The organism is Ruminobacter sp. RM87 (genome assembly GCF_000701925.1).
Taxonomy (GTDB): Bacteria; Pseudomonadota; Gammaproteobacteria; order Enterobacterales; family Succinivibrionaceae; genus Ruminobacter; species Ruminobacter amylophilus.
Genome location: NZ_JNKD01000011.1, coordinates 1 through 57,053 on the forward strand (window position 1 = coordinate 1; position 57,053 = coordinate 57,053).

The window sequence follows — 57,053 nt, forward strand, 5'->3', positions numbered from 1 at the left end:
CAGATATACTTCTCGGTATTTTTAATCAGGTCATCCTTAAACTGCACCTGACCGAATATTTTATCTTCAGACATGCCATAACCTGGTTCAAAAGAGCACAAAGTAAAGTTAGAAGAGTGGACATCCATTCCAATATATATTATCTTATTCATAACGACCTTCATTCAATGTATGTAGTAAATTCATTCAATGTATGCGGTAAATCCGTTTCTGTTTTATTAACGTCTACAGTTTACACGGTAAATCCACGATTTGCATTCATTCGTGGAGGTCGTTTCATATTGTCTTTCTGGTAAACTGTCGGAGTCAGCAGATTAACAGTTTCGTTACAGGCTTTACGCAGGGAGAAAGGTATTTCCTCAAAACTGAGTTTGCCGGCTTCCAGTTTGGAAAAGTCCAGAATATTGTTAACAATTGACAGCAGGTTCTTGGCACTTCTTTCAATGGTCTGCAGGTATTCTGACTGGTTGTTTTTGAGAGGCGTCTTATAAAGCTGCTGCGCGAACCCTATAATACCGTTAAGAGGGGTACGCAACTCATGCGACATGTTGGCAAGGAATTCTGATTTGATTTTGGATGCTTCATTAGCCTGATTAAGAGCTGAGTCAAGTTCCTTGTTCTGTTCATCAAGCAGGTCCAGAGTCTGTCTTAAGTCATTGGTGGCTTCGTCAACACTGTACTGCATCTGGTTATGGTATTCAGACATGCTGTCAGCCATGGAATTGATGTATGTACGGAGTCGTTCGAGTTCGCCGTACATGATTCCGTTAACCTTGGTATTAACATTACCTTCACGTATTTCATAAATGGTCGTAGTCAGTCTGTTAATAGGGTCGACTATGATTCTGTTCAGATTAATTCCGAATAAGAGACTGAAAATTATTCCGAGGCCGAGAACAACAAGAGCTACGGTTACGCTGGAGTACATGTCGATAACAGTCTGCTGGGTGATAAGGTAGATGCATACATAACCTGCAATCGGACGGGGATAGTTAATCTTGCTGTTCGTGAAACTGAGCTGCTCTTCCTCTCCTTCGTAAGGAGACTTGGTTTTGTCAATGAACAGCTTGAGCATATCGGCTTCATTGTAAGTATATATCGGCATACGCATAATGATGCCGCTTTCAGTATATTCAACGCTTGCAGATTCGTAAATGTACTGATTTTTCAGAGGATCAAGGCGGAACTGATTGATTTCCGGAGCGGAACTTGAAGTGACAAGCATGTTGTTGTCATGATCGAAAACGGATATGGCCAGAATATCGCGAGAATTTTGACGATGAAATTCATTAATCAGTCCCTGAGCCAGAATTTCATCGCTCTGAGACATGGCGTAACTTAGACTGGTTGCCAGGGGGCTGAGAATTTCCTGTCCGTGATCAATAAGCTTGTTATTTAGCCTGGTATAGTTACTGAACAGAAAATATGTCATCGTGGCTAAGCCGACAATCAGTAAAGGCAGAATTGAGTATATTAAAATTCTTGTGCGCAGACCATGCCGATTCATTTGAGCCTCTTACTCGTTAATGATAAAAGAATCGAAAAAGTATATAATATTCACCAGTTTCCTATTTTAGCAACTTTAAAGATTCTAAACTATAATATGGGCGATCTTTTAAGCCCAAATATGTCTCAGATTAGAAATTTAACTACTGCTTCTCCATGGGATTAAGCCGGGCAGATATTAATTGCAGAGGAAGTGAAGCCGCTGTGTGCCAGAGATAAAGCTTAAAGATTACAGTACCTCAAGGCATTTTGTGTTACAAAGTGTCTGTTTGAGATTGTGAATATATTTTCAGTTGCCGTTCATTGTTAAACATTATAGATAGAGTTGGGTATGGTTAAGTTTTTTAAACCTCAGAAAAAAGAAGTTTCAGCCAAGCATTTTGCCTTAAATATAATTGATGCGGATATCTCCGGACGTGGGGTGGCAAGAGACGGTAACGGAGTGACATGGTTTGTTCCTGGGGCTCTTCCGGGAGAAGAGGTCGTGGTAAGAGCTGTTTCTGTGAAAAAGAACAACATTGGTGAAGCTGAGCTTATCAGTGTAAAAAAAAGAAGTGAACAGAGAATTTCCCCAAAGTGTCAGTTTTCAGGTTGCGGTGGCTGTTCTCTTCAGCATATATCGGTTGAATTGGAAAAGAAGTTTAAAGCTGATGGTGTACTTCGTCTGATGAAAAAGAATCTCGGAATTGATCCGGGGGTACCATGTGAGGTGGTTTCCGGAGCGGAGTTTTTCTACAGACGTACAGCAAGACTGTCAGTAACAGGGGACAGAAAAGAGATTCATATCGGGTTTAGAGAAGAAAAAGGCAAGAATCTTGTTGAGATAGATTTATGCTGTGTGCTGCATCCTGAATTATCCGAGCTGATTCCTTCGATTCGTAAGATAATCAATCAGATTTCAAATTTCAAGCTTATTGGACATGTTGAACTTGTAAAGGCTGACAATATCGTAGCAGTTCTTTTCAGATGCATTAACAATCTGGAAGCTTCAGATCTTAAAACTCTGTTTAATTTCGGTAATGAACATGGGGTTGCCGTTTATATTCAGACCCGTCATGAAAAGGGAAAGGAAGATCTGGAAGATTGGGAAGAGCTTGATCTGCTTAATGAAGATGTTCTGAATGGTGAAAAAGGCCTGTATTATACCATTGATGGCAAAAAAATCTATTTTGTGCCTGGTGATTTTATTCAGGTGAATGATGAAATAAATAAACTGATGGTTTCCAGAGTAATGGATTATTTAGATTTGAATGATAAGGACAGACTGCTTGACCTTTTCTGCGGACTGGGTAATTTTACTCTGCCTATTGCTTCCAGATGTGAACATGTTTATGGCATTGAAGGTGTGTGGAATATGGTTAAGGAAGCACAGCTTAATGCCGAATATAATGATATTCACAATGCAGAGTTTTTTGTTCATGACCTTACTGATGACTTTGAAAAAACACTGTGGGCAAAGAGTGTATTTAACAAAGTACTTCTTGATCCGGGGCGTTCAGGTGCAGAGAAAGTTGTTGGTTATTTAATGAAAAAGAAGCCTGACACGGTGGTTTATGTTTCCTGTAATCCTCTTACAATGACTCGAGATATTCGTGTGGCTTTGGCAAATGGTTATAAAATCATTAAGTGGAGTGTCTTTGACATGTTCCCAAAAACAGAACACGTCGAGACCGTAGTTTTACTGTCAAGGGAGAAATAGGTAACAGCTGAAAGCCCTTGAAATCAAAGGTTTTGCGAGGTGTGGTGCTTTTTTAGGCATGACTGTAAAACCGGATTTATGCTGTATGTAAGAACATATCAGGGGCGGGAGATACAGCATAGTTGAGAATACTGTTTCACTATTTAGCAGGTAAAAGCAGGGTTGTGGATAGCGTTTTGATGTCATGGAAAATTGAAATTATATGGAATCAGAAAACAAAAGCGGGTTACCGGAACCATTGCCAGATGAGGAAAATTCCGAGGTAAATGGTGGAATATGTGAAATCAAAGAAGGCGACCATGATGGTTATGATGACGATATTCCTCCTGATGAAAAAGCTCAGCTTTTAATGCTTCTTGTCAGAGTACCGTTGCTACTTCTAGCAGTATGGCTGATTTTGCAAATATTTCCTATCCTGTTTATCCCTAATGAATCTGGTATAAGTAATAAGCCTGGTGAATCATGCGGAGCTATTTGCTTTTTTTCTGATACATTCTATGGTTTTGCTGTACCTGTAGTTAAATGTATAGCATTATTGATCTTAGGTGCTGTACTAATTCCTATCTTTTTATGGTGCGTGACGGGAAACAAAGATATTCTTTTAATAGTTTTGTTAGTAGGAATATTGATTCTCCCATTGATAGTTATATTTATGTTGCTAGTTCTACTGTAACATTGAGTGCCTGCTATATTATCTTTTTTAGGTTCTTTTAAGGGGCAGAGTGATGAGAGCATACGAACTTTTAAAAAAGTATAACAGAATGATTGTTTATCAGATTGTCCTTTTGATATTGATGGGATTGGCTATTTTTTCTCCTCCTATGTTGTTGTGCTTATTACCTGTCTTTTTTGTTTTCCTTGTTTTTTTTATTGTTCTCTTAACAAATTCAGTGACTTATTTTGAAAACTGTTCTTACACCCAATTAGCCCTTAAAAGCAGAAATATTAAAGTAATGTGCATTTTAATGCTCATTAATCTGGTATTTATGATATCGATTCCATTTTGGGGTATGGAAATAAGATGGGAGTATATGGTATGTGCTTTGTTATCCTTTGTCACTGAAATTGGGATGGGGGTATATTGTTTTCTTTATTTTTATGCCATCAGGGAGGTTATTAAGCAGATAACTGAAAATGATAAAGAGTCTGACAGTCACATGAAAAATCCGGTAAATGTTGCAGACGATTCCTTAAGAAAGATTCCTGACGAAAATGGAAACAGTTTAGAATATACAGTCGAACTTGGAATATTTGGTAACCTAGTGCTTCAAGTTATACTCGTAATATTGGTACTACTGGTTCTTATGGCACCAGTCGGTTATTTTGCCTATATAATTTATGGAATAACCCATTCGTAAATAAAATTATAGGGGAAACTGTTAGGGACTGAGAGACTTTATCTTGGGGGCTGTACTAATTCCTATCATTTTATGGTGCGTAACAGGGTACAAAATTCTTCTGTGGATAGCTTTGATTTTTGGGATTCCAATACTCCTATTAGTTATAATTATGTTGCCAGTTTTCCTATAGTGTTAAAGAATGTAGATGCGAAATTTGGAATATTATTTTGGTTGGGTGTAGATAGCGTTTGAAAGATTGAATTATATGGAATCAGAAAATAAAAGCCAGTTACCGGAACCATTGCCAGATGAGGAAAATTCCGAGGTAAATGGTGGAATATGTGAAAGCAAAGAAGGTGACCATGATGATTATGATGACGATATTCCTCATGATGAAAAAGCTCAACTTCTCAGAGTTCCTGTACTATTTTTAGTAGGTGGGCTTATTTGGTTTATTTTTCCATATATGTATATTTCGTCTGGTCTAAGTTTCAAACCTGGTGATTTCTGTGGATTCTTTTGCTTTTTTGCAGACATATGTTATTTGGGACTTAGACTAGCCTCGTCGGTAGTAGAATCTGTATTAATTTCTATCTTTCTATGGTGCATGACAGGATCTAAAAAACTTTTTTTTGTGGTTTTGTTTGCGGGAATATTGATACTCCCTTCGATTGTTTTATTTAGGTTTTTTGCACTTTCCCAGCATTAAATCTAATGTCTTAGGGGAAGCAGTGCCGGAGTTATCCCCGACACTGCCTTAAGCTTTATTCCATCAGTCCTCTCTTATCTTTCCCGGTACTTCCTGCCGATGTCCTGAGCCTTCTGCAGATAATAGTAGATCTGCCTGATGCTTAACCCGATCCGGTCTGCTATCTCCTTGACGGTCATCCCAGATCCCTCTTTCAATTCGAACACCTCTGCAATAAGAGGATCTTCCTGAATCATCAGATCCCGAATTTCCTCATACTGCCGCTTTGCCTCAAACAGTTCAGCCAGAACCGGTTCTTCCCGATGCTGCTCATTTTCGATCACCTCATCCCATGAAATGACGTTCGGCTGCCACTGATCACGGTATCCCGGAAACGGGCAGTTCGCGCAGCTGTTGCTGTCAGGACAGCGGATCAGCCGTGTTTTGCCGGGAACCATGCAGCGATTCTGACGATAGGTATTACGGTGACGGGTATGGAGCTCTCCAAGAAGGAAGCGGTACGTGGCTTCATCAGCCGGGGTGAGATGAACCGTGATCCTCTCATTCCCAATATACCAGGTTCGGCACTGGCTCCAGCTGATTCCAAGCGACTCCAGTTGTTCACCGTGCTCAATTTCAATCGGTGCTGCATATACCTCCTTGCCTTGATTCCTGAGTTCGTTAAGGGTTCTAACCTCATCAGAGGTAAGAGTTACATTATCCCATTTAATTTCTTTTGCCATTTTGGCTTCTCCAATTCGGAAAAACCGAAGCGGAGAAACCCTTCATGGCTTGTTGTCACTGTGTGCATTAGGTCACCTCGGGGAATACCCCGTTCGGCAGGTGACCAGTGGTGCATGACACTGGACGGTTAAAATAAAATCGCCTGTTTCGGCCATGCACTCATCAGTTCGCGACCTGATGAGCTTACGCAGGCGAGCGTGTTTATAAATCATGTGTTTTTTGTGCTTATGCAAAATAAGCCATAGAGACACAAAAAAAGCAGGCATCTAAAAGGGTGTCTGCTTGATGATCGTATTCTTGAAAAGCGTGATCTACTTAACAATAAATATGAGCGGCTGATTGTACATGTTTATTGGGAGTTCGTGGGGATATTTAGTGACCTTTCGGTATTAAGTGACGATTATTTGATAACAGCTAGTATATTTATTAAACGTTGTATCTTGAATATGCCAATATTGATGCTAGACCACTAAATGGATGAACAAAGCCTCAATATCATTATTGATAGAGAAAGAATTTGATTACGGTGATAAATATATATATTTTAATATATTTATGGAATAACATCTTCTAATTAGTGCATTTGAGCGTCTTCTTCACTAAAAAACAAATCTAAATGCGTTAGTTGTCTTGTTTTGTGAGATCAAACGAGGAATTAAATGTATTATTTGTGATAGTGTTAAAATGCTTTGTATTGTCTGTTTGGTGGCTAACAGGAAATTGGTTAGAGCAAAAAGATGATGTGGTAAACAACGGAGGATTTTACCAAGTGGAAAAGTTGATAGACATTAGGAGCTATCCGGTTGTAAATGTATTGAGTAAGTTACTTGAAGATAAAGCGACAAAACGGAATATCATTTGGGCCACTGATACATATTCTGAATACGGCGAAGAATTTACGGATAAGATGCAAATGAATACGAATTCGTTACTATGGCGACCAGATATTATTCGTCCTCGTATTCAAAAAACATGTGAGGAACAGGCTCAGAGAACACGAAAAAAAGCCGAAGTATTCACGCCTGTGTGGTTGTGTAATTCGATGAATAATCATTTTGATGAAGAGTGGTTCGGTCGAAGTGGGGTTTTTAATGTCGAAAATGAAGACAAAACATGGACAGTAACGGAAGGAAAAATAGAGTTTCCAAAGGGAAAAAATTGGCAACGTTATGTGGATTCTAGACGCCTTGAAATCACTTGTGGTGAAGCGCCGTACCTTGTTTCTCGCTATGATGCATCTACAGGTGATTTGCTTGTTCCTCCTAAGTGTCGTATTGGCATACTAGATAGAAAGATAAGAATTGTAAATGAAAATACTGCTACGCATGAAGATTGGGTAAAGTGGGTTATCAGAGCATATGAATCTTCATACGGTTATGAGTATCAAGGCGATAATTTACTAATTGCTAGAATAAACTTACTTCTAACATTTACAAATTATTATGAGGAACGATGGAAACAACTCCCGGATAATAAACTTCTAAATCGTATTGCTAATATTATTGCGTGGAATATTTGGCAAATGGATGGGCTTAAGGACGTTGTCCCTCTTGGAAAACCTTTATGTGAGTATAAACAGTTGTCACTTTTCGATGTGTTCGATGAGGAGTCTGAATATGAGTATAAAGCAGCACCATGCAGAATATTCAATTGGCGAAGTAATTCATCGCTTAATTTTATGGATTTAAAGGGGGAAAATATGGAAAAGAGACTCTTTGATTATATTATTGGAAATCCTCCGTATCATGAAGAAGCTCCTGGTGAAAGCACTAGTGAGAAGCCTGTATATCATTTGTTTATGGACGCTTCTTATTCTATAGGAACTTGCGTAGAATTGATTACACCAGCTAGGTTTCTATTTAATGCGGGAGGAACCCCAAAAGATTGGAATCAAAAAATTCTCAATAGTCCTCATTTTCAAGTTCTGGATTATGATGCGAATGCAAAAAATTATTTTCAAAATACTGCCATTACAGGTGGAATAGCTGTAACGATTTATGATGAACGAAAAGAAGTCCCTGCCGTTGGCCAGTTTATCCCCTATAAAGAGTTGACAAGCATTTGCAGGAAAGTTCTTAACAAAAAAGGATTTTCAGCGTTAAGCGATATAGTGTCAGGTAGAACTCCTTATCTATTTACAGATACCCTTCATGAAGAATACCCAAATGCAAAATCGTTGTTAAGTAAGGGGCATATGTACGACATTTCGTCAAATGCTTTTTCTTCGCTCCCTAATATTTTCTTGGAAAAACCTTTAACTGATTCTGAGTACTACTACCGAGTATTGGGCCGGTTAAACAATGAAAGAGCATATTGCTATATTCTAAAAAAATATGCACGGGGACGTATCGATAATTATGTTGGAAAGTGGAAAGTTTTTTTACCTAAAGCTAATGGAGCTTCAGGAATGTTAGGTGATGAACCTGCAAGACTAATTTCTAAACCTGTCATTGGAGAACCAAACGATATTGCTACGGATACTTTTCTTTGTGTAGGATCATTCGAGACTCCAGATGAAGCAAAAGCTTTGCTTAACTATCTATACACTAAATTTGCCCGGGCATTACTTGGATCATTGAAAGTAACACAGATTAATGCAAAAGAAACATGGAGGAATGTTCCTTTACAGGTTTTTACAAGTGCATCAGAAATCGATTGGACAAAGTCTATTCATGAAATAGATTTACAGTTATACGATTACTACTCTCTTAATGAAGAAGAAATTTCTTTTATTGAAATGCACGTAAAGGAGTTAATGTGATGGCGAAGATTACCATAAAGACAACCTCTAAGGTTATGCCTCAGTGCTATGCTTATACCACTCCAGGTGTGCCATCTCATGATGGTTGGACAAAGTTAGGTTTTACCGAACGCGATACTGAAACTAGAATAAAAGAACAAACACATACTGTTAATGTCGAACATAAGACATGGTGGACGATGCGCGCCATGTTTATGACTGAGCCATATGGAACCTTTAAAGATACTGATTACCACACTTATTTGGAAAAGTTAGGATTCAAACGAGAAAATGGTACTGAATGGTTTTATATTGATCCTATTGTGGCACGTGGACATTTCATTGATTTTACGCAAAATCATGGGGTGATATCTGCTGAACATGCTGATATAGTGGCCACATACAAATTACGCGATGAACAAGCTGAGGCTGTTCAGAGAACTGCAAATTATTTTAATGAGAGAAATTCGGCTGAATTTTTATGGAATGCAAAACCACGATTCGGGAAGACGCTTTCCGCATATGATTTATGCATGAAACTTAATGCCAAAAATATTTTGATCGTTACTAATCGTCCAGCTATTGCTAATTCTTGGTATTCTGATTATGAAACTTTTTTCGGCATTCAGTCTGGTTATATTTTCGTAAGTAACGTTGATGGTATAAAGAACAAGAAGTTTGTTTTTAGCCGTGACGATTATATATCCAAACAAAATGAAAAAAATGTTAAAGGTTGTATTGAATTTGTAAGTTTACAGGACTTGAAAGGTTCTATTTATTTTGGCGGACGTTTTGATAAGCTTTCAGAAATAAGTGCTGAAAAAGGGATTACATGGGATATTCTCATCATAGATGAGGCACATGAAGGAGTAGATACATACAAGACGGATACAGCTTTTAACCATATTCGCCGTAGATGTACGTTGCATCTTTCTGGTACACCGTTTAAAGCATTAGCAAATGACAAATTTCCTGAGGGTGCAATCTACAATTGGACGTATGCCGATGAGCAGAAAAAGAAACGTGATTGGGATCCTTCAAATGAAGAAGAAAATCCATACGAGACCTTGCCAAAACTTTCTCTTTTTACATATCAGATGTCTGATATTGTGCGTGATAAAGTAAAGAAAGGGGTTGAGCTTGCTGATAATGATATTGAAGAATTTGCATTTGATTTGAATGAGTTTTTTAAGACAAATGAATCCGGAAAATTTGTTCATGATCCTGATGTCGATATTTTTCTTGATGCTTTGACGAAGAATGAGAAATTTCCGTTTTCAACTCCTGAATTAAGAAATGAATTAAAGCATACTTTTTGGATTCTTAATAGGGTTTCCAGCGCTAAGGCTTTAGCGAGAAAGCTTAAAATTCACCCTATATTTGCGGATTATGAAATAGTTCTTGCGGCGGGTGATGGAAAATTGGATGACGCTGATGAGACTGAAAAATCTTTTGAGAAAGTAAAAAAAGCTATTTCTCTATGTGATAAAACTATCACACTGTCTGTAGGACAGTTAACTACGGGAGTAACAGTCCCTGAGTGGACTGCGGTTTTAATGCTTTCGAACATGTCGAGTCCTGCTTTGTATATGCAGGCAGCATTTCGGGCACAGAATCCATGTCTTTTTACAGATAAGAACGGTAATTCATTCAGAAAGTATAATGCCTATGTGTTCGACTTCGATCCAGCACGGACTCTTACAATTTTCGAACAATTCGCTAATGATCTTATTCCGGAGACTTCTGGTGAAAAAGGAAATGCCGATAGCCGAAAGAAACATGTGAGAGAACTTCTTAATTTTTTCCCTGTTTATGGTGAAGATGAGGAAGGATCCATGATCGAATTGGATGCGGAAAAGGTTCTAACGATTCCTAGACGTATTCATGCAAGAGAGGTTGTTGAACGAGGCTTTATGTCTAATTTCCTTTTTGCTAATTTAAGTGGCATTTTCGGTGCTCCACGGGAAATTATTAGCGTAATTAATAATTTAAAACCAATTGAGGAACCAAGATTACCTTCATTGAATGACAACGTATCTGATGACTTGAATCTGAATGAAAACGGAGAAGTTGAAGTCCCCAAAGAACAAATTATTGGTACAGCAAGCGAGATTTTTGGTAGCAAAATTTACGAGAAGGTGGAGAGTCAGCTTGAGGAGGCAGTTGAAGAGATTCAAAAAAAGGTTGAAATGACCCCAAACCCTAAAAAGGATGAATTAAAGGCTTTGCGGGAGCAGTTTTCAAAACCTATTGCTAATACACTAATAGAAACAGCAAAAACTAGGTATGGGAATGATTTAAGTAAAACAACACAAAATCATTTGGAGAGAAAAATTCAAGAAACTACGGATACGGTTGTTAATAGAGAGTACGGTGACTACACAATTCGGGATAATCAGCTTGAAAAAGAATGTAAAGATAGAATTAAAGAAGCCCAAAAGTCTGGTTTAGCTATGACTGAAATTTCGAAGATTGATGAGGAATACACAAAAAAACGTCTCCAAGGCTACCGCGAGATGGTTGAAAAAATCAACCAAAAACTTCGTAGTGAAGATACCGTCAAAAAAGCAGCAGAAACGATAGTTGAAACTGTAGAAACAGAGAAAATGAAGGCCGAGAAAGATTCTATAGAAGGAAATGTTCGCGACCATCTGCGTGGTTTTTCGCGTACAATTCCAGCTTTTCTTATGGCTTACGGTGACGAAAATACAACTCTTGCAAACTTTGACTCTATTGTCCCTGAAAAAGTTTTTTGGGAGGTTACCGCTAACCCTCAGAATGGGCAAGGTGTGACCCTTGAGCAATTTCGTATGCTTCGTGATGGTGGCGATTATATTACTGACAATGGGGAAAAAAAACATTTTGATGGGCATCTTTTTGACGAAGTAGTATTTAACGATGCGGTTCAAGAGTTTATGAAGAAACGTGTTGAGCTTGCAAATTATTTTGACCCTAACTGTAAATCTGATATTTTCGACTATATTCCACCACAACGTACTAATCAGATTTTTACCCCTAAGAATATTGTTAGAGACATGGTAGACAAACTAGAGCGTGAAAATCCCGGTTGTTTTGATGATCCTAATGCTACTTTCGCTGATCTTTACATGAAATCAGGAATGTATATAGCAGAAATTGTAAAGCGCTTGTATAAAAGTGAGATTCTTAAAGCGCGTTTCCCTGATGACACTGAAAGACTTAATCATATTTTTGCGAAACAAGTGTACGGGTGTGCTCCAACAGAAATTATCTACCGCATTTGTAAAAGATATATTCTTGGATTTAGCGATAAAATAGATATTAGCAAAAATAATATTCGCCTTTGTGATACATTGGAATTAGCTAAGAATGGGCATATGAATGAAAAATTAAAAGAATTGTTTGGTATGCCGATTTAGGGATGATACTCGATGCGTGGAAAATGTATAAGTCTTTATTTGATTGATGGCGATGTTAACGGTCGCGTTAAATGCACCTTAGCAAATTGGACTGGCTTGGTGATAAAGATTCCTCGAACAGCTTTAGACTTGTGTAAGGATCGTGAAGAGCTTAAGCAGACAGGTGTTTATTTATTATTTGGCAAAGATGATTTAAGCGAAAAGAACGTAGTCTACGTGGGTCAGGCCGGAGTTAGGAAAAATGGTGAAGGGATACTTTACCGTTTACTGGAACATAACCGGAACCCCAAAAAGGATTACTGGACTGAGGCTATAGCAATCACCACTTCAAATGATTCATTGGGACCAACGGAGATCAGCTATTTGGAACATCGTTTATGCCAACTTGCTATCGAGGCGAACAGGTATGATGTGAAAAACGGAAATGATCCGACGCCGGGAAATCCGTCAGAAGAAAAGCAGAGTGAACTAGAGGATTTTATCGATTATGCAAAGGTTATTGTCGGTACTTTAGGGCATAAGGTCTTTGAGCCGCTAGTGGCACAGAGTAATACTAATTCAGCAGATTCCGAATCAGAGTTTATGTGCAATAGAAACGGTATCGATGCACGAGCAATTAGAACCTCTGACGGTTTCGTTGTGAAGAAAGGAAGTAAAATAGCAAGTGCATTGACTAAAAGTTGCCCAGAGTATTGTTTGAAAAAACGAGAACAGTACAAGGCTCAGATTGATGAAAATTTTGTTTTATTAGAAGATATTCTGTTCAACACACCATCCGGGGCCGCCAGTTTTGTGTGTGGTTCAAGTGCCAATGGTAATATTGAGTGGAAGAACTCTGATGGAATAACGCTAAAAGATCTTGAATCAAGAACAGAATAGAAGAACAACCTTGTTTAAATTTAAGCTGATCTCAATGAAATGTAGGTTGCACCTCTGTTTTAGCCGTTGACACGCTTGATTTATAAAGGCAATTCATTCATCATGCTGTTAACTGTTAGAGTACAAAGCGAGGTTTAATTGCATGAATAAACAGGAACTTATTGAAATAATCGCTGAAAAGAGTCATACGACCAAGTCAGACAGCAAAAAGATGCTTGATGCCTTTTTAGAAATAGTAACTGAAACATTAGCCCAAGGTGACAGTGTTCAGCTCGTTGGTTTCGGAACTTTTAAGACTTCTGAGAGAAAGGCTCGCAGCGGTCGTAACCCTCGTACCGGTGAGGCCGTTGAAATCCCGGCAAAGAGAGTACCTTCCTTTACTGCCGGTAATACGTTAAAAGAAGCTGTGCAGTCAGACAAGTAAGCACATATGCCTTAATGCGGCACTCGTGCTGAATTCAAAACAACTTGATCGGTGCAGACCGACTAAGTCACCGACCAAGATACCGATCAAGTTAAGTGCTAATCCTTTTTGTAATATGGCGATATGTAACCGCTGGCGGTAAGGATCAATCCTTCAGCCCATGGCGGAGTTCTTCCCATCTGTTCACACAGAGCATCAAGACTTACGCGGGGATCTGCCTCGATGACTACTTCATCATGGATGTGCATAACTATGCTGCAGTGCCGTAAAGTCTTCATGGCGTAACACAGAATGTCCCGGGCGGTTCCCTGCACGATGTTTTCCACAAACTTGGGACCGTAGGATTCAAGCCGTTCCCATTTCTTGGTAGCTCCAATGCCTTCATACGTGATGCTTTCACCGCCGAACTGGTTCATGCCGATACGCGGTTTAACGTAAGCGAGCTTTCTGCCGGAGGGCAGGGTGATAAAAAGCATGCCGCTTTTGAAGGAAAACGTGAGACCGTGTGTTTTGGTGATGGTTCGTTTACTCACTGCTTCCATAACTGCGTTATCCACAGCCCACCAGAATTTCACAATGTTCGGATTGGCATTTCTCCAGGCATTGACGAGGGGTTGAAGTTCTTCCTCCTTGAGTCCCATCTCGAGAGCCCCCATGGCTGTTAATGCGCCAACACCTCCGCCGTAACCAAGGGCGAGCTCCGCTATTTTCCCTTTTTGCCTCAGATGACCATTGATACCATGCTTTTCCACCGGAACCTTAAACATCTGACTGGCACTGGCGCAATAGATATCACCGCCTTTACGGAATACCTCAGATCTCCATTTTTCTCCGGCAAACCATGCAATCACTCTAGCCTCAATGGCAGAAAAGTCCGCTACATAAAAGAGCTTTCCCTTCGGAGGCACAAAGGCTGTTCTTACGAGCTGGGAGAGCGTATCCGGCACATCATCGTAGAGCATAGATACAGCGTCATAGTCTCCGGTTTTGATAAGCGCACGAGCCTGATCTAAATCGCTCATGCTGTTACGGGCAAGATTCTGCAACTGAATGATTTTGCTTGAGAACCGCCCGGTGCGATTGGCACCGTAGAAGCTGAAAAGTCCCCTGGCTCTGCCGTCGGCACATACAGCATTCTGCATAGCCTGGTACTTTCTCACTGATGACTTGGCAAGCTGCTGCCGGAGTGTCAGCACTCTGATGAGTTCCGGCGGGGCATTCTTCATAAGTTCAGCCACGGCTTTCTTATCAAGGCTTTCAGTCATAAGACCGTTATTTGCCAGCCAGTCCTTCATCTGCTGGACTGAGTTGGGATTTTCAAGCTGAGTAAATTCCCTCATGGCACTTATGAGCTCATTTCGCGAGCGTTCATCAATGGCAATCGCCTGACGTACCAGTTCCATGTCGATTTTTACGCCGCGGTCGTTAATCTCCTGGTCGAGGTGGTATTCATCCCAGACGAACTCCGGTACCGGGAATTTGCTCAGTCTCTGCTGTATGCCCATCTCAGCTTCCACGTCCCGGATGTTGTAGCGTTTGAACATTTCCCACTTGTCGGGAGCATGGCAGGGGAGATTTCTGGTTCTGCCACTGTTTGCCTGAGTAGGGGAGCACGGCTTGCAGAAATAGCGGATGAGTTCCTTACCTTCCGTGAGTTTCTGCTTGTCGAGACCCAGTACCGCACCTGCTCCTTCGAGTGAAAAGGTAAGGCCCAGAGTTGCCGCCCACACCATGTCGCATCGCCAGCCTTCGGGATTGAGATAACCGGTTAGTAAGCCTAAGTCGCGCAAGTATCTGGACAGACATACACGCTCAAAGTTTGCATGCCACGCCCATTTGATGACGCTGTCATCGGTCACGGCCTTGATGATTTCCCTGGGAAGTTTTTCTCCGGAGGCGAGATCAGCAAGCTGTACCTCACCACCATCTACACTGTAGGCAAAGAGCAGAATTTCAAAATCGGGAGCCTCGCAGTAACGGTAGACTCCGCTTTTCCTTAAGTCCTCACTGCTGTATGTTTCGAGATCACAAGATAGTGTTTCCATAAAATTCTCCTGTCAAAAAAGGGCAGCAGACAAAACCACTACCCTTGCTAAATCTGTTAAAAGTTACCCGGCATTACTACCAGACACGACGCTTTCTTCGTTTCAGAAACTCGGTAAAAAGGAATCCGAGGAACTCAAACAGGATTGCTGCCACAACGCCGGTAAATACACCGGAGCCAAAGCCCATGAGAAAAATTTCACCTGAATCCATGACGACTCCTTAACCTAAAAAGTCTTCATCTTCTTCGGTGGCAAAATCACTTTCGGCACTTGCTCTTCCGCCTAACGGCTCACCGTCCTTAATCTTCTGCAGATTGTTAAGACCGCAGGCAATACCCTTGTTGCCGTTGGCATTGAAGGCATAGAAGCTGATTGACGCTCTGCCGTAGCAGCCGGAGTAGACTTCAGACTTATCGAGAATTTCGTTCCTGTTGGCATCCACCACCCCCGGTGCAGTGGTAGAGTTCGCATTGACGAAATAAGCGTTGGCGTAGGCTGGATCATCAGGACGATCAATGTCACCGTCACGGAGCGGAGTTCTGAGTGAGCTGAGAGCAGGAACGGACTTGCCGTTTCCCTTGAGCTTGGACTGACCGTCACGATAAGCCTCATCAATGGCAGCCTTGATCTTGCCGACAGTTACGGTGTCTGACTTCGGGATAATGAGAGACACGCTGAACTTAGGCTTGCCGCCTTCCATTGCCTTAGGTTCCCATACATTCGCATAAGACCATCTGGTGTTAGCACCTGTTATTACTTTTGTAGCCATAATTTATTCTTCCTTAAAATCTAAAGTTGCACTTGAAACCGCCGGTCTTTTATCGCTCTCCGGCACGAGCACTGGTTTGCCTTTCGGCTTTTCCACGAACCCCGACAGGAGCTCGTCAAATTGGATCTTCCCGAGGAGTTTCTGCATGGCAGTTATGCCCAGAAGCTTTTTCTCGAACGGATCAAAGCCTGCCTCGCATACAGCCCTGATGACCTGTTCCTCATCGCTGAATTTCCTCACTGCACGTCCTTCAACGAGCTTGAATCCCGGATAATGCACTCCGGCTAAAGCCTGCTCCAGAGCATAGGCTTTGATGTCCTCCGCCCAGGAGATCAGAGCCTCAATCTGTGGGAGGATTATGCCTATCTCCTCTGATGACAGAGAGGGAGCCTCCGCAAACTCGTACTTCGCCAGTTCGAGACTGTATGCCGCACGTTTACGGCAGGTGGCTTTGATTTTGCAGAATCTGCAGTGCTCACCGGCATGAAACTCACCGCCACCTTCATAGGCCAGTCTGGCAGTCGGGGCGAGTACCTCATCAGCCCATTTCAGAAGTTCCTCTGTGGATAACTCGAAGGTGTCCACATGGGCACGTCTCGGCTGGTAGATACTTAGCCGTATGCGTTTGATGTCATACAGATCACCGAAGGTATCCAAGGCTCCGAGGGCATAGCATTTGAGCTGACTGTTGCCGGTGCCGTCTTCCCCGGAGGCGGTTACCAGCACACCTAGACCGTACTTGAAGTCGATGATGTGCAGAGTGTCATCAGCCACAATCACACAGTCCCCGGTGCCGAAACCGTCCTGAACCCATTTTGAGTAATCGAGCTTCTGCTCAATGCAGATCAGCGGATCGGGACAGTGCTCCTTTGCTTTGGCAATCTGCTCCATGACAAAACTGCAGTAGCCCTCGGCGCATTCCTGCATCTCGGCGTCATACCACTCAAGGGCAGATGTCGGGTCAGCCACCTCCCGTCCCAGAGCCTTTTCCACCAGATACTGACAGAGTTCATGAGCATCGGTACCCTGCTGCGCATAGGGACTTTCCTGCTCTTCCACTTCGGCACACAGCTTTGCACTAGGTGGGCATGCGAGCCATCTGTGACTTGCGGATGCTGATAAAAATGCGTGACTAGCCATTACCGAACGCCTCCGCTTCAGCCACAAGAGATGCAAGAACCGCAGGATCTGTAATTTCGGATAACTGCTTTGCTCCGTGTGCATTAAGCATGGCCTTAATCTCCTCCCGGAATCCGGCTCTCGCCCTGTCTGCTAGAATGCCCCGTACCTCTTCAAAGGAGTAAACCTTGGCAGGCACAACTTCTTCAGCCGGTACAGTTTCAGCGGGTTGCTCCAGCTGAGTTTCAGTTTCTGCCTGCGGAACTTCCGCTTCCTGCTCAATTGCATCAGCCGTCTGGTTATTCACAGGTGCTTCCTTTCCTGCAAGGCTGTCGGCGATTTCCGCCGTTAAGGCACTGAGCCTTCTGAGGCCGTCAATTAGAACAGCCACTTCTTTCTTTTTCATGGAATTGTCTCCGTTTGTAATTTCCAAAAAACGAAGGTGCGAAAGGGCGGTCTGCCTGAATTTCACTGCCTTCACCTTCCTACGCCCGGAAACTTCTGTTTTTTACAAAACTTTTTTCACTTTTTCCGAACGCTCATCTTCCTACGCTCAGAAAGAGGAACTTTTTACAAAAAAATTTTTAAAGAATTTTTGTAAAAGCGGTGGATTTCCGGGCGTAGGAATTTGGAAGCAAAGATTTTTTGTAAAAACAGCGGACTTCTGGGCATTAGTAAGTGGAGGCCGCAGAAAAACATGAGCTTCCGGTTTTTTGTTTTTTAACCAGAAGGAGATGCGTGATGTACGCAATTAAAGAAAGACAGGCCTGGATCAACAGGATACCTGTGAAGACTTTTGAACGTGAGACAACTGATGCCAATACAGCAGTAAGGGTGGAAGTCGGAACCACCGGATACAGAGGCGGTAATGCCCGTCAGCATGGAGGCAGAACTTACCTGGGACTTGAATGCCTTACCGGTGATTTCTGCTTTCTTCCTATTACCAATGAAAAGAAGAAGGTGGTCGGCATTGAGATTGCCACCTGCGGTGATGCCGGACTGAATGCTATCAGCAAGGCTCTTGATTTTGCCCGTGCCACCATCAGTGACCAGTGCCGTAATGTGAATGATTAAGGAGGAAATTTTTATGTTTGAGACTATTGCAAAAAAGAAAGTTCTGCCCGACGGAACCAAGCTTACCACCTTCACCCGTGAGGTAACCGGTGCCAAAACACTTGAAGTCGAAGTTGGCACCAACGGCTTTAAGGGCGGTAACGCAGAACACGGCAGCCGTACCTATTTCCGCATCACCGACATCGGTAATACCGACATGTTTGTGAAGACCTCCCGCAGGCCTTTCAGCAACAACACCGAAAGTGCTGAGTTCATTCTTGGTGGTGACTGCGAGCTTGAAACCATCATCAGAGCACTGAAGTTCGTGGTTAAGGTTCTGGAAGAAGAATCAGCGGAGGTTGTGGACTGATGGCAATGATCAACCTTTACCGTGCCAATGTTATCGGCATCAAATGGAACTGTCTGTATCCGAACCACGTCGAGGTAACCGATGAGAAGACTCTGCTTTCGGCAGTAATCCGTGACTATGTATGCGCCGAGTACAAGGGAAACTACCGCAGCAAGGATAATTTCATAAGCAGCGACTGTCTGCCGGTGGACTGCGACAACGACCACTCAGAGAATCCGGCTGAGTGGATTACCCCGGATGATGTGGCTCAGGCATTTCCGAATGTTACCTTTTTCGTTCATTACAGTCAGCACCATAACAGGGTGAAGGACAACAAGTCTGCACGGCCAAGATTCCATATTCTGTTTCCGATTGAGCGCATGACCGACCATGCCGCATACGCGAATCTGAAAACCGTGGTGAACGGAATCTTTCCTTATTTCGACACCAACGCCCTTGATGCCGCCCGGTTCTTCTACGGCACATCAGATCCGAAGGTGGAATTCCATAAAGGCTTCATGAACCTTACGGAATTTCTGCAGGATGCGGCGCCGTTCGATAAGGATCTTAATCAGGGGCAGTATGGCAACCGGGTAATTCAGGAAGGCAGCCGCAACAGCACTATGAGCCAGTATGCCGGAAAGATCATCAAGAAGTTCGGAGATACAGACAAGGCCTACCAGTGCTTTATGGATGAAGCAGCCAAATGCAGTCCGCCACTTCCTGATGAAGAACTTCAGACAATCTGGCATAGCGCTCAGAGGTTCTTTGCCGGGGTGCAGAAACAGGATGGTTACGTTGATCCGGATACCTACAACACCGAGGTCAGCTACAAGCCGGAAGATTACTCCGATGTCGGACAGGCTGAGGTGCTGGCCAAGATTTTCGGGAATGAGCTCCGGTACTCTCCTGCCACTCACTATATCCGCTACGTGGATAACCACTGGAAGGAAACTGAGTCGGGTGCTCAGGCCGTGGCGCATGAACTTACCAGGCGACAACTAGAAGAAGCCAATGTGGAAATCATGAAGGCCCTTGTCCGCATGGATGAGTGCGGAGCTCAGGAAATTCTTGATACCGCAAGTTCCAAGAAGAAAGCAGCCAGTCTGATGAACGATGAGCAGACAGAAGCTCTTGAAGCCTTAAACGCCGCAAACACATACCGTGCTTTTACCATGCGCTGCCGTGAATCCAAGAATGTAACCGCGGTACTTAAGGAAGCCCGGCCAAAGCTGGAAATATCACCAAACGAGCTGGACTCGGATCCGTATGTTCTGTGTACCCCGACAGCCACATACGACCTGCGTAAAGGGATTAACGGAGCGAGAGAACACTCACCGGATGACTTTATTACCAAGATGACCGCCGTGTCCCCCGGCAATAAAGGAGAAAAGCTCTGGAACGATGCGCTAAATCTGTTTTTCTGCAGGGATAGAGTGCTGATTGATTACGTTCAAATTAACTGCGGTATCGCCATCATTGGCATGGTACTGGTGGAAGCTCTGTTTATTGCACTCGGCATCGGTCGTAACGGTAAGTCCACCTTCTGGAACGTCATAGCCATGGTGCTGGGTTCATACAGCGGCAACATCTCGGCAGACGCACTCACCACAGGATGCCACAGGAACATTAAACCGGAACTCGCAGAGGCCAAGGGAAAGCGACTCCTTATAGCTTCAGAAATGCAGGAAGGAGCAAGGCTTAATGATTCTGTGGTAAAGCAGCTCTGTTCGACTGACAAGATCTTCGCGGAAAAGAAATACAAAGATCCTTTCTCCTTTAATCCATGCCACACCCTGGTGCTCTATACCAATCACCTGCCAAGGGTGAGTGCATCGGATGACGGTATCTGGCGAAGACTTATCGTTATTCCGTTCAACGCCAAAATTGAGGGTGAGGGAGATAGGAAAAACTATGCCAAATATCTCTTCGAAAATGCCGGTGAGGCTATTCTGGCGTGGCTTATCGAGGGAGCCAGGAAGGCAATCGAGCTCGACTTCAAGGTTCCCGTACCGCCATGCGTCAAACAGGCCATTGAGGCATATCGGGAGCAGAACAACTGGTTCGGACACTTCCTTGAGGATAAGTGCGAGGTGGGCGATTCATTCATTGAAAGTTCTTCAGAACTGTATCAGACGTACCGCGGTTATTGTACCGAAATGGGCGAATACACCCGCAGCACAACTGACTTTTATGCGGCTTTGGATCGTGCGGGATTTGAGCGGATTACCATCAAAAGGAAGCGCTGCTACAAGGGGTTAAAACTGAGAATCGGTGATGATTTTATGAGCTGATTCATCAGAAAGTGCGTGTGCGGGTGGCAAGGTCTGTCAATGTCTGCAAGGTCATTTGCAAAAGTGGGTTTTAAGACCAAAACGATGCTTTTGTGAACAACTGTCAACATTGCACGACATTGCCATCAAAATGCACAAACCCTTATAAATCAAGGATATGCAATGTCGATCAATGTTGTATATAAAAAGTCCCTTAGGGAAAAATAAATAAAAATATTTCTATATAGAGGAGTTTTATAGGAGACGTCGATCGACCTTGCACTTAGGTTAAAAATCAGGGGGGCGGAACTGCAATCTGCCACCTCTTGATGGAGAGAAAATTGGAAGAAATTTACAGCGAGTTTTATCTCGCAAAATGTCAGAAAAGACTGAAAGGATGGCGAGCTCCTTTAGACGGATGGTACTGCAAGAAAATCATCGATGTGCGCGAGGATGACGAAGAAACTCCACTGGCAACATGTGAGTTGTGCGATTGCAGTAAGGTTCGATTTATCCACGTGATGGATCACATGCTTTATTTCGAGGAGATTCGTGTCGGATGTATCTGTGCGGGCATTATGCAGGGCGACATTCTGGCGGCAAAGGAGCGTGAACGTCTGATGAAGAATCGAGCTAAACGCAGAAAGAATTTCGTTGCCGGGGAATGGAAGGAGACAGCATCTATGGGAGCTCTCCGCACTTACACCAGAATGCACAGAGGCCAAAGAATATGGATCTCTGTTTATCCCGGAAACAGGCACTACGTAAGGTGCAATGAGAAATCAATCTCCCGGTACAAAGGTCGTCCCATTCGTGATTTCTATTCTGCAGTTTATGTGGCTTTCGATTTGGCAGACCCGGTGGAGGATTTACTGTGAACGAGAAATTTATTGAGCAGAAACTGGTAACTGCCGTGAAGGACAGAGGAGGCATTGCACCGAAGTTCGTATCACCGGGGTTTGCCGGAATGCCTGACAGACTGCTCCTGCTGCCTCAAGGTGTATGCGCTTTTGTCGAACTAAAAGCTCCCGGGATGCATCCGAGAGTACTGCAGATGGCAAGGCACCGAATGCTGAAGGAGTTAGGTTTCAGAGTGTATGTGATTGACGGGATTGAACAGATAGGAGAGATGCTTGATGAACTTTAAACCGCATAATTATCAGAAATATGCCGTGGAGTACATAAAGTCCCATCCTGTGGCAGCCATACTGCTCGATATGGGGCTCGGGAAAACAGTTATTTCACTGACGGCCATGGCAGATCTGCTGTTCGATTCCTTTGAGGTGCATAAGATTCTGGTTATCGGACCTCTGCGGGTTGCCAGAGACAGCTGGCCGATGGAAGTTACCAAGTGGGAACATTTAAAGCATCTCACTTATGCGGTGGCGATAGGGACACCGGCAGAACGCAGGGCGGCACTGGAAAGGAATGCCGACATCACCATCATCAACCGTGAGAATGTGGACTGGCTGGTGGAAAGCGGATACTTCGATTTCGATATGGTGGTGATTGATGAACTGTCCTCCTTCAAGAACCACACGGTAAAGCGTTTTAAGGCACTGATGAAGGTAAGACCAAAGGTAAACCGCATTGTAGGTCTTACCGGCACACCTTCCTCAAACGGTCTGATGGATCTGTGGTCGGAGTTCCGTCTGCTGGACATGGGTGAGCGCCTGGGAAAGTTCATTACGAGATACAGAGAGGCTTTCTTTATGCCGGATAAGCGTAACAGCCAGATGGTGTTTTCCTATAAGCCGAGACTTGATGCCGAGGAGGAAATCTACCGCAGAATTTCAGACATCACCATTTCCATGAAGTGTACCGACCATCTGAACATGCCGGAACTGATTTCCTCCCAATGCGAGGTGGTGCTGTCTGACGATGAGCGAAAGCAGTACGAAAAGCTGAAATCAGAACTGGTGCTGACTCTTTCTGCAGGTGAGATTACGGTTTCCAATGCGGCATCACTTACCAACAAGTTAAGTCAGCTATCCAACGGGGCGATTTACGATGACGAGAAAAACATCATCGAGATCCACAGCAGAAAGCTTGATGCCCTGGAGGACATCATCGAATCAGCCAACGGCAATCCCATCTTAGTGGCTTACTGGTTTAAGCACGACCTTGAGAGGATCAGAAAGCGGTTTGATGTCCGGGAGATTAAGACCTCAAAAGACATAACCGACTGGAATGCAGGAAAGATCCCGGTGGCTTTAATCCACCCGGCATCAGCGGGGCACGGTTTGAACCTTCAGTCTGGTGGCAGCACTTTGGTGTGGTTCGGTCTTACCTGGTCGCTGGAGCTGTATCAGCAGACCAATGCCAGACTGTGGCGACAGGGACAGACAGCTGGAACCGTGGTGATCCAGCACATCATTGCAAAAGGAACCATTGATGAACGGGTGCTGAAAGCATTGTCGAAAAAGGAATTAACTCAGAACGCACTGATAGATGCGGTTAAGGCGGAGGTGTAAATGAACGCAAAGGAATTTTTATCAAGAGGCATCAACCTGGAACGCCACGTGCGCAATCTGACGAATGAAATTGAGCATTACAGAAGTCTGGTAAACAACTGCAGTGTTACTTATTCTGACATGCCTAAGAGCACCACCGAGAATTACAAACTGGAGGATTGTACTCAGAAAATTATCGATCTGCAGAAGGAACTCAGTGATGCCATGGCTGATCTCGTTGATGTGAAGTGTGCCATCACCCGTGCCATCCATAAAATCGGGAATTATGACTATGAAGATCTTCTGGTTAAGCGATATGTATTTTGTGAAACCTGGGAGAAGATTGCCGAAGATATGAACTATGAATTGCGGTACATTCACAAGCTGCACGGGAAAGCATTAAGGGAATTAAAATTTTTTCCCTGAGGGCACTAAAAGACATGGAAAGACACTATGAAGTCTTGATACTATTATAATCGACGTAATGAAACGAACTATGAAAGCTCTGAGGTATTCCCTTGGAGCTTTTTCATTTGAGGCTCTGCTTCCTGTCGGTGGTGGAGCTTTTTTTATGCCCGGAGAAAACCATGCCAAGAAAACCTAAAAGACCATGTTCCTTTCCGGGATGCCCTAAGCTTACCGACGGAAGGTTTTGTGAGGAGCATGCCAAAGCAGAAACCAGACGCTACGAGAAGTACCAGCGTGATCCCGAGGCGAGGAAACGCTACGGTAAAGCATGGACATTCATCAGAAAGGCCTATGCCTCCGAGCATCCTTTCTGCGAGGTCTGCCTTGCGGAAGGAAGATATACACCAACCGAGGCAGTCCACCACATAAAACCGCTATCTCAGGGCGGAACTCACGACATCAGCAACCTCAAGGCTGTATGTAAAGCCTGTCATGCCAGGATTCATGGCGAAATGGGCGACAGATGGAGCAGAAAAGTAAAGGATTACGACCACAAAAAGTGATGATTATCCCGCTTTAGACCCCCAGGGGCGGTCAAAATCGCTGAAATTTTCATCAAAAAGCTTCGGGCCCCTCCCTCTACGCAGAAAAACGCAGTTTCAAACAGGGTAATAACCCCGGCCCGGCTGTGCTCTACCGTTGAGTAGCAGGCTTTCCGCCCGTTTTCTGTGCGGGCATTTTTTCAAACATCAGGAAATTTTAAATGGCCAAAGACGGAACCAACCGCGGCGGTGCCCGAGTGGGTGCCGGACGAAAACCTAAGGCTCTCCAGGAGAAACTCCTCGAGGGCAATCTCGGACACCGCGACATAACCAGAATCGACATACCGGACATCGCATCAGATGACGGTGAAGAGCCGGAAGGGGCAGACATTCCCCGCCCGGATGAATACCTCTCTGCACTGCAGCGTGACGGAAAACCGCTCGGTGCTGCCGAAACCTACACCAAGACCTACAGATGGCTTGCCGGACTCGGCTGTGATCGGCTGGTGAGCTCTGAACTCATCGAGCAGTATTCAGTGGCATTTGCCAGATGGAAACAGTGCGAACAGGCAGTTACCAAATTCGGTCTGTGCGGCAAGCACCCGACATGCCCGAGCTCGGTGATTCAGAGTCCCTTTGTGGCCATGAGCCACAGCTATCAGAAACAGACCAGCCAGCTCTGGTTTCAGATTTACAGCATCGTGAAGGAAAACTGCTCTGCGGATGTGTCGGGAGCATCGAATCCTGCTGATGACATGATGGAGCGTCTGCTCCGTTCAAGGAAGAATTAAGGAACTAAGACATGATTGAGAAAGTGAACCCGTCCCACCCGGACAAAATTGCAGATCGCATCGCCGGTGCCATTGTGGACATCGCCTATGTGCAGGAGGCTAATCCAAGGATTGCCGTTGAGGTGCTGATTGGTCACGGCAGATGCCATGTGATTATCGAAACTGACACAGAACTTTCTGAAGACAAAATCAGAGCAGCCATTTTCCGCATTGCCGGAAAGGTTGAACCGGATATTCAGATTGTTCCGCAGGACAGACATCTTGCTGACAACCAGAAGGGGACTTTCCGCTGCGGTGATAATGGCATCTTCAAAGGTGTTCCGCTCAATGTTGAGCAGGCGATGATTTCAAGTATTGCACGTGAGCTTTACGAGCAGTTCCCGACTGACGGCAAATACATCCTCGATGATGAACGTCTCATCATCTGCCAGAGCAACGCAGACAGAACTGCAATTCTGAAACAGTACCCTCATGCCGAGGTTAATCCTCTTGGTGACTGGATTGGCGGCACCGATGCAGATACGGGGGCTACCAACCGCAAGCTCGGCAGCGACATGGCTGATTCGGTAACCGGCGGGGGACTGCACGGCAAGGACTTGTCAAAGGCGGATGTAACTTTGAACATCTACACTTTTCTGAAGGCGCAGGAAACAGGCGAGACTGTAGAACTCAGCTGTGCCATCGGGGATGAGGTGATTGACGGTCACTCCTACAGCGAGCTGATGGACATTGCCTGGAGCCACATCGCCTCAATTGGAGGTTTTGAGAAGTTTGCGGAATGGGGGCTTTTCTGATGAAGACAACTACAGAATTTCAGCTGGTCAGCACCGATAAGCTGATCCCCTACGTGAACAATGCACGTACACATTCACCGGAGCAGATTATGAAACTCCGCTCCTCTCTGCGTGAGTTCGGTTTTGTAAATCCGGTAATTATCGACCGGGACTTTAACGTTCTTGCCGGACACGGAAGAATACAGGCGGCAAAAGCTGAGAACATTCCCGAAGTGCCGTGTGTCTTTGCCGATCACCTTACCGAGGCTCAGAAGAAAGCATACATTCTGGCAGACAACCGCATGGCTCTTGATGCCGGATGGGATGAAGAACTGCTGGCTGTTGAAATGCAGGAACTGCAGGACTTAGGTTTCGATCTCTCCATGACAGGCTTTTCCGAGGATGAGTTGGCAGAGCTCTTTGCCACCGATGCCGAGGGCGAAGAGGATGATTTCGATGTGGAGGCAGAGCTCCAGAAACCGTGTTTCTCCAAAACAGGGGACGTCTGGCACCTTGGCAGACACACCGTAATCTGCGGTGATTCCACTCTGCCCGAAACCTATCAGAATCTGCTCGGGGATGTGAAGGTAAACCTTGTCTGCACCGATGCTCCGTACTTCGTGGATTTACAGAATGCCTCCGGGAAAATCAGAAACGACAATCTGGACGATAAGTCAGCCTATGAGTTTCTGATGAAGGTCTTCGCCAACTTCAAAAACAGCATGGCCAGGGATGCCTCCTTCTATGAGTTCTACGCCACCTCCAAGTCCCGCATTTTCTATGATGCCTTTGAGGATGCAGGATTCAAGGTTGGCGCCGGTCTGATTTGGAAAAAGCCTAGGTTCCCGCTTTCGAGAACCGACTGGAAGTACAACATGGAGCCAATCATCTACGGCTGGCGCAAGGACGGCACACACAAGTGGTACGGCGATCAGAAACAGACTGTGGTGTTTGAGTTTGACGGCATCAAAAACTCCAAGGAGGACGGCTTTGGGCATCCAAGCAGCAAGCCGGTACCGCTCATTGCCTATCTCGTAAAACTCTCCACTCAGACCAATGGCATCGTCCTTGACGGATTCCTCGGCTCAGCCTCAACGCTGATGGCCTGCGAGCAGACGGAACGTATCTGCTACGGAGTGGAGATTGAGCCTAAGTTCGTGGACGTTGCAGTGAAGAGATACATCGAGTTTAAAGGCGGCAGCGCTGATGACGTGTATGTCATCCGTGACGGTCAGAGACTGAGTTACACCGATGTGGAAATACCGGAGGAGCAGACAGATGGCGGTGAGTAAATTAACCCTCGGCAGCCTGTTTTCCGGCTCCGGCGGTTTCGAACTTGCGGGACTCCTTTCCGGCATTGTGCCTTTGTGGGCTTCGGAAATTGAGCCGTTCCCAATCAGAGTAACCACCAGAAACCTTCCATGGATGAAGCACTACGGCAACATCTGTGAAATGGATGGAGGAAAAGTCGAACCGGTGGACATCATCACCTTCGGAAGTCCGTGCCAGGATATGAGTATCGCCGGAAAGCGTGAAGGTTTAAGCGGCAGCCGTTCCGGTCTGTTTCATGAGGCTGTCAGAATAATCAGAGAAATGAGGAGAGCTACCAATGGCGAATATCCGAAATACATCGTGTGGGAGAACGTCCCGGGAGCCCTCAGCTCCAACGGCGGAGAAGACTTCCGCTGTGTGCTCGAAAGCATATGCGGCATCGCTGATGAAACCGTATCTGTCCCTTCAGTTAAAAAATGGCTCAACGCAGGAGAAATCGTGGGTGACGGTTACTCAGTCGCCTGGAGAGTGCTCAATGCGGAACACTTCGGAGTTCCACAGCGCCGAAAGCGCATCTACCTTGTCGCGGATTTTACAGACGGGTGTGCCGGAAAAATATTATTTGAGTCAGAAGGCATGCCTTGGGATCCTCCAGAGAGCTTCAGCGAGAGGCAAGGTTCTGCCGGAGGTGCTGGAGAAGGCTCTGAGGCGGCAGGCACGGTGTGTCTGAACGATCAGGGAGGTGAACGCATGGACGTGACGCATGAACGAACCGCCACTCTCCGTGCCGAAAGCCATCACCCTCCGCTTGTATTTGAGAACCACTCGCAGGACTGCCGTTTCCGCGGTCCCCTTGATGTGGCTCAGACGGTGCTTTCCACCTACGGCACCGGCGGCAACAATCAGCCCTTTGTGGTGGAGGACAAACCATGAAACCTAAAGTATTCGGCATCTGCTCGAAAGACAGCAATGCCATGAAATCGGATAACCCGAACAGCGGTTTTTACGAGGCAAATACATCTCGAACCATCGATACCTCCAATCAGTCTCCCTGCAAAAATCAGGGCGGCATGGTGGTAATCGAGGGCAACGGCATGAGACCTTCACATCACGGTGACGGCTTTAAGGAATCCGAAACCATGTACACTCTTAATACCACTGAGCGTCATGCGGTGGCTTTCTCTGAAGTTCACGGCACTCTGTCAGCCAATGACGGTCCCAAAGGTCCGTCAAGCCAGATGCTCTCAAACCCCGAGGAGAATTTCGTGGCAGAACCTGCCTATGGACTTGATCGGGCATCCTTCAATCAGGGAAAGAATGCAAAGTACGATTTTTCAGTTACGGAGGAGTCAGAACCAACCATGACGGCAAGAGGTCCCAATGCGGTGGCACAGCCGGTCTACACCACCAGCAAGGCATCATTTCATACCAGGGCTAATACAGATGTGGCTGACACACTGGTGGCCAGCGACTTCAAAGATCCGCCGACTGTTACCGAAGAACCTTATTACATTGTACGCAGACTCACCCCGACGGAATGCGCAAGGCTGCAGGGATTCCCCGACTGGTGGTGCTCGAACCTTGGCATTGCAGAACCGACAGAACATGACATGACGTTCTGGCGCGGTGTATCTGAAACCCACCGTAATGTGGTAAGCGGAGCATCAAAACCAAAGTCAGATCTCCAAATAAGGAAGTGGCTCGCAAACCCTCACAGCGATTCTGCGGAATACAAGATGTGGGGGAACGGCATAGCTCTGCCGTGTGCTGTTTATGTCCTTTCGGGCATTGTTCAGCATGCAGAAAAACATTAGTTGATGGTAGTCAAGTAACACTAAATATAGTTGTTAAAGTTCCATAAATTGACTTGATATAGTGTTTTGACAGAGCAAATATGTCCCTAACGAAAACGAACACAAACATGGAGACATAACGATGAAAATCGATTTTAACCTCAAAGGCGCAGAGCGCAAGGAGCTGGTCAAGGCTATCTCAAGGATTACCGGAATCAAGGCTGAATACCAGGGCATGCCGACCACCAATTTTGTGATTGGAGACTTCACGGTAACCGCTGAAGGAGCTCTGGTTTACGATGACAAGATTGATGCCGGGGAGCTTTTAAACGAACTTGCCGAGGCAGGCTTTGAAGGAACCGCCGATAAGTCTGAAGGCAAGGAACTTAAAGTTCCTGAACCGAATATCCTCACCATTGAGATGCCTGCCGACAGGGTAAATACAGAAAACCTGCAGAAGCTCCTCGATGCCAAAGGAGCACTCATCCGCAAGGCACTCGGCATTGACAACCTTGCCTTTGAAATTCAAGAGGACAGAGTTTCCTTCCCATGGTTCATCGATCCCGATGCCGACCATGCCATGGCCTACACACAGTTCATTGCCGCCATCTGCAAGATGAGCACTGAACAGAAACGCATCACGGCAAGGGTGAGGGAGGTGGATAACGAGAAGTACGCCTTCAGATGTTTTCTGCTCCGTCTCGGTTTTATCGGTGAGGAGTTCAAACAGAGCCGCAAAATTCTGCTTTCCAACCTTGACGGCAGTTCAGCCTTCAAGACGGTGAAGGAAGACCCAAAGGAGGTTCAAGATGAAGTTTCCGAGTAAAGAAATTGTGGAGCGTCTCCGCAGGGAATTTCCCAAGGGAACCGTGGTTGAACTGGTACACATGAATGACGAGCATGCACCGCCTCCGGGTACTCTCGGAACCGTCATGCATGTCGATGATATTGCAACGATTCATGTGCGCTGGCAGAACGGCTCAAGTCTGGGTTTAGCTTTCGGAGAAGACGTATGTAGAATCGTCAAAAATAGCAAGTAAATCAATGATTTATATACAAAATAAATATCGAAATATAATCGATTATTAAGTTGCTATAGTGTGCCTTCAGAGTGAATATACACACAACAAAACGAACAAACATTAACCAAAAAGAAGGCACAAAAATGAAAGAAAAAACCTTAAAGCAGATTGAAAACCTTAAGAACCAGACAATCGGAGTTGAAGTTGAGATGAACTGCATTACCCGCAAGGATGCCGCAAGAATTGCCGCAGAGTTTTTCGGAACCCACAGGGTTGAAGATACCGCCTACCGCAACGGCTACTGCACGGTAAGCGCATGGGATGCTCAGGGACGCGAATGGAAGTTTCAGAAGGACGTAAGCATTGCAGGCGACGATGCCCACAAGTGCGAAATGGTTACCCCGATCCTTACCTACAGCGACATCGAAAGCCTGCAGGAGCTTTGCAGAAGACTCCGCAAGGCCGGAGCAAAGAGTGACGCCACCCGGGGATGTGGAATCCATATTCACCTCGGACAGGGAGATCACACACCGCAGACCCTGCGCAACCTTGCCAACATCATGGCAAGCCACGAGAGCCTTTTAGCCGAAGCCCTTAAGCTTGACCAGCACCGCATGGCAAGATACTGCAGAACGGTTGATCCAAGATTCCTTAAGGAACTCAACAAGAAAAAGCCGCAGACCATGGACGAGCTCGAGGACATCTGGTACATCAGCCAGGGCGAGAACTACGGCAGAGACCACCATTACAACGGATCAAGATACAGAATGCTGAACTACCATGCAACCTTTTCAAAGCACACCATCGAGTTCAGACTTTTTGAATTCGAAGCACCTGCCAACGGAAAGCAGAACGGCATTCACGCAGGACGCCTTAAGGCTTACATTCAGCTTTGCCTTGCCTTAAGCGAGATGGCAAAGGAAGTCAGAACCGCAAGCCCTAAGCCACAGCAGCACGAAAATCCGAAGTTCGCGATGAGAACATGGCTCCTTCGCCTCGGATTCATCGGTGAGGAATTTGCAACAGCCCGCGAGATTTTAACCCGCAACCTTAGCGGAAACGCAGCCTTCCGGTTCGGAAGAGCCTAAACCCCCAGCGAGGACTTAGCCTCCTCCTGCCGGCCCCTTGAGTGGGGTTTCGGCAGTAGAAGGGTAAGCCTTCCGGAGTTAAACAAAAACGAAAGGAAAAGATTATGACAAAGAGATATTACATCGCCTACGGCAGCAACCTGAACATTGACCAGATGAGCTACCGCTGCCCCGGCGCAAAGGTTGTAGGCACATCGGAAATACCGGATTTTGAGCTTCTGTTTAAGGGAAGCAAAAGCGGAGCCTACCTTACCATTGAACCAAAGAAAGGAGCGAAAGTTCCGGTAGCGGTATGGGAGGTAACGGCTGATGATGAACTTTCCCTTGACCGCTACGAAGGCTATCCGAATTTTTACTACAAGACCGAGGTGGAAATTCCGGTAATCGGCATCAGCGACCGCAAGGTAAGAAAGCTTAAGGCCTTCATCTACATCATGCATGAGGAGCGTGAAATCGGCATTCCTTCCCAGCGGTACGTGGATGTCTGCCTTGACGGCTACGAATCCTTCGGCTTTGACGAAAACCACCTTTATGACGCTTTGAACATCAGTCTTGATCACGATGAGCAGATAGCGATAAACCATTGAAAATAAAGGATTTATTGACTTGATAAGGTGTGCATTAAGAGCAAATATGAACACCGTAAGGCGGATGGCGGGTAAGCCTCAAAACTTCCGCACTGCCGGGTTTAACGATTTAATTAGATCAGAAGGATCTCAGAATGAATACAGACAAAAACGAACCGAAAGTATGCCCGCTCTGCGGCAGAACCTACACCGAAGTTCCGGCTCTTTCCCGAAAGGACAACACCATGCTGATCTGTCCCGACTGCGGTACCAGAGAGTCACTTGAGGCCATCGGGATCTCCCCCGAAGAGCAGGAAAAAGTCCTCGAAATCATCCATGAAAAGCTCGGAGAAAAACCTTGTAAATAGTTGAAAATACTGGGTTTATTGACTTGCTATAGTGTACCTTCAGAGCGAATATGAACACAACAAAACGAACACGAAGGTACATTTTTCAAGGAGTCAGACATGAACAATTTCGAGAACTTTTACAACCGCATCAGGGATGCAAAGAACGCCTACGACATAGCAAAGAACGAGGATGAGAAGAACGCTGCAAGATCCGCCTACAAGGCAGTCTGGGATGAACTTAAGGAGCTTGGCAAAGAAGCCTGCCGCCTTTTTAACGAGTACGAAGTTTCACGGGACAGCGGCAACGATTACCTCGACATAAGCGAAGTGGTCTGGGACAACGAAGCGGCGAAGTTGATTGAAGCCATGAGGCAGAACGGAATCGAAAGGTTCACCTTTTCCTCCGGATGGAGTCACGCAGTGGAAACCGCATGGCTTTTCAAGGAGGCCGGATGCACCCTTGAGGGACTGGTTGAGATCAACAGCCATTTCACCAAGTGGGACAGCGATGAGCACGAGAAAGCCCACGGCTACCTTTTCCGAGTTGAGGGGTAAGAACAACAGAATTGAACAGCAGGAGGTCGGAGCAGGCCTCCTTTTTAACTCCAAAAAATAGTACAAAATCATGCACTTATTAACTTGCTATACCTTTGGTACAGAGCGAATATACAGTCATCGAGAACAACAACGGAGACTTAAAAATGAGCAAGATGACAGAGAGAGCAAGAACCTACAGATTACCGAATCCTTCCACTCCGGAGGATCTGGAATGCCGCTGGAGCAAGACCCTGAGATACGGCGACAAGGTGATCCTTGCAGGCCACTACTACAACGGAGCCGGCAAGCCATCCTACTACGGCGCGGTTTACGAGTTCCTCACCGAGGACACCGGCTGCGAGGCTGAGATTGGCCTTCGCGAGGTAAGTGGCGTAGATTTCATGGACGAAGGCCATGCACTTGAATGGGCGATGAAGAACGCCAACAATTAGTACGGAGCTTAACGGCTCCTTTTTTATACCCTGAAAGATCGCTTCGGCGGTCTTTTTTTTATGCCTTAAAGGAGGTGAGCAGATGGCAATGCGGAAACTTAAAAAATACATCCCCACAAAGTTCAAGGCAAAGAAGTCCGTGTATGACAAGGATGCCGCCGACTACGCAGTGAACTTTATTCAGGCTCTCTGCCACACCAAGGGAACATGGGCAGGAAAGCCTTTTGAACTTATCGACTGGCAGGAGCAGATAATCCGTGATCTCTTCGGAACCTTAAAGCCGAACGGCTACAGGCAGTTCAATACGGCGTATGTTGAAATCCCGAAAAAGATGGGCAAACAGCTTGCTTTGAATACACCGATCCCAACTCCAGATGGCTTCACCACTATGGGAGAAATTCAGATTGGTGATGAGGTCTTTGACGAGAAAGGTCAAATCTGCCGTGTGGTAGCCAAGAGTCCTGTTGATTATGAAGAACAAGGCTATCGCATTACTTTTCGTGATGGTGAAACAATAATTGCCGGTGCCCGTCATCAATGGTGTGGCGAACTGACCTATGGAAAAAGGAAGATCGTAACGATTACCACCGAGGAACTTTTCAATTTAAAAAGACCTGATGGCAACGACGTGATTCGTTTCCGTATACCTGTCGCTAGAGCCGTTGATTTGCCAAATTCCTACGAACTTCCGATTTCTCCATATCTTATGGGCTACTGGCTAGGTAACGGGAATGCTGTAAAGCCTGAAATTACAATCCAGACCTGCGATCTGTTTGAAGTGTTGGATCGCATCTGGCCAGATCATAGGCTTGGTAAAAGATGGCAGAACACTGGTGATTCAAAGGTTGTTCGTATTCCAGTTTTGAAAAAGGTTCTGCTCGAATCTTTTCACGATAAGGTGATACCGCAAATTTATCTCAGAGCATCAGTTGAGCAGCGATTCGAACTGCTTCAGGGCTTGATGGATTCTGATGGCTGTATAAATGATCGCAAAGGACAGGCAGTTTACTGCTCTACTGAAAAGGCTCTGGCAGAGAGCGTCAGCGAACTTTTGTGGAGTCTCGGGATCAAGAATGCCATCACAACTGCCGAATCAACAACTCGGGCAGACTGGTCAAAGCCAAGTAAGGAATGCGGCAGAGTTGCAACGGGTGAGACTATCTATACGGTGAAATTTACTGCTTTTGATGATCTTCCGATTGCCGGACTTGAACGTAAGCAGAAAAACGCTGTACCGAGAAATCCAAAGACCCGCAGTCATTTCCGGTACATCCGTTCTATCGAGAAGGTTCAGAATCCGGGAATGCAATGCATCCAGGTGGACAGCCCGTCTCATATGTATCTTGCGGGACGTTCTTTTGTGCCTACCCACAACAGTGAGCTTGCTGCCGCCGTGGCTTTACTCCTTACCTGCGGTGACGGAGAAGAGCGTGCCGAGGTTTACGGCTGTGCCGCAGACCGTCAGCAGGCAACCATCGTATTTGATGTGGCTGCCGATATGGTGAGGATGTGTCCGGCTCTGAACAAGAGAGTCAAAATTCTCGCCTCGCAGAAACGCATCATCTACACCCCGACCAACAGCTTTTATCAGGTGCTTTCGGCGGAGGCTTATTCCAAACACGGCTTTAACATTCACGGCGTGGTCTTTGATGAGCTTCATACTCAGCCTGACAGAAAGCTTTTTGACGTTATGACCAAAGGTTCCGGTGATGCCCGAATGCAGCCGCTGTATTTCCTCATCACTACTGCCGGGACAGATACGAATTCCATCTGCTACGAAACTCATCAGAAGGCCAAGGACATTCTGGAAGGCAGAAAGATTGATCCGACTTTCTACCCGGTGATTTACGGTGCTGCCGAGGATGATGACTGGACAGATCCGGAAGTCTGGAAAAAGGCTAATCCATCTCTTGGAATCACCGTCGGCATCGACAAGGTACAGGCTGCCTGTGATTCGGCAAGACAGAACCCGGGTGAGGAGAACGCCTTCCGTCAATTGAGATTAAACCAATGGGTAAAACAATCCATCCGCTGGATGCCGATGGAAAAGTGGGATGGCTGCTCCTTTGCGGTTAATCCCGACGAGCTTGAAGGCCGTGTATGTTACGGCGGTCTTGACCTATCCAGCACCACCGACATTACCGCTTTCGTACTGGTGTTCCCGCCGAATGATGAGGATGACAAGTATTACATCATGCCGTTCTTCTGGATCCCCGAGGACACCATGGAACTGAGAGTGAGACGTGATCACGTGCCTTACGACGTATGGCATAAACAGGGATTTCTGGAAACTACTGAAGGCAACGTGGTGCATTACGGATACATCGAAAAGTTCATCGAGAACCTGGGAACCCGCTACAACATCCGTGAAATCGCCTTTGACCGCTGGGGAGCCGTGCAGATGGTGCAAAACCTTGAGGGCATGGGCTTTACCGTAGTTCCTTTCGGCCAGGGCTTTAAGGACATGTCCCCGCCCACCAAAGAACTCATGAAACTTACTCTAGAACAGAAACTTGCTCACGGCGGTCATCCGGTTCTCAGATGGATGATGGACAACATCTACATCAGAACAGACCCGGCAGGCAACATCAAAGCCGATAAGGAAAAGTCCACCGAGAAGATCGATGGGGCGATTGCCACCATCATGGGACTTGATCGTGCTATCCGATGCGGCAATGACAATACCTCGTCTGTTTACGATGAACGCGGCATTCTGTTTATTTAGGAGAATCAAATGCTATTCGGATTATTCAAATCCAAAAGGAAAGCAAGGGACAGCCTTAACGGCTCCGGCTACCGCTTTATGATGGGAGGAAGCACCTCTGGGAAAAAAGTTAACGAGCGGTCGGCCATGCAGATGACGGCGGTGTATGCCTGTGTGCGTATTCTGTCGGAATCTATTGCAAGCCTTCCTGTTCATCTTTACCAGTATGAATCGGAGGGCAACAAGGCAAAGGCGGTAAAACATCCGCTGTATCGCATTCTGCATGATGAGCCGAATCCGGAAATGACCTCATTTGTGTTCCGAGAAACGCTGATGACGCACCTGCTCCTCTGGGGCAATGCCTACGCTCAGATTATCCGAAACGGCAAAGGTGAAATCATCGGACTGTATCCCTTAATGCCTAACCGCATGACGGTTGACCGGGACTCAAACGGTCAGATTATTTATCAGTATCAGATGCAGGACTCGGATGCTCATACAGGAAAAAGCGGCTCTGTGACTTTAAGGCCGTCCGAGGTGCTGCATGTACCGGGCTTAGGCTTTGACGGACTTGTCGGATACTCCCCCATTGCCATGGCTAAAAATGCCATCGGACTTTCTATTGCCACTGAGGAATACGGAGCAAAGTTCTTTGCCAACGGTGCAACACCGGGAGGCATTCTGGAGTTTCCGGGAACGGTGAAAAATCCTGAATCGATCCGCGAAAGCTGGAACAAGGGGTTCTCCGGCAACAATGCCCATAAGGTAGCAATACTTGAAGAAGGCATGAAATACACGCCGATTTCCATTTCACCGGAGCAGGCGCAGTTCCTTGAGACCAGGAAATTTCAGATTGATGAGATTGCGAGGATCTTCAGGGTGCCGCCACACATGGTTGGTGATTTGGAGAAATCGAGCTTCTCCAACATCGAACAGCAGTCTCTTGAGTTCGTGAAATACACCTTAGAGCCCTGGATTATCCGTTGGGAGCAGTCTCTTAACCGGGCACTCCTCACCGAAAAGGAAAAGCCGGACTATTTCGTGAAGTTCAATGTGGACGGACTTCTTCGAGGTGATTACCAGAGCCGCATGAACGGCTATGCCACAGCAAGGCAGAACGGCTGGATGTCGGCCAACGATATCAGAGAATTAGAATGCCTCGACCGCATTCCACCGGAGCTTGGCGGTGATCTGTATTTAATTAACGGCAACATGACCAGGCTGGAGGATGCCGGAATTTTTGCAAACAAGGAGAACAACAATGAAGAAGTTCTGGAAGTGGAAGAATCAGACGGAGGAAAACGCTCCGACCCCGGAAAGAACCCTGTTCCTGAACGGCACCATCGCTGAGCAGAGCTGGTTTGACGATGACGTGACACCGCAGATTTTCAAAGATGAACTGATGAGCGGTTCAGGAGACATCACCGTATGGATTAACTCTCCCGGCGGTGACTGTGTGGCTGCCGCTCAGATTTACAACATGCTGATGGAATATCCCGGTAACGTCACCGTGAAGATTGACGGCATTGCCGCCTCTGCCGCCTCGGTGATTGCCATGGCGGGAACCAGGGTGTGTGTCTCACCGGTTTCCATGCTGATGATTCACAATCCGATGACCTTTGCCTTTGGCAATACTGCTGAAATGCAGAAAGCCATCGACATGCTTGGGGAAGTAAAGGAATCAATCATCAATGCATACGAAATCAAAACCGGCATGAGCAGAGCCAAGCTTTCCCGTCTAATGGATGCGGAAACCTGGATGAATGCCAACAAGGCCGTGGAACTTGGATTTGCCGATGAGATTCTGCAGAGAGAACCGTCTTCCGAAAATGAAATGACGGAGGCTGCCGCTACAGCTTTCTCAAGGGCTAGTGTTACCAATTCACTGATGGAAAAGCTGTCTGCCCGATGCCGCATTGAGGCAAAACCAACTGAAACAAAAACCAACGAACGCTCCGTCGCTGATTTGATGGAGCGTCTTAACCTTATCAGAAACTAGGAGAAATTATGACTACTGTAAATGAACTTCGCGAAAAGCGAGCAACCGCCTGGAATGCCGCCAAGGCCTTTCTTGAATCCCGTCGTACCGACAAGGGAACTCTTACCGCAGAGGACGATGCTACCTACACCCGAATGGAGCAGGACATCACTGATTTAAGCAGGGAAATCGCCCGACTTGAACGCCGTGATGCTCTTGATGCCGAACTTTCCCGTCCGGTAAACACTCCCATCACCTCAAAGCCATCTGCTGCCGTTGGCTCTTCTGTTGCTGACTCTGCGGTAAAGCGCGGTCGGGCATCTGATGAGTATAAGAACGGCATGCTCAAGGCTCTCAGAACCAACTTCAAGCAAGTTTCCAACGTTCTGCAGGAAGGCGTTGATGCCGACGGCGGTTACCTGGTACCTGAGGAATACGACGATAGACTCATCCAGGTGCTTGAGGAAGAAAACATCATGCGTTCTCTGGGGCATGTCCTCAACACCTCCGGTGAACACAAGATTAACATTGCCGCCACCAAGCCTGCTGCCGCATGGATTGAGGAAGGCGGTGCGCTGTCCTTCGGTGATGCAACCTTTGCTCAGATTTTACTTGATGCCCACAAACTGCATGTTGCCATCAAGGTAACCGAGGAACTGCTCTATGATGCGGCTTTCAATCTGGAGAACTACATCATCACCGAGTTCGGCAAGGCTCTGGCCAACGCTGAAGAGGATGCTTTCCTTAACGGTACCGGTCGTGGTCAGCCACTCGGTCTCTTTGCCGAAACAGGTGGCGGTACTGCTGCTCTGTCTGCCGCATCTGTTAACACCGACCACATCATGCAGCTTGTGTATGCGTTAAAGAGACCTTACCGCAAGTCAGCATCTTTCATTATGCATGACAAGACCGTGGCTGCAATCAGACAGCTCAAGGACAACAACGGCATGTACCTCTGGCAGCCGGCACTGACTTCCGGAGAGCCGGACAAGCTCTTAGGCTACGATGTGTATACCTCACCGTTCTGTCCTGAAGGCAAGATTGCCTTTGGTGACTACAACTACTACAACATCGGTGACCGCGGTACCCGTTCATTCTCTGAACTTAGAGAGCTCTTTGCAGGCAACGGCATGATTGGTTTTGTGGCCAAGGAGCGAGTGGACGGCAAGCTGATCTTGCCGGAAGCGGTGCAAATCCTCACTATCACCGGCGGTAAGACCGTGAAACCCTAAGGCTCCATAACGGAGCTTTTTTTATGCCTTCATCATTCTGCTGATGGAGGCTTTTTTGGAGTTTAGCTATGAGCATGACACTAAAGGAAATGAAGAACTATCTGCGTGTTGACGGTACCGAGGATGACACGCTTATCAGGAATCTTATCTACTCGGCTGAACGGCTGTGTCTTGATGTGCTGAGAGCGGATTCGACCAAAGTGCTCTACGACTCGAAGTACGGCAGAGCCGCGGTGATGTATGCCGTCAACTACATGTATGAGCATCGCACCGAGGCTGACTACCGGGCATTGACGCTTTCCCTCCGTGCCATGCTGTTCGGCTCAAGGAAGGAGGCATTCTGATGGAAACCGGAACGATGAATGAACGGATCAGAATTTATGAACCGAAGTCTGACGGCAATCAGACCTCGCTTGATGAGTATGAGCTTTCGGGTTCGGTCTGGGCGAACGTGAGACAGGTTACCACCCGTGACCAGATGCGTTCAGGCGTTGAGGTACAGAGCGGTCAGATTACCATTCTGATCCGCTACCTTGCAGGTCTTTCCGATGACTGCCTTATCGAGTGGAACGGCAAGTTCTACGGCATCGATAACCTGTCTCCCGACAAACATAAGGGAGAGATTCTGATTGGCTGCAGCTACAGCGGACTTAATGAAAATCAGAGGTTTACCACATGATTTCAATCAGTGAAATGAAAGCAAAGGTTAAGGCTCTCGTTGAGGACCTCACCGGACTGAAAGCCTACTTTGATTTGGTGCCGAACAACATCAAGACCGGAGTTCTGATTACCCGGCAGGCTACCGAGTTTTCCGGCAGAACTGTTGATGGCGAGGCGCACGTTGCCCATCACGGTTTTGAGGTGTTTATCTTCTCGTTTCAAAGCGCAGAGTCCTGTGACGCACCGACGGATAAGCTGATTAATGCCGCTGACGGGAAATATTCAAAGGACTTCAGACTCATTATGGTAAACAGCATCACACCTACGGAGTATGACCCCGAGGTCGGATTCTGGGGCAATGTCATCAGCATGGAGTTTGTTGAACGATGACGATTGAAGTACATACAGACGGTGCTGACATTCTTGCTGAAAAGCTCAAGGGTCTGCCGCAGAAACTGCAGACTAAAATCAGCCGTGTGATTCTGAAGGAGGCGCTGAAGGAAACAGGAGCAAGAGAAGAACTTACGGGGTACATCGATACTCACTTCAAATCCCATACCGGAATCTACCGCAAGTCTGTATCCGGCATTAAAACCTCAAGGGTTCGCTCTGACCATAACCGGATTATTTCATACATACACTTTCTGCCGGTGAGCAAGGTTAAGGGCAGCAAGGAAGGCAAAAAGGCTCATATGCCGCCAAAGACTCTGAACCACTGGCTTAATGCCGGTACCCGTGACCATGCTGTTGGCAAAGGCTCAAGTCTTGAAGGCAATAAAGTCATTCAGCAGCTTATCGCCAACAAATATCAGATTGCCATCAACAAGGCTCGCCTTAATCTCGCATCTGCCAAAACACAGAAACAGAGGGATAAGTACCAGGGCATGATTGAACGCAACACCAATAAACTGATGGCAGTTAAGGCTCGTGCCACAAAGAAGGCAAGTCAGCATGGTGGCAAGGTTAAGGGTATATCTGCCCGTCATTTTATTGAAGCAATACAACGCAGGGTAGATCAAAACGCAGTGGCCATTGTGGTTCAGCAGGTTGAAACCTCTATGGCCGATTTATTGAAATAGGAGAAAACAAAATGGCTAAACATACACAGCTTTACGATTACAAGGCAAAAGAGCCGGTACTTCTTGGAGGTACTCATTCCCAGTTCTCAACCGATGATGGAGTTACCTGGCTGCCGCTTAAAGGCGCTCAGGAGCTTGGGGATATCGGTGACATTGCCGAATCCGTGGAATGCACCACCATCGATGATGACAGAAAGGTTTACTGCGGCGGTTTGAAGGACTCCGCTGAAAAGGAACTCACCATCTACTACTACGATGATGACGCCGACCAGCAGGCTCTCATTGCTGCCGCCAAGGAACAGCAGACGGTTCGCATCCGTCATCAGTGGCCTAACGGCACCAGAGCTACCTATGATTTGAAACTTCTTGGTTATCAGATTATGTCCGGCTCTGCTGACGGTTTTATGCAGCTTAAGGTTTCAGGCAGACAGGCATCTGATGTTGCCTGGTCAAATGCCGATGTAGCTGAACAGACTCAGACCGATGAACAGGAAGGAGAATAACCATGTCTTATTTAGATCAAATCAAGGGGCTGAAATTCAAAGTCAGCAAGGTGACCGTTGATGGTGTGGACTTTTACCTGCGTGAACTTTCAGGCAAGGCGCGTCTCGACTTTGAAGGCGAGCAGGATTTACAGCTTCGAGTGCTCAAAATGATGCACGCATCCCTCTGTGATGAAAACGGCAATCTTACCGAAAAGCCGGAAGACTTTGAAGCCTTTATGGAATCCGTGCCGAACAAGGTGCTGAACGCTTTGGTGAATGCCTTCTCGGCTCTCAACATCACCAGCGAGACCAGCTTAAAAAACTAATCCGGGGCAGTTTTACTTTCAGACTGGCGGTGAGAATTGCCCGGGAAATCCACCGCCCAATCTCTGAAGTTCTGGAATATCCCACCACCGAGTTTAACTACTGGGCGGTGGTTTTTCAGGAGGAATACTATGAGGCTCATCCGAAAGAAAGGTACAAAGCCGGAATGACGGAGAGCGATTGTGCCAGAGAGGTTGAGAAGTTTAAACAAATGATGAACAAACGGTAGCGTTATTGATGTACGATTTATCAACAGATTAGGCATCAGATAACAGTTGAATTATTTGTTGATACTAGTTAAATTACTGACATATGAATAGTACGGCCAATTGTTCACAGGAAGTTCCGTCCTGTATCACGGATAAAAATTCAGTGCTGTGATAAAATGACAGCCGATGATGTTGAGTTCGGGGAGGTTAAAGTCATGGGAAGTATTCTGAATCCGACCATGGAAAACAGCTTTGAAACACTGGTTAATTTCAAAGATAAAGACATATTTGTTGATAAAACGGATTTTATAGAAAAGATGTCTGCAAAGATCAATGCAGATAAACGTTTTTTTGCCGTAACCCGTCCCCGCAGATTCGGAAAAACCGTAACGGCCCATATGCTTTTAGCCTATTATTCCAAAGGGTATATCGGCACAAAAATATTTGACGGTCTGCATATTGCTGATAAAGACAACTATGCTGAACATCTCAATAAATATGATGTTATTTACATTGATATGAATACCATCGACGGATTGTTTGATGGTTATTCAGGTCAGAAACAGAAAGTCGAAGGTGTTAATGATCTGGTTGACTATTTCGAGTATTCAGTAATTAAAGATTTAAAATCGAGTAATGAATTTTCAAAATGTCTTGAAAAGCATCAAATTGGAAATATGGGACTTCTGGAAACTTTACTTGCAATCACCCAAGATTTAAATACCAGATTCATTTTTATTATGGATGAATGGGATCTGGTATATCGTGAATACCGTGATGACGAGGTTTTGCAGAAGAAATTTATCAAACTGTTAAAAAATCTGTTTAAATCTGATGGCGGTAAAGCTTGCTTTGCCTTAGCTTATCTCACCGGTATTCTTCCTATCAAAAAATACAACTCTCAGTCTGCGCTTAACGGTTTTGACGAATATAACATGCTTGCTCCTGGTGAGTATGCGACATACTTCGGGTTTACCGAGGATGAAGTTGCAGACATTGTAAAATCACCTAACTGTAAAGTGACACATCAGGATTTAAAGGAATGGTACGAGGGTTATAAAATCAAAGGTGTGGATATTTACAACCCTAACTCAGTGTGTAAGGCAGTAACTAGAAATGAATGTATCAGTTACTGGAGCGGAACTTCGTCCAATGAGGAATTTGTACGTTTGATCAATATGGATTTTGACGGCATAAAGGAAGACATCATCAATTTAATCGAAGGTGATGAAGTTACTTTCAGCTGTGCCAATTTCCAGAATGATATGGTAACCATAAAAGATAAAAATGATGTCTTCAGTCTTCTGGTATGCCTCGGTTACCTTGGATGTGCCGAAACAAAAAATCAATATCGTAAAGTTGCCTATGTTCCGAATGCCGAAATCAAAGCAGTGCTGATGGATATTGTCAGAGAGCAGAACTGGTATGAACGAATGGAAACCATCAGACGTTCAGAAAACCTGCTCAAAGCTATCAAGGAACTTGACGGAACAACCGTAGCCACAATTATTCAGGATATTCACAATTCTCCGGCTGTAGCTCTGCTCGACTACAATGATGAGGAATCTCTTACGTATTGTGTGATGACCGGTCTTTTATGGTCAACTCTTGATGATTACAGCTATCACCGGGAAGATCAGGCAGGAAAGGGTCGTGTTGATTTAGTGTATGAGCCGATAACAAGGAGACAGCCTCTTATTCTGATTGAGTTTAAGTATGACGACTCTGCCGAAGAAGCCATTAAGCAGATTAAGGAAAAAGAGTATTTCAAACGCTACGCCGGACAGTACAGAAATATCATACTTGTCGGAATAAATTTCAGCACCAAGACCAAGGATCACCAGTGCCTGATTGAAAAACTGGATAACTAATTTCACAACCAAAACCATTTCCCATGAAGGATCTCCTAACCGAGATCCTTTTTTTATTTTCAGGAATTTCAAATGAACGACAGCACCATCAGGCTTTCAGCCGACACGTCAGCTCTCTCGGATTCACTCTCCAAAATTGCCGAGGAAATGACTGCTATGAAGGACGCTGTTTCCTCCTCGGCTGCTGCCATGGGTGCAAACCTTGATGCCTCGGCAAAACAGGCAGAGGCTACCAATGCCGCAATTCACGGACTTGATGACAGCGTTAAGACCGTAACCGACTCCATCAACGAGCAGACCAAAACTGTTACCGACCTCGGCACACAGCAAAGTAAGGTAACAAAGGAAATCAGCAAGGCCTTAAATACTCAGAATACCCAGCAGAAAGACGCCAACACCACTCTTGCCGAGCAGAAGAAAATCATGCAGGAGCAGGAAACCGAAATCAAAAAGGTAACCAAGGCCGTGGACGCACAGACCGGAGTTCTGCAGAAAAATGCCGGCGGCTGGAAAATGCTGATGACGGGTTTTGCCATCAAGTTTGCCTCTGAAGTTGTTGATGGTTTTAAGAGCATCATTTCCACCGGACTTGAGGCCTCTCGTGTATATGAGGACATGTCTGCCAGGCTTACTCCCCTTGTTGGTGATCTGGAAACCGCCCAGAAAACCTTCTGGAGTCTGAACGGCCTTGAGGATGAGACAGCAACCGCTACGGATAAACTCGCTAAAGCCTTTGTGGATTTAGGCAACAACGGACTCACCAACTCAAACGAACAGCTTAAGACCTATGCCACCATCGCCCATGGAACCGGCAGAGACATCAACACTCTGACTGATGCGGTTATTGCTTTCTCGCAGGGCTCAACCAAAGCACTCAGGCAGTTCGGCATTACGGCAAAGGACAACGGTGACACCATATCTCTTACCTACAAAGGCTCAACCACCGAAATTGAAAAGAACAGCAAAGCTCTGGATTCCTATCTCTCTGATTTGGCAAAGAACAATTTTGACGGCGTACTGGAAGCTAAACTCAACACTGTATCTGCAGCTACCGGAAGACTTGATAATGCCTGGGGAACTTTCTGCACCAGACTCATGCAGTCAAACGGCGGTTTCGGTGAACTCATCATTATGGGTAATGACTTTCTGGCCAACACCCTGAACGGCATTTCCGAGTGGTTGGACGACCCTGCGGTGATTGAGTGGTTCCACAATCTTGCAAAAACGGTACGTGAGACTTTCGAGGGAATACGCACCGCATGGGATAGCGTGAAGGACTTTTTCAGCGATACCCTTGAGCTTATCGGGGTCGAGATGAAGGACGGTACCGGGAGTTGGAAACTCTTTTTTTCAAACTTTTTTCAGTTCGCGCAGATTGGTCTTTTGCAGCTCAGTCAGAAAGTCGGAGAACTGTGGGATAACACCGTCGGCTACCTCAATGCCATCGGTGAAGGTATCGGAACTTCTCTTTCCGGAGGAACCTTCTCGGAAGGCTTTGATTTTGCCCGGGAACGAACCAAAAGAGAGGCGGAGGAAACTGCAAAAATCTACAAGGCTACAATTGCCGGAATCGAAAAGGACATCACCGAATCTCAGAACCGTATTGCCGCTGAGCGTAAACGCATCGCTGAAAAGTACCAGAACAAGCCTGTAGGCGAAGGTACTCAGTCTGATGAAGGCTTAAAGATTGGTGCAAATAAGGACTCCGGCAAAGGTAAAAGCTCCGGCGGTGCTCTCTCCAAATCTGCCGAGGTCCGTGATACCTGGACGCCTTATTACGAGCAGATTCTGGAACTTGACCTCCGCTCTAAGAGTGATTTGGAACAGCTCGAATGGGAACATGCCAGGAAAATCAGTGAGTTAAATGCCGTTATAGCAGAGAACACAATAATCTCTGAAACCGAGAAGAACAACGCTCTGCTCATTCTTGAGCAGGACTATCAGAAACAGAAAGCTGAAATTGAAAAGTCAGCCATGGATTTTCTGAATTCTCTCAATCCCGAGGATGAGGAGATTGTCAGATTGCAGGAAAGCTACGGTAAGAAACTCGAAATGCTGGAGCAGTACCACAATGACAGACTGATTTCAGAGGAAAACTACCTGCAGGCGCATACGGCTCTGATGGAACAATACACCACAGAATCGACTGCGGCCAAACAGAAAAAACAGTCCGAGGATTTGAAGAAAATGATGGAGCCTTACGAGAAAATGGCTGATGCCACCATTTCAATTTCAGATGCCTTTGATGATTTGTCTGCCAATATGAACGAATCATCCGGTGCCTATAAGGCCTTATTTGCGGTTCAGAAAAGTTTTGCGGTAGCAAGTGCAACCATGGATGCGGTGCAGGCATGGATTAAGGCTTTAAATGATCCGACAGCAGTTACCTGGCCGCAGAAACTCGCCAACTACGCCTCCGCTGTTGCTACCACATCCTCCGCCATTTCTCAGCTTACCTCGGTTTCCATGCATGATAAAGGTGGTCAGCTCAAAGCTGGTGAATGGGGTATTGTGGGCGAATACGGACCGGAACTTGTTCAGGGACCGATGAGCGTGACTTCCCGAAAGGAAACCGCTGAACTTGCCCGTTCTGCCATTAACGGAGGCTCGGGAAACGGCTGCAATGTATGTGTGAACCTTTACGAGAATTCAGAAAAGGCGGGAACCGTTGAAACCCGCGGTGATGACGAACAGAGAATCGTAGATATTTTTATTGCCGACATCCGTCACGGCGGTTCAATGAGCAACGCTCTGCAGAGCACCTTCAATCTCAGTCGAATGGGAGCATAACCATGCAATTTTATCCTTCTTATCTGCCGCCTCCGCAGCAGAGAGGCTTTAACTACAAAATCAAACCCAACATCATCAGAACCCAGATGGCGGATGGTCACGTAAGACAGAGACTGGTTAATACCGGAACTCCTCATGAACTCTCTGTTACCTTCATTTTTTCTGATGAAGAGTATCGGAAGTTTATGGCTTGGTACCGAAAAGACATCAACTACGGTCAGGACTGGTTCTACATGCCGGTGCTGAATGAATACGGCAGCACTGATTCACTCTGCAGAATACAGAATGGCGAACTCTCTGCCTCGCTTAACTGCGTTAACAACAATGGTCCGTTATGGTCGGTGCAGTGCCGCCTTGACGTAGAACCGGGAATTGGCGGTGACGAGGTATGGATTGATCCGGAAGGCTGGGATGAGCTTTATGCCTATATCTGGGTTGCTTATTACACCAATTACGAGTGGCCGGGGATTAAGCTCAAAAAGAATAGATTCGGCTATTACGTTTTTAACCTGAATCTTCTCAAAGGATATCCGTATGACGGGTATGTGGAATTCAACGATAACAACGGCAATTCCACCTGGAGTTTTTATTCCTACGAAATCGATGACTGGTGTGGCCGCATTATCAAAGTCAAGCCGGATTCTGAAGAGGTGGAATACCTTTCATGGTTTAACTAAGGACGGAAAATGCTTTATTCTCTTGAAGAAATCTATGCCAGCGGTGGCAGACTGCCGATTGTTACGCTCACCATTACCAATGAGGCTATCGGCACTCTGCGTTATGTGCTGGGTTACGAAGACATGCAGCTCTGGGGAGACACCTATGAAAAATCTGCCTTTACGGTTTCAATGCCGGAAAGGTCTGACAGCGGCTTTTCCGATTTATCCTTCGGAGTTGATGGAGTAAGCGGTGAAGCCTACGAGTACATGAAACGGGTTATCGAAACTCAGACAACCACCTACATCACCGTTACCCAGTGGCATTACGAACACCGCGACAAGCTCTCTGAACTGACGCTCACCATCACCGGCGGACGCATCACCCGGGAATCGGCAACCTTCACCGCATCCTTCTGCGACATGCTGAATCTTGAGTTTCCGCGACTCCGCTATACCGCCTCTAACGCACCGGGACTTAAGTATGTGGCTTAACCATTATCTTCTCATCAGACACACACCGAACGGCAGGAAGTACCCGTTCCTTGACTGCTGGGGACTGGTCTGCGAGTTCTACCGCCGGGAGTTCGGCATTGAACTTGATGACTATACGGATTTCAGCATCAGGGACGGATATGAAAAGGAATCGGAGCGGGGCGGTTTTAAGGAAGTTCCGGAAATAGAGGCAGAAAAGGGCGATGTGATCGCCTTTTTTCGTCACGGTCAGATCTTCCATGTAGCTGTGTATCTCAGCAGAGGTGAGATGCTGCATACCGGACTTAACCGACACTGCCGGGTGGAAAAGATTAGATCGATGCAGTTTGTGGATTGCCGATTCTACCGTTATGCCATCAATGATGCAGGTCATGAACCTCATTTACTAAAAGTCTCTATAGGAAGAAAAAAATAAGTCTATAGGGGGTTTTAGTAATTAACCATCATGACTTGCATACTCACATTTGACGGGGCGAAAAATATGGAGAAAACATGAAACTTGAAATTGTAACCAGAGAAGACCTGTCCAGGGTACTCGAACAGATGGAGCTGCCCGAATACAGCGGCAGTCTGCCGGCTCTTATGAAAAGTCAGATCACCTCATACAATCCGACATTAAAACCATATCTGTCGCTTTATGTTAACGGCAGAAAGGTAGAACAGACTGAATGGCAGCACACCTTTATCAGTCGTGATGATCATTTAAAGTTTGTCATTGAACCCGGAGTAACCGGTACAGCCATTGCCGCCATCATTTCCGTGGTGGTAGCCGTAGCCTCTGCCGTTTATGCCATGGTGAGCATGAACAAACTGGGTAAACACAATCAGAAGGATTCCAAACAGGGAAACTCCATCTATGACGTGAATGTTCAGGGCAACAAAGTAAAGTTGATGGAAATCATTCCAGAGAACTTCGGATTCTTCAAACGCTATCCGGACTATCTTGCCGATAAGCATGTGTTTTACCGCAACAATACTCTGTTCTGCGACATGATTTTATGTCAGGGTATCGGCTACTATGATTACAAATCCGACCATTCCGACATCTACATCGGTGAAACTCCCATCAGTGAACTCAAGGGATGTGCGGCTCACATCATTGAGCCGGGAGTAAAGATTACCGCTGAAAATTCACCGGAGGACAAATCCTGGTACTGCTGGTATTCCTCCACCGAGGTCACCCAGAGCGGCCATACACTTAAAAGCGGTCAGGGAAAAATTGATACTTCCTCAAAGGACGGTGTAAATCTTGAGTTCAGCGGTAAGACCTTCAGTGGTTTTTCCTATCAGAGTTTTTCCCACGGTTATGGCGGCTGCTCCGGTGGCGGGACTGATGTTCACCGCATCAGAAAAACCTTTGATTTGAAATGGGCAGACGGAACTATCTTTGAGCTTTCCGGAGTTACCAATACCCGCAGAATAAGCACAGAAATTGTTTCTGCTGTATCTGATGAGAGCATAACTGTCATCACAGTGAAAAAAGATTCACTCATTCAGGATTTCAGTTATCTCCGGGCAAGACAGACTGAAGTTCAAACCAGTGTTGATGAGGAAACCGGTGAGGAGACACAGACCGAGGTGATTGTAAGAAACGGTGATTACGTAAGAATCAGTCTTTCTGCAGTAACATCAGTCTCATATGACACCATTCCTTCCGGCTCAAGCGGAGGAAAATCTGTCACCGAGGAGGAAAGCAACGATGTGTCTGCGCTCTGTGAAATCCTGGAGATAACCGCTGACGGTGACAATGTTACGCTGAAGTTCGACAGTTCGGATTTAACAGTTCCTGCCTTCCCGGATACAGTAGAACCGTCTCAGCCCTACACAAAGATTACCGATACGGCAAATCGGCTGGCAGGCTCTGTGTTTCAGCCGATGCCTGCGGATTATCCGTATGACGATAACGGCTTTTATGAAATCGTGAGTTTCAGAGATGGCGTCTATATGGTTAAAAGACTCAATGACAGCTATGGTGAAATTGCAGAGTGGCCAGGGTTCTTTTCCAGCGGAATCAATCAGGAGCATACAGTATTCACTCTCGTGAGCGGAATGGCAAGTGACGGCGGTTACGTTGGACCTTACCGGGCATGTCCGTATGGTGCGGTATCAAACATCTTTGAACTTGATTTTTCTCTGCCGTCAGGACTTGGAAAACTTAACGATGACGGTGATTTTGAGAAACTCACCATCACCATTCAGATTGAGTACCGCAGAGCCGGTTCGGATGATGAGTACACGGTGATTGAGAAATCATGGACTAACAGTACCAACGACCAGCTTGCCGAAACCATCAGACTTGAACTTGATGCAGCAGACAACTATGAGTTCAGGGTTCTCAGAACCTCAAAGGAGGACGGCTCAACCCGTGCTCTCGAGGAAATCAAATGGACCGGACTTAAAAGCGTCATCAGCACCATTGACCGGTATGACAACATGACCGTGCTCATCTGCAGGTTTAAAGGCAATGAAACCTTATCCGAGCTTTCCGAAAATCAGCTCGCTACTTACTGGACAAGAAAACTTCCTGCTGTGGGGTATTCAGATAATCTGCCGCTGACGCCGACAAGGGATATTGCTCCGGTGGTTCAGTACATTGTACGGAAATCCAAATACCGCAATATCCTTGATGTCGATACGCTGATGGAGTTTGATGAACTGTGGCGGTCTCAGGGACTTGAGTGTAACGGCTCCATCGACAGTGACAGCACGTTACTTGAAAGTTTACGCGATGTGCTCAACTGCGGCTTTGCGGTTCCTGTTGTTCGTGACAACACCTTATCGGTTAAGAGGCTTCATGCCGGAGCACAGCCAGTGCAGATTTTCACGAAGAGCAATATGACCTCAAGTCCGGTAATCACTTACTCTCTGCCAAAAGATGATGACGTGAACGAGGTGGTGGTTAATTTCACCTCTCCGGAAACCTATAAGACTGAAACGGTGTACTGTCACATTGATGAGGAAGGAAACAAACGCATCACTGATTATCCGGAATCCGACAATCAGGAAAGACTTGATGCCTGGGGCGTAACCGACAGAGAGCATGCCATTGCACTCGGTATGAGGCGACTGCGGTATCTCAGAAATACCAGAGTAACCTATGACATCAAAACCGAACTCAACGGACTCAACTGTCAGTTCAACGATTTGGTGGGACTTATGCTGGATGAGAACTTATCCAACATCACCGGCAGGATAACCGGAATAAACGGGCAGACCGTTACCACGGACATAGAGCTACCGGAAGATATCTGGGAAGGTATAGTGTATATCTCAAGAAAGGATGGCTCCTATGGTGAATATACCTTTTACCGTAATGACAGCCATACACTTTATCTCGATACCTACCCGGACATCGATTGGGACAGTGAGTTTGGCAAGTCTCTCGAATATCCGCTTTTTGCCATCGGTGAACTGCAGCTCTGCTGGGTTACTGCCGTTAAGCCGGAAAGCAATAACCGTTGTTCATTAAGTCTCATCAACTACTCGGAAGACATTTTCAAAGATGACATTAAGGAGAAAAACCAATGAAAGCATTTGTAGTTCTTGATGAGGGATATATCAATCAGGCGGTGGTATCCCTCAGTTCTTTTTTCAGATATAACCGCATTGAGCTGGTGATATACGCTCAGAAAGGCACAGACCTCAGTAGAGTTCTTGCCGTAGTTCCTGAAAACTTAGTGGAGGTACGCTACGTTACCTTTCCCAAGCATGAGCTTTTTGCCTCTGTTGGTGATAACAGACTGATGGTTCACCGCAGTGCCGTACCTGCTATTGCACAAAGGATTAAAGCTCTTGAGGAAGTTTCTGCAGAAACGGACTGTGTCCTGAACTTTGATTTGGACACTCTGTTTCTCGGCTCGGCAGTTCCTCTCCTTGAGGAGATTACGGCAGAGCATGAATCCTGCATCTTCGGAGTCAGCGAACGTGAAAACCGGGACAAGTGGATGAAGCAGATGAAACTTAAGGAAATCGTGAACACTCCGCTGTATTTCAACACCGGTCTTATGTGCTACAAGGCTGACTGCAAAGGACTGTATGAGAAGTTCATCAAAACGATTGAGGAAAAAGGAGACTTCATGTACTGCCCGGAGCAGGACTTTGTGAATCTTCACTTTAAGAAAAAGCATCAGCTTTCAGGTGAGTTCAATGCTATCTGGTTCAATCCGGGATACAAGGAAATGGCTCCTCTGATGGTGCATTATCTCTCAATGGAGAAACCATGGAATAAATTCATCTATCTTGATTTCCGAGCCTATGCCTGGTGGAAGAAATACCTCTCCGCCTGCGAACGGGTGGAAGGATATCTAGACAGAGACTTTATCGGACGGGTACGAAGTAACGTAAACAGAGTTAAATGACGGGCGGCTTAACAGTCGCCTTTTTTATTGGGAGAAACAAAATGAGAGAGCTTTGGAATATGCTCCAGGCAGTATTTACCGGAATTGGCGGATGGCTGGGTTACTTTCTCGGAGGTTGTGACGGGCTGCTTTATGCCCTGATTGCCTTTACGGTTATCGACTACATCAGCGGTGTTATGTGCGGGATAGTCGATAACAACCTATCAAGCTCCATCGGGTTTAAAGGTATCTGCCGTAAGGTGGTTGTCTTCATGCTCGTGGGCATTGCCAGCATTCTGGACACGAGAATCTTTCAGACCGGAAGTGTCCTCAGAACCGCTGTGATTTTCTTTTACCTTTCAAACGAAGGTATCAGTCTTCTCGAGAACGCTGCACATCTCGGTCTGCCGATACCGATGGTGGTCAGAAAAGCCTTAAACCAGTTACACGATAAATCAGAAAATAAGGAGAACGAAAATGGCAAATAGTCCATTAGTGAGTTACACCAAATTGAGTCCGAACCATTCCGGTAAAAGGACTCACACCATTGACCGCATTACACCTCACGCTGTTGTCGGTCAGCTTAGTGTCGAACGAATCTGCGACTGCTTTAAGGACAGAAGCAGACAGGCAAGCTGCAACTATGCCATCGGTGCTGATGGCAGAATTGGACTTTGCGTTGATGAGCAGAACCGCTCCTGGTGCTCATCATCAAGAGATAACGACCAGCGAGCAGTTACCATCGAGTGCGCATCAGATCTGACGGAGCCTTACACCATGAAGCCGGAGGTGTATGCCGCCATGGTAGATCTGTGCGTTGATATCTGTAGAAGGAACGGAAAGAAACGACTGCTGTGGATCGCTGATCGGGATAAGGCTTTAATCTATGAGGTTAAATCTGACGAGATGTTGCTGACGGTTCATCGCTGGTTTGCTCGAAAGAGCTGTCCCGGAAACTGGCTATTCGGGAAGTTGGGCGATTTGGCTCAGGAAGTAAATAGCCGACTTGGGGAATAAGGAAAAAGCCGACAGAAAGGGACTGTCGGCTTATAAAAATAATTCAATTTTCAAAAGGCATTTGTTTCCTACTAATTTAAAAGCAGACATGCTATTCGTCTAGCACATATAACGAAAACTCTAAAGTACTCGTAAGGTCTTCAAATTTTTCTTGGTTACTTAAACTCTTTCATAATAAAGGGAGAACTGAATTATATATTCATAAAATACCTTCTATGTGCTGCACAGCAAGAGACATACACGCAACGGCGACCGAGCAACAGAATCCAAGTGCAATTGGTCTGCCACCATTCCGTAGGAGATCCCAAATTTTAGTGTTCAATCCAATTGCACACATTGAAAGAACAATTCCGAATTTACCAATATTTCCTAACATCGCTGATACTTGTTCTGGCAATATCCCAGCAGTGTTAATGACACTAGCAACTACAAACCATAGAATAAACCAAGGAAAGATTCTTCTAAAGTTTAAATCTTCTCCATTATTCTGACTTCTTGTTGTTATAAATGAGAATAACAGACATACAGGTACAATCATGAGTGCACGGGTAAGTTTTACAATAGTGGCGAAATACCCCGCCTCAGGACTGTATGAATATCCAACGGCTACAACTGAAGAAGTATCATTCACTGCTGTTCCTGACCACATGCCAAAGCCAAAATCAGACATCCCTATAGCATGACCAAGAAATGGAAAAATGAAGACTGCAATTACGTTAAAAAGAAAAATTGTTGAAATCGACAACGTAATATCTCTGTCTTTTGCTCCTATAACCGGTGCAACAGCAGCTATTGCCGAACCGCCGCAGATTGCAGTACCGGCACCGATGAGAGTAGAGATCATGGTATTCAGTTTAAGCAGTTTTCCTATCCACCATGCAACACCAAAGGCTGTAATCAGCGTAAATAACATTACGGATAATGACTGAGATCCAACCTTCATAACATGAAACAGGTTCATTTCGAATCCAAGAAAAATTATGGAATACTGCAGAATCTTTTTCCCTGTAAAACTTATTCCTGCCTCAAATGAAGTAGATCGTGGTAATAAGGCAAAGAGCATCCCGATGAGAATTCCAAAAACAGGACCACCAATAATAGGGAATGAAATCCCAAGATAATATGAAGGAACAGCCAGTATCAAAGCAAAAATAACGCCTTTAATCACATCATGTTTCATACCACCAAACTCCAGAAAAATTTATTTATCCTTATGTGTATGCTAGATCATACATCTTGGACTCCCCATTGTTAAATACTATGATTTTATGATATATATAGGTAAAAGCCTATGTATGATAAGGGGATGAGATGACTTTTAGGCACTTTAAGATTTTCCTGCAGGTATATGAGTCAGGAGGAATGACAAAAGCTTCTGAAGCTTTATTTATTTCTCAGCCTACAGTAAGTCAGGCGATTAAGGAACTTGAAGAACACTATCACACAAAACTTTTTGAACGCCTTGGTAAGAGACTCTATCTTACTCCCGCAGGAAAGAAATTGCTCCATTATGTAAAACATATAGTAGGATTAATGTCTCAGACAGAATCTGCACTAAGAGATTATTCTGATGTGAGCCCGCTTCGAGTTGGGGCTACGCTAAGTATTGGAGAGAGTGTTTTTATACCGCTACTCTCAGAGCTTAAAAGTAAATTTCCTAGAAGGATTATATACTCAAATATTCACAACACTGCCATACTTGAAGAACTGCTTCTTAAGGACGAACTCGATGTGGCACTAATAGAAGGAAAAGTTCAGTCTGAATTTCTCCGAAGAATTCCTTTTATGGACGATGAACTGATTTTTGTTGATGCTCCTTCAACACCAAAGATAAGAAAATTATCTGACCTAGAGAAATTGTATTTCATCACACGTGAGTTCGGCAGTGGTACAAGAACGTTATTTGAAGGGGAATTGAATAAACATAATATCTGTCCTCATATTATAGGTGTATACAACAATTCTGAGAGTATTAAACAGGCGGTGAAGGCTGGTTTTGGAGTGTCAGCACTATCTAGACGAATAGTCGAAAAGGATCTTAATGAGGGAACTCTTATGGAATTCACTGTGCCTGAAATTAGTTTTAAAAGAGTGTTTAATATCGTCCATCATGAAAACAAATTCATTACTCCTGTCCTTGAATATTTCATGAGTATATGTTTGAACTATCGAAAATAGTTTAGGTAATTCACAGAATAACTGAATTAAGACCACCTAGGAAAGCAGCCGACAACTAAATGGTTATCGGCTCCAGTACCTTAGAAGGGGAGTGAACAATCTTGCATCGAAAGTAACGGAAAGGTTATGACTGTATAGATGACAAAACTATTGCCCGTGAGGATCTCTTCGGGGGTCACTCTACATTGGGGAAGCAATTTTTACGAACAGGTTGGTAAAGATCTGAGAAAAGAACTGCCTGATGTAAAGTCTTTTTCCGCCCGAAATCTCCGGTACATGCATCAGTTCTACTGCCTTTTCCCAATTTTGCAACAAGTTGTTGCAAAATTAGATTTTAATCCCAAAGCCGACTGCGTTTCATGTGATGAAATCTTTTTGATCCCGTGGGGGCATATTGTTCAAATCATGAATAAGGTCAATAGAAACCGTGATAAAGCCTTATTTTACATACACAAAACCCTCGAGAACAACTGATCTAGAGCTGTACTGATGAACTTTCTGGATACAGACCTCTATGAAAGACAGGGCAAAGCAGTAAGTAATTTTGATCTTACTCTTCCTGCTCCTCAAAGCGATCTTGCTCAGGCTATTACCAGAGACCCGTACACCTTCGATTTTCTTACCCTCCGGGAGAGCTATGACGAAAAAGAACTGAAAGATGCTCTTATGGATAACATTACCAGATTTCTTCTTGAGCTTGGTAACGGCTTTGCCTTTGTTGGGCGTGAGTATAAGCTTGAAATTGGAAACACAAACAACTTCATTGACATGTTGTTCTACAATATCAAACTTCATTGCTATGTGGTCGTTGAAATCAAAGTGAAGGAATTTGATTCCGGTGATATGGGGCAACTCGGAACTTATATGGTTGCCGTTAACCATCAGCTGAAGAGTGAAAATGATGGACCTACGCTGGGGCTGTTAATCTGCAAATCAAAAGATAACGTCAAGGCTCGTTATGCGCTTGAAGCCAGCAGCCAGCCTATGGGAATTTCCCAATACGACATAACCACCTTTATTCCAGAAAAATTCAAAGGAAGTTTACCTACCATTGAGGAAATCGAAGCTGAAATATCGGCCAATGAGTTATCTGCCCCAAAATAGCAAAATAAAGAGGGAACACTATATCAGCATTCCCTCTCTCATATTTCGCAATTATTTAGAACCAAACGCTCCGAATATAATTATCAGAACTATTACGGCTATAGCAATAAAGTTTGTAAAAGAATTTTCAGATTCTAATACTCGAAGGGGATCTACTCCTGCATAAGAAACAGAACTTGATAAGATCCAAAAGCATATAACCCGGTTCATACTTGCACTCATAAAACCTTAAAAGATTATTTACAATATGATGGCGGATTGTAACCGTTGCATTTCTCAAGCATTTTTGCCCTTTCTCTCATCAACTTTGATTCTTGTTTCATGTACTCTGTTCTAGCTTCTTGCTCTTCACAATTTCTTCTAGCTTGACCACTCTCCCAACTACAATCTGCAATAGCAGGAACAGTTATACAAACATTCCCCAAAACCAAACACACAGCCATCAAAATTAATTTCTTCATAATTACTTATACCTCTCAATTAACATGGAATCCACGAATCACCAATTACATCGCCACCTACTGCAACGTAATTACCAAAATTTGTAATCATAATTAAACGATTGTTTTCGTTTTTCAAAGAAACAGAAACTAACTCTCCTGGTGTTCTCAATGTGCCGATTTCATTTGCTTCCATGCCAATAAAACCTCTAAAATCAATTACTTCCCAGTTCTGACAATCCGTTGATCTTGAAATCGTTAAATCATCGTTTGCTGTAAAAAAGTACCTTACACCATCGCTGATCACTTCAACAATATTTTCCATATTCTCCTCCGTTTATCGATCGCTCCTCTTACAAGTTTACCATTGTTTTTTTTTTGACCAGTTTTGGGCTTACTTTGATCTTATATCTGTGATCAG

The 57,053-nt window shown here is 45.4% G+C and carries 61 protein-coding genes; 51 read left to right on the forward strand and 10 right to left on the reverse strand.

Going from position 1 to position 57,053, the window contains the following annotated elements:
- Window positions 1-232: 232 nt before the first annotated feature.
- On the reverse strand, window positions 233-1,432 hold the full coding sequence (locus tag T489_RS0104250) for a histidine kinase dimerization/phospho-acceptor domain-containing protein (protein WP_051621775.1): 1,200 nt from the start codon (window positions 1,430-1,432) through the stop codon (window positions 233-235).
- A 405-nt stretch (window positions 1,433-1,837) separates the two neighbouring features.
- On the opposite strand from T489_RS0104250, the gene rlmD reads away from it, so the two are divergent.
- The 4 genes from rlmD (at window position 1,838) to T489_RS0104270 (ending at window position 5,254) form a co-directional block, all read left to right on the forward strand.
- On the forward strand, window positions 1,838-3,205 hold the full coding sequence (gene rlmD, locus T489_RS0104255) for a 23S rRNA (uracil(1939)-C(5))-methyltransferase RlmD (RefSeq protein ID WP_031578811.1): 1,368 nt from the start codon (window positions 1,838-1,840) through the stop codon (window positions 3,203-3,205).
- 202 nt (window positions 3,206-3,407) lie between these two features.
- On the forward strand, window positions 3,408-3,878 hold the full coding sequence (locus tag T489_RS0104260; RefSeq protein ID WP_031578812.1) for a hypothetical protein: 471 nt from the start codon (window positions 3,408-3,410) through the stop codon (window positions 3,876-3,878).
- Between the two features lie 52 nt (window positions 3,879-3,930).
- Window positions 3,931-4,563, forward strand: coding sequence for a hypothetical protein (locus tag T489_RS0104265; RefSeq protein ID WP_031578813.1), 633 nt, complete (start codon window positions 3,931-3,933; stop codon window positions 4,561-4,563).
- Between the two features lie 247 nt (window positions 4,564-4,810).
- Window positions 4,811-5,254: a hypothetical protein gene (locus T489_RS0104270; RefSeq protein WP_031578814.1), complete on the forward strand. Its 444-nt coding sequence runs from the start codon at window positions 4,811-4,813 to the stop codon at window positions 5,252-5,254.
- A gap of 74 nt (window positions 5,255-5,328) precedes the next feature.
- On the opposite strand, the gene T489_RS0104275 is transcribed toward T489_RS0104270, so the two are convergent.
- Complete coding sequence (locus T489_RS0104275; RefSeq protein ID WP_031578815.1) at window positions 5,329-5,976, reverse strand: sigma-70 RNA polymerase sigma factor region 4 domain-containing protein; 648 nt, start codon at window positions 5,974-5,976, stop codon at window positions 5,329-5,331.
- Between the two features lie 671 nt (window positions 5,977-6,647).
- Here T489_RS0104275 and T489_RS0104280 point away from each other — a divergent pair.
- From T489_RS0104280 to T489_RS0104295, 4 genes are all read left to right on the forward strand, one after another.
- Window positions 6,648-8,738, forward strand: coding sequence for an Eco57I restriction-modification methylase domain-containing protein (locus T489_RS0104280; RefSeq protein ID WP_051621776.1), 2,091 nt, complete (start codon window positions 6,648-6,650; stop codon window positions 8,736-8,738).
- On the forward strand, window positions 8,738-12,115 hold the full coding sequence (locus T489_RS0104285; protein ID WP_031578817.1) for a DEAD/DEAH box helicase: 3,378 nt from the start codon (window positions 8,738-8,740) through the stop codon (window positions 12,113-12,115). Before T489_RS0104280 ends, T489_RS0104285 begins: the two co-directional genes overlap by 1 nt.
- A 12-nt stretch (window positions 12,116-12,127) precedes the next feature.
- Window positions 12,128-12,994: a GIY-YIG nuclease family protein gene (locus tag T489_RS0104290; protein ID WP_031578818.1), complete on the forward strand. Its 867-nt coding sequence runs from the start codon at window positions 12,128-12,130 to the stop codon at window positions 12,992-12,994.
- Between the two features lie 142 nt (window positions 12,995-13,136).
- Window positions 13,137-13,418: an HU family DNA-binding protein gene (locus T489_RS0104295; protein ID WP_031578819.1), complete on the forward strand. Its 282-nt coding sequence runs from the start codon at window positions 13,137-13,139 to the stop codon at window positions 13,416-13,418.
- Between the two features lie 98 nt (window positions 13,419-13,516).
- On the opposite strand, the gene T489_RS0104300 is transcribed toward T489_RS0104295, so the two are convergent.
- The 5 genes from T489_RS0104300 to T489_RS13455 all read right to left on the reverse strand — a co-directional run bounded on the left by T489_RS0104300 (window position 13,517) and on the right by T489_RS13455 (window position 17,757).
- Window positions 13,517-15,463, reverse strand: coding sequence for a DNA polymerase (locus tag T489_RS0104300; RefSeq protein ID WP_031578820.1), 1,947 nt, complete (start codon window positions 15,461-15,463; stop codon window positions 13,517-13,519).
- Between the two features lie 76 nt (window positions 15,464-15,539).
- Entirely contained in the window at window positions 15,540-15,674 is a 135-nt protein-coding gene (locus tag T489_RS15610; protein ID WP_255326969.1) for a hypothetical protein, read from the reverse strand.
- Between the two features lie 9 nt (window positions 15,675-15,683).
- A complete protein-coding gene (locus T489_RS0104310; protein WP_031578821.1) occupies window positions 15,684-16,232 on the reverse strand; it encodes a DUF2815 family protein in 549 nt (182 codons plus the stop codon).
- Between the two features lie 3 nt (window positions 16,233-16,235).
- Entirely contained in the window at window positions 16,236-17,372 is a 1,137-nt protein-coding gene (locus T489_RS0104315; protein WP_031578822.1) for a DUF2800 domain-containing protein, read from the reverse strand.
- Complete coding sequence (locus T489_RS13455; protein ID WP_037318686.1) at window positions 17,365-17,757, reverse strand: hypothetical protein; 393 nt, start codon at window positions 17,755-17,757, stop codon at window positions 17,365-17,367. The genes T489_RS0104315 and T489_RS13455 overlap by 8 nt, the downstream gene beginning before the upstream one ends.
- A 335-nt stretch (window positions 17,758-18,092) precedes the next feature.
- On the opposite strand from T489_RS13455, the gene T489_RS14115 reads away from it, so the two are divergent.
- From T489_RS14115 to T489_RS0104520, 40 genes are all read left to right on the forward strand, one after another.
- Entirely contained in the window at window positions 18,093-18,425 is a 333-nt protein-coding gene (locus T489_RS14115; RefSeq protein ID WP_051621777.1) for a hypothetical protein, read from the forward strand.
- A gap of 13 nt (window positions 18,426-18,438) precedes the next feature.
- On the forward strand, window positions 18,439-18,774 hold the full coding sequence (locus T489_RS0104330; protein ID WP_031578825.1) for a hypothetical protein: 336 nt from the start codon (window positions 18,439-18,441) through the stop codon (window positions 18,772-18,774).
- Entirely contained in the window at window positions 18,774-21,047 is a 2,274-nt protein-coding gene (locus tag T489_RS0104335) for a phage/plasmid primase, P4 family (protein WP_198020413.1), read from the forward strand. Before T489_RS0104330 ends, T489_RS0104335 begins: the two co-directional genes overlap by 1 nt.
- A 320-nt stretch (window positions 21,048-21,367) precedes the next feature.
- Complete coding sequence (locus T489_RS0104340) at window positions 21,368-21,904, forward strand: hypothetical protein (RefSeq protein ID WP_037318703.1); 537 nt, start codon at window positions 21,368-21,370, stop codon at window positions 21,902-21,904.
- A complete protein-coding gene (locus T489_RS0104345) occupies window positions 21,901-22,173 on the forward strand; it encodes a VRR-NUC domain-containing protein (RefSeq protein ID WP_031578829.1) in 273 nt (90 codons plus the stop codon). The genes T489_RS0104340 and T489_RS0104345 overlap by 4 nt, the downstream gene beginning before the upstream one ends.
- A complete protein-coding gene (locus T489_RS0104350) occupies window positions 22,163-23,500 on the forward strand; it encodes a DEAD/DEAH box helicase (RefSeq protein ID WP_031578830.1) in 1,338 nt (445 codons plus the stop codon). Before T489_RS0104345 ends, T489_RS0104350 begins: the two co-directional genes overlap by 11 nt.
- Window positions 23,501-23,905: a hypothetical protein gene (locus T489_RS0104355; RefSeq protein ID WP_031578831.1), complete on the forward strand. Its 405-nt coding sequence runs from the start codon at window positions 23,501-23,503 to the stop codon at window positions 23,903-23,905.
- A 161-nt stretch (window positions 23,906-24,066) separates the two neighbouring features.
- On the forward strand, window positions 24,067-24,450 hold the full coding sequence (locus T489_RS0104365; protein WP_031578832.1) for an HNH endonuclease signature motif containing protein: 384 nt from the start codon (window positions 24,067-24,069) through the stop codon (window positions 24,448-24,450).
- A 200-nt stretch (window positions 24,451-24,650) separates the two neighbouring features.
- Window positions 24,651-25,220: a hypothetical protein gene (locus T489_RS0104370; RefSeq protein WP_031578833.1), complete on the forward strand. Its 570-nt coding sequence runs from the start codon at window positions 24,651-24,653 to the stop codon at window positions 25,218-25,220.
- Between the two features lie 11 nt (window positions 25,221-25,231).
- Complete coding sequence (locus T489_RS0104375) at window positions 25,232-26,014, forward strand: S-adenosylmethionine synthetase N-terminal domain-containing protein (RefSeq protein ID WP_031578834.1); 783 nt, start codon at window positions 25,232-25,234, stop codon at window positions 26,012-26,014.
- Complete coding sequence (locus tag T489_RS0104380) at window positions 26,014-27,285, forward strand: site-specific DNA-methyltransferase (RefSeq protein WP_232218282.1); 1,272 nt, start codon at window positions 26,014-26,016, stop codon at window positions 27,283-27,285. Before T489_RS0104375 ends, T489_RS0104380 begins: the two co-directional genes overlap by 1 nt.
- Complete coding sequence (locus tag T489_RS15115) at window positions 27,272-28,198, forward strand: DNA cytosine methyltransferase (protein ID WP_232218283.1); 927 nt, start codon at window positions 27,272-27,274, stop codon at window positions 28,196-28,198. Before T489_RS0104380 ends, T489_RS15115 begins: the two co-directional genes overlap by 14 nt.
- On the forward strand, window positions 28,195-29,079 hold the full coding sequence (locus T489_RS15120; protein ID WP_198020415.1) for a DNA cytosine methyltransferase: 885 nt from the start codon (window positions 28,195-28,197) through the stop codon (window positions 29,077-29,079). The genes T489_RS15115 and T489_RS15120 overlap by 4 nt, the downstream gene beginning before the upstream one ends.
- A 121-nt stretch (window positions 29,080-29,200) precedes the next feature.
- Window positions 29,201-29,884 carry a hypothetical protein gene (locus T489_RS0104390; RefSeq protein ID WP_031578836.1) on the forward strand — a complete coding sequence of 228 codons (684 nt, stop codon included), beginning with the start codon at window positions 29,201-29,203 and terminating at the stop codon, window positions 29,882-29,884.
- Entirely contained in the window at window positions 29,868-30,098 is a 231-nt protein-coding gene (locus tag T489_RS0104395; RefSeq protein ID WP_031578837.1) for a DUF4314 domain-containing protein, read from the forward strand. Before T489_RS0104390 ends, T489_RS0104395 begins: the two co-directional genes overlap by 17 nt.
- Window positions 30,099-30,223: 125 nt before the next feature.
- Window positions 30,224-31,168, forward strand: coding sequence for an amidoligase family protein (locus tag T489_RS0104400; protein ID WP_031578838.1), 945 nt, complete (start codon window positions 30,224-30,226; stop codon window positions 31,166-31,168).
- A 104-nt stretch (window positions 31,169-31,272) separates the two neighbouring features.
- On the forward strand, window positions 31,273-31,755 hold the full coding sequence (locus T489_RS0104405; protein WP_031578839.1) for a gamma-glutamylcyclotransferase family protein: 483 nt from the start codon (window positions 31,273-31,275) through the stop codon (window positions 31,753-31,755).
- 134 nt (window positions 31,756-31,889) lie between these two features.
- On the forward strand, window positions 31,890-32,102 hold the full coding sequence (locus tag T489_RS0104410) for a hypothetical protein (RefSeq protein WP_031578840.1): 213 nt from the start codon (window positions 31,890-31,892) through the stop codon (window positions 32,100-32,102).
- A 99-nt stretch (window positions 32,103-32,201) separates the two neighbouring features.
- A complete protein-coding gene (locus tag T489_RS0104415; protein ID WP_031578841.1) occupies window positions 32,202-32,639 on the forward strand; it encodes a DUF7698 family protein in 438 nt (145 codons plus the stop codon).
- A gap of 146 nt (window positions 32,640-32,785) precedes the next feature.
- A complete protein-coding gene (locus T489_RS0104420) occupies window positions 32,786-33,073 on the forward strand; it encodes an Nmad4 family putative nucleotide modification protein (protein WP_031578842.1) in 288 nt (95 codons plus the stop codon).
- A gap of 88 nt (window positions 33,074-33,161) precedes the next feature.
- The gene (locus tag T489_RS15375; RefSeq protein WP_051621782.1) at window positions 33,162-35,798 is read left to right on the forward strand and encodes a terminase TerL endonuclease subunit; all 2,637 of its coding nucleotides are present in this window, start codon (window positions 33,162-33,164) and stop codon (window positions 35,796-35,798) included.
- 9 nt (window positions 35,799-35,807) lie between these two features.
- Entirely contained in the window at window positions 35,808-37,127 is a 1,320-nt protein-coding gene (locus T489_RS0104430; protein WP_031578845.1) for a phage portal protein, read from the forward strand.
- Window positions 37,039-37,776 carry a head maturation protease, ClpP-related gene (locus T489_RS0104435; protein WP_031578846.1) on the forward strand — a complete coding sequence of 246 codons (738 nt, stop codon included), beginning with the start codon at window positions 37,039-37,041 and terminating at the stop codon, window positions 37,774-37,776. Before T489_RS0104430 ends, T489_RS0104435 begins: the two co-directional genes overlap by 89 nt.
- An 8-nt stretch (window positions 37,777-37,784) precedes the next feature.
- Window positions 37,785-38,987, forward strand: a complete 1,203-nt coding sequence (locus T489_RS0104440; protein ID WP_031578847.1) for a phage major capsid protein — start codon at window positions 37,785-37,787, stop codon at window positions 38,985-38,987.
- A 68-nt stretch (window positions 38,988-39,055) separates the two neighbouring features.
- A complete protein-coding gene (locus T489_RS0104445) occupies window positions 39,056-39,331 on the forward strand; it encodes a head-tail connector protein (protein WP_026297728.1) in 276 nt (91 codons plus the stop codon).
- The gene (locus tag T489_RS0104450; protein WP_031578848.1) at window positions 39,331-39,666 is read left to right on the forward strand and encodes a phage head closure protein; all 336 of its coding nucleotides are present in this window, start codon (window positions 39,331-39,333) and stop codon (window positions 39,664-39,666) included. The genes T489_RS0104445 and T489_RS0104450 overlap by 1 nt, the downstream gene beginning before the upstream one ends.
- A complete protein-coding gene (locus T489_RS0104455; protein WP_031578849.1) occupies window positions 39,663-40,037 on the forward strand; it encodes a hypothetical protein in 375 nt (124 codons plus the stop codon). The genes T489_RS0104450 and T489_RS0104455 overlap by 4 nt, the downstream gene beginning before the upstream one ends.
- Window positions 40,034-40,726 (forward strand): hypothetical protein, encoded by a 693-nt coding sequence (locus tag T489_RS0104460; protein ID WP_031578850.1) that lies wholly within the window; start codon window positions 40,034-40,036, stop codon window positions 40,724-40,726. The genes T489_RS0104455 and T489_RS0104460 overlap by 4 nt, the downstream gene beginning before the upstream one ends.
- Before the next feature lie 11 nt (window positions 40,727-40,737).
- On the forward strand, window positions 40,738-41,229 hold the full coding sequence (locus tag T489_RS0104465) for a phage tail tube protein (protein ID WP_031578851.1): 492 nt from the start codon (window positions 40,738-40,740) through the stop codon (window positions 41,227-41,229).
- A 2-nt stretch (window positions 41,230-41,231) separates the two neighbouring features.
- A complete protein-coding gene (locus T489_RS0104470; protein ID WP_031578852.1) occupies window positions 41,232-41,537 on the forward strand; it encodes a hypothetical protein in 306 nt (101 codons plus the stop codon).
- A gap of 29 nt (window positions 41,538-41,566) precedes the next feature.
- Entirely contained in the window at window positions 41,567-41,764 is a 198-nt protein-coding gene (locus T489_RS0104475) for a hypothetical protein (protein WP_019000854.1), read from the forward strand.
- A gap of 156 nt (window positions 41,765-41,920) precedes the next feature.
- A complete protein-coding gene (locus T489_RS0104480) occupies window positions 41,921-43,615 on the forward strand; it encodes an AAA family ATPase (RefSeq protein ID WP_031578853.1) in 1,695 nt (564 codons plus the stop codon).
- 72 nt (window positions 43,616-43,687) lie between these two features.
- A complete protein-coding gene (locus tag T489_RS0104485; RefSeq protein ID WP_031578855.1) occupies window positions 43,688-46,405 on the forward strand; it encodes a hypothetical protein in 2,718 nt (905 codons plus the stop codon).
- 2 nt (window positions 46,406-46,407) lie between these two features.
- Window positions 46,408-47,082, forward strand: a complete 675-nt coding sequence (locus T489_RS14125) for a hypothetical protein (RefSeq protein WP_051621778.1) — start codon at window positions 46,408-46,410, stop codon at window positions 47,080-47,082.
- 9 nt (window positions 47,083-47,091) lie between these two features.
- Entirely contained in the window at window positions 47,092-47,556 is a 465-nt protein-coding gene (locus T489_RS0104495; protein WP_031578857.1) for a DUF1833 family protein, read from the forward strand.
- Complete coding sequence (locus T489_RS0104500) at window positions 47,546-47,971, forward strand: NlpC/P60 family protein (RefSeq protein WP_051621779.1); 426 nt, start codon at window positions 47,546-47,548, stop codon at window positions 47,969-47,971. Before T489_RS0104495 ends, T489_RS0104500 begins: the two co-directional genes overlap by 11 nt.
- 77 nt (window positions 47,972-48,048) lie before the next feature.
- Window positions 48,049-51,084, forward strand: coding sequence for a host specificity factor TipJ family phage tail protein (locus T489_RS0104505; protein WP_031578860.1), 3,036 nt, complete (start codon window positions 48,049-48,051; stop codon window positions 51,082-51,084).
- Entirely contained in the window at window positions 51,081-51,914 is an 834-nt protein-coding gene (locus T489_RS0104510) for a glycosyltransferase (protein WP_031578861.1), read from the forward strand. The genes T489_RS0104505 and T489_RS0104510 overlap by 4 nt, the downstream gene beginning before the upstream one ends.
- 41 nt (window positions 51,915-51,955) lie before the next feature.
- Window positions 51,956-52,381: a phage holin family protein gene (locus tag T489_RS0104515; RefSeq protein WP_031578862.1), complete on the forward strand. Its 426-nt coding sequence runs from the start codon at window positions 51,956-51,958 to the stop codon at window positions 52,379-52,381.
- Entirely contained in the window at window positions 52,371-52,910 is a 540-nt protein-coding gene (locus tag T489_RS0104520; protein WP_031578863.1) for a peptidoglycan recognition protein family protein, read from the forward strand. Before T489_RS0104515 ends, T489_RS0104520 begins: the two co-directional genes overlap by 11 nt.
- Before the next feature lie 199 nt (window positions 52,911-53,109).
- Here the strand turns inward: T489_RS0104520 and T489_RS0104525 are convergent, their stop codons facing one another.
- Window positions 53,110-54,090 carry a YeiH family protein gene (locus T489_RS0104525; RefSeq protein WP_031578864.1) on the reverse strand — a complete coding sequence of 327 codons (981 nt, stop codon included), beginning with the start codon at window positions 54,088-54,090 and terminating at the stop codon, window positions 53,110-53,112.
- A 131-nt stretch (window positions 54,091-54,221) separates the two neighbouring features.
- Here T489_RS0104525 and T489_RS0104530 point away from each other — a divergent pair, with 131 nt between their 5' ends.
- The 3 genes from T489_RS0104530 (at window position 54,222) to T489_RS13475 (ending at window position 56,192) form a co-directional block, all read left to right on the forward strand.
- On the forward strand, window positions 54,222-55,088 hold the full coding sequence (locus T489_RS0104530; protein WP_031578865.1) for a LysR substrate-binding domain-containing protein: 867 nt from the start codon (window positions 54,222-54,224) through the stop codon (window positions 55,086-55,088).
- 138 nt (window positions 55,089-55,226) lie between these two features.
- Entirely contained in the window at window positions 55,227-55,562 is a 336-nt protein-coding gene (locus T489_RS14130; RefSeq protein ID WP_051621780.1) for a DUF1016 N-terminal domain-containing protein, read from the forward strand.
- A 15-nt stretch (window positions 55,563-55,577) separates the two neighbouring features.
- The gene (locus T489_RS13475) at window positions 55,578-56,192 is read left to right on the forward strand and encodes a DUF1016 domain-containing protein (protein ID WP_051621781.1); all 615 of its coding nucleotides are present in this window, start codon (window positions 55,578-55,580) and stop codon (window positions 56,190-56,192) included.
- A 236-nt stretch (window positions 56,193-56,428) separates the two neighbouring features.
- On the opposite strand, the gene T489_RS0104540 is transcribed toward T489_RS13475, so the two are convergent.
- Window positions 56,429-56,653 (reverse strand): hypothetical protein, encoded by a 225-nt coding sequence (locus T489_RS0104540; RefSeq protein ID WP_031578866.1) that lies wholly within the window; start codon window positions 56,651-56,653, stop codon window positions 56,429-56,431.
- 19 nt (window positions 56,654-56,672) lie between these two features.
- A complete protein-coding gene (locus tag T489_RS0104545) occupies window positions 56,673-56,957 on the reverse strand; it encodes a hypothetical protein (RefSeq protein WP_031578867.1) in 285 nt (94 codons plus the stop codon).
- Between the last annotated feature and the right edge of the window lie 96 nt (window positions 56,958-57,053).

Excerpts from the sequence above, each read along its gene's own strand:
- T489_RS13475 (WP_051621781.1), top strand. The coding sequence starts at position 55,578 with ATGAACTTTCTGGATACAGACCTCTATGAAAGACAGGGCAAAGCAGTA.
- T489_RS0104285 (WP_031578817.1), top strand. The coding sequence starts at position 8,738 with ATGGCGAAGATTACCATAAAGACAACCTCTAAGGTTATGCCTCAGTGC.
- T489_RS0104420 (WP_031578842.1), top strand. The coding sequence starts at position 32,786 with ATGAGCAAGATGACAGAGAGAGCAAGAACCTACAGATTACCGAATCCT.
- T489_RS0104455 (WP_031578849.1), top strand. The coding sequence starts at position 39,663 with ATGATTTCAATCAGTGAAATGAAAGCAAAGGTTAAGGCTCTCGTTGAG.
- T489_RS0104525 (WP_031578864.1), bottom strand. The coding sequence starts at position 54,090 with ATGAAACATGATGTGATTAAAGGCGTTATTTTTGCTTTGATACTGGCT.
- T489_RS0104350 (WP_031578830.1), top strand. The coding sequence starts at position 22,163 with ATGAACTTTAAACCGCATAATTATCAGAAATATGCCGTGGAGTACATA.
- T489_RS0104290 (WP_031578818.1), top strand. The coding sequence starts at position 12,128 with ATGCGTGGAAAATGTATAAGTCTTTATTTGATTGATGGCGATGTTAAC.
- T489_RS15120 (WP_198020415.1), top strand. The coding sequence starts at position 28,195 with ATGAAACCTAAAGTATTCGGCATCTGCTCGAAAGACAGCAATGCCATG.
- T489_RS0104410 (WP_031578840.1), top strand. The coding sequence starts at position 31,890 with ATGAATACAGACAAAAACGAACCGAAAGTATGCCCGCTCTGCGGCAGA.
- T489_RS15115 (WP_232218283.1), top strand. The coding sequence starts at position 27,272 with ATGGCGGTGAGTAAATTAACCCTCGGCAGCCTGTTTTCCGGCTCCGGC.
- T489_RS0104395 (WP_031578837.1), top strand. The coding sequence starts at position 29,868 with ATGAAGTTTCCGAGTAAAGAAATTGTGGAGCGTCTCCGCAGGGAATTT.
- rlmD (WP_031578811.1), top strand. The coding sequence starts at position 1,838 with ATGGTTAAGTTTTTTAAACCTCAGAAAAAAGAAGTTTCAGCCAAGCAT.
- T489_RS0104405 (WP_031578839.1), top strand. The coding sequence starts at position 31,273 with ATGACAAAGAGATATTACATCGCCTACGGCAGCAACCTGAACATTGAC.
- T489_RS0104430 (WP_031578845.1), top strand. The coding sequence starts at position 35,808 with ATGCTATTCGGATTATTCAAATCCAAAAGGAAAGCAAGGGACAGCCTT.
- T489_RS0104440 (WP_031578847.1), top strand. The coding sequence starts at position 37,785 with ATGACTACTGTAAATGAACTTCGCGAAAAGCGAGCAACCGCCTGGAAT.
- T489_RS0104250 (WP_051621775.1), bottom strand. The coding sequence starts at position 1,432 with ATGACATATTTTCTGTTCAGTAACTATACCAGGCTAAATAACAAGCTT.
- T489_RS14115 (WP_051621777.1), top strand. The coding sequence starts at position 18,093 with ATGTACGCAATTAAAGAAAGACAGGCCTGGATCAACAGGATACCTGTG.
- T489_RS0104375 (WP_031578834.1), top strand. The coding sequence starts at position 25,232 with ATGATTGAGAAAGTGAACCCGTCCCACCCGGACAAAATTGCAGATCGC.
- T489_RS0104540 (WP_031578866.1), bottom strand. The coding sequence starts at position 56,653 with ATGAAGAAATTAATTTTGATGGCTGTGTGTTTGGTTTTGGGGAATGTT.
- T489_RS0104495 (WP_031578857.1), top strand. The coding sequence starts at position 47,092 with ATGCTTTATTCTCTTGAAGAAATCTATGCCAGCGGTGGCAGACTGCCG.
- T489_RS0104315 (WP_031578822.1), bottom strand. The coding sequence starts at position 17,372 with ATGGCTAGTCACGCATTTTTATCAGCATCCGCAAGTCACAGATGGCTC.
- T489_RS0104265 (WP_031578813.1), top strand. The coding sequence starts at position 3,931 with ATGAGAGCATACGAACTTTTAAAAAAGTATAACAGAATGATTGTTTAT.
- T489_RS0104335 (WP_198020413.1), top strand. The coding sequence starts at position 18,774 with ATGGCAATGATCAACCTTTACCGTGCCAATGTTATCGGCATCAAATGG.
- T489_RS15375 (WP_051621782.1), top strand. The coding sequence starts at position 33,162 with ATGCGGAAACTTAAAAAATACATCCCCACAAAGTTCAAGGCAAAGAAG.
- T489_RS0104270 (WP_031578814.1), top strand. The coding sequence starts at position 4,811 with ATGGAATCAGAAAATAAAAGCCAGTTACCGGAACCATTGCCAGATGAG.
- T489_RS13455 (WP_037318686.1), bottom strand. The coding sequence starts at position 17,757 with ATGAAAAAGAAAGAAGTGGCTGTTCTAATTGACGGCCTCAGAAGGCTC.
- T489_RS0104480 (WP_031578853.1), top strand. The coding sequence starts at position 41,921 with ATGACAGCCGATGATGTTGAGTTCGGGGAGGTTAAAGTCATGGGAAGT.
- T489_RS0104520 (WP_031578863.1), top strand. The coding sequence starts at position 52,371 with ATGGCAAATAGTCCATTAGTGAGTTACACCAAATTGAGTCCGAACCAT.
- T489_RS0104510 (WP_031578861.1), top strand. The coding sequence starts at position 51,081 with ATGAAAGCATTTGTAGTTCTTGATGAGGGATATATCAATCAGGCGGTG.
- T489_RS0104400 (WP_031578838.1), top strand. The coding sequence starts at position 30,224 with ATGAAAGAAAAAACCTTAAAGCAGATTGAAAACCTTAAGAACCAGACA.
- T489_RS0104390 (WP_031578836.1), top strand. The coding sequence starts at position 29,201 with ATGAAAATCGATTTTAACCTCAAAGGCGCAGAGCGCAAGGAGCTGGTC.
- T489_RS0104295 (WP_031578819.1), top strand. The coding sequence starts at position 13,137 with ATGAATAAACAGGAACTTATTGAAATAATCGCTGAAAAGAGTCATACG.
- T489_RS0104485 (WP_031578855.1), top strand. The coding sequence starts at position 43,688 with ATGAACGACAGCACCATCAGGCTTTCAGCCGACACGTCAGCTCTCTCG.
- T489_RS0104275 (WP_031578815.1), bottom strand. The coding sequence starts at position 5,976 with ATGGCAAAAGAAATTAAATGGGATAATGTAACTCTTACCTCTGATGAG.
- T489_RS0104545 (WP_031578867.1), bottom strand. The coding sequence starts at position 56,957 with ATGGAAAATATTGTTGAAGTGATCAGCGATGGTGTAAGGTACTTTTTT.
- T489_RS0104470 (WP_031578852.1), top strand. The coding sequence starts at position 41,232 with ATGTCTTATTTAGATCAAATCAAGGGGCTGAAATTCAAAGTCAGCAAG.
- T489_RS0104300 (WP_031578820.1), bottom strand. The coding sequence starts at position 15,463 with ATGGAAACACTATCTTGTGATCTCGAAACATACAGCAGTGAGGACTTA.
- T489_RS0104380 (WP_232218282.1), top strand. The coding sequence starts at position 26,014 with ATGAAGACAACTACAGAATTTCAGCTGGTCAGCACCGATAAGCTGATC.
- T489_RS0104460 (WP_031578850.1), top strand. The coding sequence starts at position 40,034 with ATGACGATTGAAGTACATACAGACGGTGCTGACATTCTTGCTGAAAAG.
- T489_RS0104260 (WP_031578812.1), top strand. The coding sequence starts at position 3,408 with ATGGAATCAGAAAACAAAAGCGGGTTACCGGAACCATTGCCAGATGAG.
- T489_RS14125 (WP_051621778.1), top strand. The coding sequence starts at position 46,408 with ATGCAATTTTATCCTTCTTATCTGCCGCCTCCGCAGCAGAGAGGCTTT.
- T489_RS0104500 (WP_051621779.1), top strand. The coding sequence starts at position 47,546 with ATGTGGCTTAACCATTATCTTCTCATCAGACACACACCGAACGGCAGG.
- T489_RS0104330 (WP_031578825.1), top strand. The coding sequence starts at position 18,439 with ATGTTTGAGACTATTGCAAAAAAGAAAGTTCTGCCCGACGGAACCAAG.
- T489_RS0104505 (WP_031578860.1), top strand. The coding sequence starts at position 48,049 with ATGAAACTTGAAATTGTAACCAGAGAAGACCTGTCCAGGGTACTCGAA.
- T489_RS0104450 (WP_031578848.1), top strand. The coding sequence starts at position 39,331 with ATGGAAACCGGAACGATGAATGAACGGATCAGAATTTATGAACCGAAG.
- T489_RS0104370 (WP_031578833.1), top strand. The coding sequence starts at position 24,651 with ATGGCCAAAGACGGAACCAACCGCGGCGGTGCCCGAGTGGGTGCCGGA.
- T489_RS0104530 (WP_031578865.1), top strand. The coding sequence starts at position 54,222 with ATGACTTTTAGGCACTTTAAGATTTTCCTGCAGGTATATGAGTCAGGA.
- T489_RS0104435 (WP_031578846.1), top strand. The coding sequence starts at position 37,039 with ATGAAGAAGTTCTGGAAGTGGAAGAATCAGACGGAGGAAAACGCTCCG.
- T489_RS14130 (WP_051621780.1), top strand. The coding sequence starts at position 55,227 with ATGACAAAACTATTGCCCGTGAGGATCTCTTCGGGGGTCACTCTACAT.
- T489_RS15610 (WP_255326969.1), bottom strand. The coding sequence starts at position 15,674 with ATGGATTCAGGTGAAATTTTTCTCATGGGCTTTGGCTCCGGTGTATTT.
- T489_RS0104515 (WP_031578862.1), top strand. The coding sequence starts at position 51,956 with ATGAGAGAGCTTTGGAATATGCTCCAGGCAGTATTTACCGGAATTGGC.
- T489_RS0104310 (WP_031578821.1), bottom strand. The coding sequence starts at position 16,232 with ATGGCTACAAAAGTAATAACAGGTGCTAACACCAGATGGTCTTATGCG.
- T489_RS0104365 (WP_031578832.1), top strand. The coding sequence starts at position 24,067 with ATGCCAAGAAAACCTAAAAGACCATGTTCCTTTCCGGGATGCCCTAAG.
- T489_RS0104415 (WP_031578841.1), top strand. The coding sequence starts at position 32,202 with ATGAACAATTTCGAGAACTTTTACAACCGCATCAGGGATGCAAAGAAC.
- T489_RS0104355 (WP_031578831.1), top strand. The coding sequence starts at position 23,501 with ATGAACGCAAAGGAATTTTTATCAAGAGGCATCAACCTGGAACGCCAC.
- T489_RS0104445 (WP_026297728.1), top strand. The coding sequence starts at position 39,056 with ATGAGCATGACACTAAAGGAAATGAAGAACTATCTGCGTGTTGACGGT.
- T489_RS0104465 (WP_031578851.1), top strand. The coding sequence starts at position 40,738 with ATGGCTAAACATACACAGCTTTACGATTACAAGGCAAAAGAGCCGGTA.